The 47,270-nt window shown below is 61.2% G+C and carries 43 protein-coding genes and 1 pseudogene; 12 read left to right on the forward strand and 32 right to left on the reverse strand.

The window, feature by feature from the left end; translation table 11 throughout:
* Positions 1–73: 73 nt before the first annotated feature.
* Positions 74–220, forward strand: a complete 147-nt coding sequence (locus CIK74_RS18825) for a hypothetical protein (RefSeq protein WP_006822818.1) — start codon at positions 74–76, stop codon at positions 218–220.
* Positions 221–402: 182 nt separating this feature from the next.
* On the opposite strand, the gene dld is transcribed toward CIK74_RS18825, so the two are convergent.
* From dld to CIK74_RS16205, 3 genes are all read right to left on the reverse strand, one after another.
* The gene (gene dld, locus CIK74_RS16195; RefSeq protein ID WP_013349576.1) at positions 403–2,118 is read right to left on the reverse strand and encodes a D-lactate dehydrogenase; all 1,716 of its coding nucleotides are present in this window, start codon (positions 2,116–2,118) and stop codon (positions 403–405) included.
* Between the two features lie 393 nt (positions 2,119–2,511).
* Complete coding sequence (locus tag CIK74_RS16200; protein ID WP_240520568.1) at positions 2,512–3,354, reverse strand: DNA methyltransferase; 843 nt, start codon at positions 3,352–3,354, stop codon at positions 2,512–2,514.
* A 97-nt stretch (positions 3,355–3,451) separates the two neighbouring features.
* Positions 3,452–3,670, reverse strand: a complete 219-nt coding sequence (locus CIK74_RS16205) for a hypothetical protein (protein WP_035095244.1) — start codon at positions 3,668–3,670, stop codon at positions 3,452–3,454.
* A gap of 196 nt (positions 3,671–3,866) precedes the next feature.
* Here CIK74_RS16205 and CIK74_RS16210 point away from each other — a divergent pair.
* Positions 3,867–5,017, forward strand: a protein-coding gene (locus CIK74_RS16210) for an IS3-like element ISAar43 family transposase (RefSeq protein ID WP_096257316.1) whose coding sequence is annotated in 2 segments (ribosomal slippage) — positions 3,867–4,137 and positions 4,137–5,017 — 1,152 coding nt in all. Because the reading frame shifts where the segments join, the coding sequence is not laid out codon by codon here.
* A 335-nt stretch (positions 5,018–5,352) separates the two neighbouring features.
* Here the strand turns inward: CIK74_RS16210 and CIK74_RS16215 are convergent.
* Positions 5,353–5,685 (reverse strand): hypothetical protein, encoded by a 333-nt coding sequence (locus CIK74_RS16215; RefSeq protein ID WP_096257318.1) that lies wholly within the window; start codon positions 5,683–5,685, stop codon positions 5,353–5,355.
* 630 nt (positions 5,686–6,315) lie between these two features.
* On the opposite strand from CIK74_RS16215, the gene CIK74_RS16225 reads away from it, so the two are divergent.
* Positions 6,316–7,260 (forward strand): alpha/beta fold hydrolase, encoded by a 945-nt coding sequence (locus CIK74_RS16225; RefSeq protein ID WP_044495730.1) that lies wholly within the window; start codon positions 6,316–6,318, stop codon positions 7,258–7,260.
* A gap of 242 nt (positions 7,261–7,502) precedes the next feature.
* A pseudogene (locus tag CIK74_RS16230) lies at positions 7,503–7,703 on the forward strand (integrase core domain-containing protein); the annotation flags it as partial.
* 148 nt (positions 7,704–7,851) lie between these two features.
* Here CIK74_RS16230 and CIK74_RS16235 read toward each other — a convergent pair.
* From CIK74_RS16235 to CIK74_RS16260, 6 genes are all read right to left on the reverse strand, one after another.
* Positions 7,852–8,868 carry a restriction endonuclease subunit S gene (locus CIK74_RS16235; protein ID WP_205738297.1) on the reverse strand — a complete coding sequence of 339 codons (1,017 nt, stop codon included), beginning with the start codon at positions 8,866–8,868 and terminating at the stop codon, positions 7,852–7,854.
* The gene (locus CIK74_RS16240) at positions 8,865–10,730 is read right to left on the reverse strand and encodes an N-6 DNA methylase (protein WP_096257322.1); all 1,866 of its coding nucleotides are present in this window, start codon (positions 10,728–10,730) and stop codon (positions 8,865–8,867) included. The genes CIK74_RS16235 and CIK74_RS16240 overlap by 4 nt, the downstream gene beginning before the upstream one ends.
* A 101-nt stretch (positions 10,731–10,831) precedes the next feature.
* A complete protein-coding gene (locus CIK74_RS16245; protein ID WP_096257323.1) occupies positions 10,832–11,311 on the reverse strand; it encodes an HXXEE domain-containing protein in 480 nt (159 codons plus the stop codon).
* Between the two features lie 327 nt (positions 11,312–11,638).
* A complete protein-coding gene (locus CIK74_RS16250) occupies positions 11,639–13,744 on the reverse strand; it encodes a DUF262 domain-containing protein (RefSeq protein WP_096257378.1) in 2,106 nt (701 codons plus the stop codon).
* Positions 13,745–14,598: 854 nt separating this feature from the next.
* Positions 14,599–14,907 (reverse strand): hypothetical protein, encoded by a 309-nt coding sequence (locus CIK74_RS16255; protein WP_096257326.1) that lies wholly within the window; start codon positions 14,905–14,907, stop codon positions 14,599–14,601.
* Between the two features lie 85 nt (positions 14,908–14,992).
* Entirely contained in the window at positions 14,993–15,334 is a 342-nt protein-coding gene (locus CIK74_RS16260) for a hypothetical protein (protein WP_096257328.1), read from the reverse strand.
* A 124-nt stretch (positions 15,335–15,458) separates the two neighbouring features.
* On the opposite strand from CIK74_RS16260, the gene CIK74_RS16265 reads away from it, so the two are divergent.
* A complete protein-coding gene (locus CIK74_RS16265) occupies positions 15,459–15,839 on the forward strand; it encodes a recombinase family protein (protein WP_096257330.1) in 381 nt (126 codons plus the stop codon).
* Between the two features lie 41 nt (positions 15,840–15,880).
* Here the strand turns inward: CIK74_RS16265 and CIK74_RS16270 are convergent, their stop codons facing one another.
* The 7 genes from CIK74_RS16270 to CIK74_RS16295 all read right to left on the reverse strand — a co-directional run bounded on the left by CIK74_RS16270 (position 15,881) and on the right by CIK74_RS16295 (position 24,939).
* Positions 15,881–17,320: a UvrD-helicase domain-containing protein gene (locus tag CIK74_RS16270; protein ID WP_170947918.1), complete on the reverse strand. Its 1,440-nt coding sequence runs from the start codon at positions 17,318–17,320 to the stop codon at positions 15,881–15,883.
* Complete coding sequence (locus CIK74_RS16275) at positions 17,313–19,085, reverse strand: ATP-binding protein (protein ID WP_096257334.1); 1,773 nt, start codon at positions 19,083–19,085, stop codon at positions 17,313–17,315. The genes CIK74_RS16270 and CIK74_RS16275 overlap by 8 nt, the downstream gene beginning before the upstream one ends.
* 311 nt (positions 19,086–19,396) lie before the next feature.
* Positions 19,397–20,467 (reverse strand): hypothetical protein, encoded by a 1,071-nt coding sequence (locus CIK74_RS16280; RefSeq protein WP_170947919.1) that lies wholly within the window; start codon positions 20,465–20,467, stop codon positions 19,397–19,399.
* Positions 20,468–21,205: 738 nt separating this feature from the next.
* A complete protein-coding gene (locus CIK74_RS18830; protein ID WP_170947920.1) occupies positions 21,206–21,379 on the reverse strand; it encodes a hypothetical protein in 174 nt (57 codons plus the stop codon).
* Positions 21,380–21,616: 237 nt separating this feature from the next.
* Entirely contained in the window at positions 21,617–22,663 is a 1,047-nt protein-coding gene (locus CIK74_RS16285; RefSeq protein WP_096257338.1) for a toll/interleukin-1 receptor domain-containing protein, read from the reverse strand.
* 2 nt (positions 22,664–22,665) lie between these two features.
* A complete protein-coding gene (gene ychF, locus CIK74_RS16290) occupies positions 22,666–23,775 on the reverse strand; it encodes a redox-regulated ATPase YchF (protein WP_096257340.1) in 1,110 nt (369 codons plus the stop codon).
* 78 nt (positions 23,776–23,853) lie between these two features.
* Entirely contained in the window at positions 23,854–24,939 is a 1,086-nt protein-coding gene (locus tag CIK74_RS16295) for a 4-hydroxy-3-methylbut-2-enyl diphosphate reductase (protein WP_096257342.1), read from the reverse strand.
* 245 nt (positions 24,940–25,184) lie between these two features.
* Here CIK74_RS16295 and xseA point away from each other — a divergent pair, with 245 nt between their 5' ends.
* The 3 genes from xseA to CIK74_RS16310 are packed head-to-tail and all read left to right on the forward strand — an operon-like array spanning position 25,185 to position 27,461.
* Positions 25,185–26,453 (forward strand): exodeoxyribonuclease VII large subunit, encoded by a 1,269-nt coding sequence (xseA, locus tag CIK74_RS16300; protein ID WP_096257344.1) that lies wholly within the window; start codon positions 25,185–25,187, stop codon positions 26,451–26,453.
* A 9-nt stretch (positions 26,454–26,462) separates the two neighbouring features.
* On the forward strand, positions 26,463–26,693 hold the full coding sequence (locus CIK74_RS16305) for an exodeoxyribonuclease VII small subunit (RefSeq protein WP_096257346.1): 231 nt from the start codon (positions 26,463–26,465) through the stop codon (positions 26,691–26,693).
* Positions 26,694–26,717: 24 nt separating this feature from the next.
* The gene (locus CIK74_RS16310) at positions 26,718–27,461 is read left to right on the forward strand and encodes a ZIP family zinc transporter (protein WP_343251933.1); all 744 of its coding nucleotides are present in this window, start codon (positions 26,718–26,720) and stop codon (positions 27,459–27,461) included.
* A 5-nt stretch (positions 27,462–27,466) separates the two neighbouring features.
* Here the strand turns inward: CIK74_RS16310 and CIK74_RS16315 are convergent, their stop codons facing one another.
* From CIK74_RS16315 to CIK74_RS16335, 5 genes are all read right to left on the reverse strand, one after another.
* On the reverse strand, positions 27,467–28,330 hold the full coding sequence (locus tag CIK74_RS16315) for a PPK2 family polyphosphate kinase (RefSeq protein WP_096257347.1): 864 nt from the start codon (positions 28,328–28,330) through the stop codon (positions 27,467–27,469).
* Positions 28,331–28,384: 54 nt separating this feature from the next.
* Positions 28,385–28,612 (reverse strand): antitoxin VbhA family protein, encoded by a 228-nt coding sequence (locus CIK74_RS16320; protein ID WP_096257382.1) that lies wholly within the window; start codon positions 28,610–28,612, stop codon positions 28,385–28,387.
* 165 nt (positions 28,613–28,777) lie between these two features.
* A complete protein-coding gene (locus CIK74_RS16325) occupies positions 28,778–29,998 on the reverse strand; it encodes a pyridoxal phosphate-dependent aminotransferase (protein ID WP_096257349.1) in 1,221 nt (406 codons plus the stop codon).
* Between the two features lie 69 nt (positions 29,999–30,067).
* Entirely contained in the window at positions 30,068–30,898 is an 831-nt protein-coding gene (locus CIK74_RS16330) for a glycine betaine ABC transporter substrate-binding protein (protein WP_096257351.1), read from the reverse strand.
* Positions 30,899–30,936: 38 nt separating this feature from the next.
* Complete coding sequence (locus CIK74_RS16335) at positions 30,937–31,410, reverse strand: NUDIX hydrolase (protein WP_096257353.1); 474 nt, start codon at positions 31,408–31,410, stop codon at positions 30,937–30,939.
* Between the two features lie 111 nt (positions 31,411–31,521).
* On the opposite strand from CIK74_RS16335, the gene CIK74_RS16340 reads away from it, so the two are divergent.
* Positions 31,522–32,022: an Lrp/AsnC family transcriptional regulator gene (locus CIK74_RS16340; RefSeq protein ID WP_096257354.1), complete on the forward strand. Its 501-nt coding sequence runs from the start codon at positions 31,522–31,524 to the stop codon at positions 32,020–32,022.
* Between the two features lie 87 nt (positions 32,023–32,109).
* On the opposite strand, the gene CIK74_RS16345 is transcribed toward CIK74_RS16340, so the two are convergent.
* The gene (locus tag CIK74_RS16345) at positions 32,110–32,940 is read right to left on the reverse strand and encodes a hypothetical protein (RefSeq protein WP_096257356.1); all 831 of its coding nucleotides are present in this window, start codon (positions 32,938–32,940) and stop codon (positions 32,110–32,112) included.
* 182 nt (positions 32,941–33,122) lie between these two features.
* Complete coding sequence (locus CIK74_RS16350; RefSeq protein WP_096257359.1) at positions 33,123–33,740, reverse strand: GNAT family protein; 618 nt, start codon at positions 33,738–33,740, stop codon at positions 33,123–33,125.
* A 116-nt stretch (positions 33,741–33,856) separates the two neighbouring features.
* Here CIK74_RS16350 and CIK74_RS16355 point away from each other — a divergent pair, with 116 nt between their 5' ends.
* Both CIK74_RS16355 and CIK74_RS16360 read left to right on the forward strand, forming a co-directional pair.
* Positions 33,857–34,477 carry a 5-formyltetrahydrofolate cyclo-ligase gene (locus CIK74_RS16355; protein ID WP_096257361.1) on the forward strand — a complete coding sequence of 207 codons (621 nt, stop codon included), beginning with the start codon at positions 33,857–33,859 and terminating at the stop codon, positions 34,475–34,477.
* A 67-nt stretch (positions 34,478–34,544) separates the two neighbouring features.
* Complete coding sequence (locus CIK74_RS16360) at positions 34,545–35,240, forward strand: SAF domain-containing protein (protein ID WP_096257363.1); 696 nt, start codon at positions 34,545–34,547, stop codon at positions 35,238–35,240.
* On the opposite strand, the gene CIK74_RS16365 is transcribed toward CIK74_RS16360, so the two are convergent.
* From CIK74_RS16365 to CIK74_RS16395, 7 genes are all read right to left on the reverse strand, one after another.
* Positions 35,237–35,551, reverse strand: coding sequence for a hypothetical protein (locus tag CIK74_RS16365; protein WP_096257365.1), 315 nt, complete (start codon positions 35,549–35,551; stop codon positions 35,237–35,239). The two genes, CIK74_RS16360 and CIK74_RS16365, sit on opposite strands and share 4 nt — an antisense overlap.
* Entirely contained in the window at positions 35,548–39,702 is a 4,155-nt protein-coding gene (locus CIK74_RS16370) for a DNA helicase (RefSeq protein ID WP_240520570.1), read from the reverse strand. Before CIK74_RS16370 ends, CIK74_RS16365 begins: the two co-directional genes overlap by 4 nt.
* A 222-nt stretch (positions 39,703–39,924) precedes the next feature.
* Positions 39,925–41,511: a glutamine-hydrolyzing GMP synthase gene (guaA, locus tag CIK74_RS16375; RefSeq protein WP_170947921.1), complete on the reverse strand. Its 1,587-nt coding sequence runs from the start codon at positions 41,509–41,511 to the stop codon at positions 39,925–39,927.
* A gap of 158 nt (positions 41,512–41,669) precedes the next feature.
* Positions 41,670–42,134, reverse strand: a complete 465-nt coding sequence (locus CIK74_RS16380; protein WP_096257370.1) for a DUF3817 domain-containing protein — start codon at positions 42,132–42,134, stop codon at positions 41,670–41,672.
* A gap of 37 nt (positions 42,135–42,171) precedes the next feature.
* Positions 42,172–42,963, reverse strand: coding sequence for an SURF1 family cytochrome oxidase biogenesis protein (locus CIK74_RS16385; RefSeq protein ID WP_240520571.1), 792 nt, complete (start codon positions 42,961–42,963; stop codon positions 42,172–42,174).
* A 213-nt stretch (positions 42,964–43,176) separates the two neighbouring features.
* Positions 43,177–44,328: a GuaB3 family IMP dehydrogenase-related protein gene (locus CIK74_RS16390; protein WP_096257372.1), complete on the reverse strand. Its 1,152-nt coding sequence runs from the start codon at positions 44,326–44,328 to the stop codon at positions 43,177–43,179.
* A gap of 146 nt (positions 44,329–44,474) precedes the next feature.
* Positions 44,475–45,809, reverse strand: coding sequence for a DUF4872 domain-containing protein (locus tag CIK74_RS16395; protein WP_096257386.1), 1,335 nt, complete (start codon positions 45,807–45,809; stop codon positions 44,475–44,477).
* 178 nt (positions 45,810–45,987) lie between these two features.
* Here CIK74_RS16395 and CIK74_RS16400 point away from each other — a divergent pair, with 178 nt between their 5' ends.
* Positions 45,988–46,461 carry a VanZ family protein gene (locus tag CIK74_RS16400; protein WP_096257374.1) on the forward strand — a complete coding sequence of 158 codons (474 nt, stop codon included), beginning with the start codon at positions 45,988–45,990 and terminating at the stop codon, positions 46,459–46,461.
* On the opposite strand, the gene CIK74_RS16405 is transcribed toward CIK74_RS16400, so the two are convergent.
* On the reverse strand, positions 46,449–47,270 hold an 822-nt coding region (locus CIK74_RS16405), incomplete at its 5' end, for an HNH endonuclease signature motif containing protein (protein WP_141392981.1). The genes CIK74_RS16400 and CIK74_RS16405 overlap by 13 nt on opposite strands.

Genomic DNA, 47,270 nt, shown 5'->3' on the forward strand with positions numbered 1-47,270 from the left:
CCTCATCTGTGAAGAGCCGCTTTAGACATCCCTCATCGTCACGGACCACTATGAACGATGTCCCGACTCACCTATGAACGATGTCCTGAACCTACACACCTTCAGCTCCACCAATATGTTCAGGCAATGTGTTTCAGCAATAGCCTCCGGGCTCGTCGATGTGGCCGGTGGCGAGGATTTCGCCGGTGTGCCGGCCGTCGCGGGTCAGCTGACGGCGTGAGGCGATGACCCGTTCTCGGACCGGGCGCGGCCCTCGCCGCCACGCGATTCTATGGCCTGCCCAGCCTCTGACCGATGTCTCGACTCATCCGTCCCGGTGGACCTAGGGAGTCGAGCCCTAGGTCCACCCGAGATGGATAAGACATCGCTCAGGCTCTCACGGCGTCGCGCTACCTTGGGGACTTAGGCCCAGTCCTTGTGCGGCGACGTGCCGCCGATACCGGCGTTGAACGTATTCGTCGGATCGAGCTCCTTGAAGTGCTCTTCCATGGACTCCGGCAGCTTGTAGATGCGACCGTAGTTGTGCTCGGCGGGCAGCTTCGCGCCGCGCTCCTCCAGCAGGTGCTGGATGCGGTCGTGCAGCGCCTCGGGATCCACGCCCTGCTTGGCGACATAGTCCTGGTGCATCACATGGCAGAAGAAGTGCCCGTAATACGCCTTGACCTCAAGCTGGTCGTCGATCTCCTCCGGTAGCACCTCGAGCCAGTTCCAATCGTCGCGACGCAGGGCCACATCGATGGGGATGAGCCCTGCGATGTGCCGGCGCTTCAACGCGGCGTAGCGAGTGGCGGCACTGGCCGCGCCGAACCGGTTGAGCGACGCGCTCTTTTCTTCATCAGACGTGCAGATGAAGAACTCACCAGTGTGCTCGGGCTCTGCGAAGAACTCCTTGAGCATCTTCTCGCTCGCGGCCTTCTGCGACTCGCTGACGGTGAGCAGCAGGTGATGCTCGAAACGGTTGCGGTACTCCATCATGCGCTTGGGCAGCTGGTTGGGCAGCACGCTGAACATGGCTTGCGATACCGTGTCGGCGAAGGTCGGACCAATGCCGGGAATCTTCGAGAACAAGCCGTTGGCCCACGTCTTGAACGAGAACATGCGCGTCTGCAGCGCTGGACTCATGAACTTCAGGAAGACGAAGGTGTCTTTGCCGTACTTCTCGGCCAAGTCGAAGGCACTGCGGCCCATGTACTCACCAGAGATAGGCAGCGGCATGTCGGCTTCGAGGAGCAACCGACGGATCTCTTCGAGCTCGTGCGTGTTGTTCGTGCCGATGTAAAACACGGTCGGGTGCACTTCGCGAGGGAAGGTGCGGGTGCGCACCGCGAACACCATCAGCTTGCCGGCCGAGCCGGAAGCCTCGAACAGGTACTCGGGGTTCGCATTGTAGCGAGCAGGCGAAGGCACGATCTTGCGCAAGTGCTCGGCGTACTCGGTCTCGTTCGAGTCTTCGGGAGCTGGGGTGACATCCTCGGGAGACCACTCGCCGCGCTGTAGACGGTCGAGTGCGACCTCAGGGTCGTCTCCGAGCGAGATGCCCAGGTGATTGACCAGCTCGACCTTGCCGTCGTCGTTGACGCGGGCGAAGATCGCTTCGCGCGTGAATGCCGGACCCTTGCGAATCTGGCTGCCGCCCGAGTTGTTCGCGATGCCGCCGATGACCGAGGCGCCGATTGATGTCGACCCGATCACCGAGTGCGGCTCGCGCTGGTGCTTGGCGAGCGCGTCGGTCAGGTGTGTCAGCGGGGTGCCCGCGAGCGAGATCGCCTCGCGCGCGTCGTTGATGAGGTGCACCTCATCGATGCGGTGAGTCGAGATGATCACAATGGGGCGATCGTAGTCTTGGAAGCCGGGGCCGGATCCACCAGTCAGGCCCGTGTTCGATGCCTGCGGGATGACGATGAGGTTGTTGTCGACGGATACCTGCAGCGCCCGCCACATCTCGACCAGCGTGCCGGGGCGCACCACGGCGAAGACTGGTCCTCCGCCGAATCGATAGCCTTTGCTGAATGGCATCGTGGCACGCTCAGAGGTCAGTACATGTTCGTCGCCGACGATTCTCTTGAACGCATCGATCGCTTCGTGCGAAGTCGTGGTGGTCTGTCCTGGTTGCGTCATCTCTAAGCTTCCTATATTCAGTTGCATCACAAGCGCGTCATGATGCTGAGGGGATGTCGCCTTGATCCGAGCTAGTCCGCGGTCGTTCATTTTTTGATGGGCGGGGAAACGAGCCAGGGGGACGACGTCTGCGACCGTCTGCCCGGAAGCTCGCTACGGCGTCCAAGGAGTGTGCGTGTGCGTATGCATGTGCATACGCGCATCCTCATTGTACAAGATGCGCATCAGATAGTTTCGGACCGCGGTACTTTCGGACTCCGGTAGGTTCGGACCGCGATAGTTCGGACCGCGATAGTTCGGACCGCGATGTCGGCCACTGCCCTCACCCCATAGATCGACGCAGCAATCAGACTCGCCTAGCGCCGCTTGAACCGTCCCAGGTTTGGTGGCTCTTCACAGATGAGGGTGTAGCGCGTAGTCAAGGATCGAACGGCGTGGCGCTGCCCGGGTAGGCCCCTCCTTCATGTCCCGCCTAATAGGCCAGATCGGCGTCAGGCCATCCTGCGGACTGAAGTCAGGAGTTTCGTCAAGTGGCAATGCTTCGCCCGCGTGGCTGAGTCGCCCAGTCGACTCATCGAACCACACCGGATAGAACATATCTTTACGGTCAGCTCGAAGCGAGTCGTCGCCCGACCGCAAGAGCCCCTTCCATCGAGGCCTCTGCAGTTCCCCTTCAGCATCGGCCATGTCTCGATGCGTCAGAAGGTCGTCATCGACCGAACCGATTCGCGCGTCAGGACCAAATACAAAGAACGCATACTCTTCGACCCTCGAAAGATATCCCTGAGTAACGCCTTTAGGGTTGTTGACAATTGTGACGAGTTGCCGCGTAGATTCCGGGAAGAGCTGATCTAGCAACACGCCCAAACGGTTTACTTCATGCTCATCGATAGTTGCCACAAGAGTAGCATCGCTACGCATGAGCTCCCGACAGATCTTCAACCGTCGCTCCATGAACGCCAGCCATTTCGAGTGTCGATAGTCGTCATCACTCGCGACGTAATCGTTGTCGTACTTCCAGTCCCTCGCCCCGGTGTTGTACGGCGGGTCGATGTAGATGGCGTCGATGGAATGCCGGTGCGTATAGGTCAGCATCTCCAGCGCGTGGTAGTTCTCAGCGTTGACGACCGTGTGGAACGGCTTGTCGCCGCCCCGCTCAACCCTGCCTGTCTCCACCAGGCCGGGGTAGATGCGATCCCGGAACTCCGCGACGACCACCACGTCGTCGGCAAGCACTGCCCGAGTCTCGGGTTCTTCGACGTCGAGCTCCGCGAGATGAGCCACACGCTGCCCGTCGACGCACTCGATCCGAGTTGTCCGCCACAGCCGTTGGTCACCTGCCTTTGTCCCCCCCTCGCGGAGGCAGCACCCGCACCTTGTCGCCGCGACGGACGACCCTGCCGGGCAGCTCGACAGCCTCAGGCTGATGCTGCTCAAAGACGAGCCCGAAGGTGCGACGCTTGGTCAGCGCAGCGACCTCGGCTTCCAGGTCAGTACCAAGTTGCGCGTCCGCCTTGCGCACCTGCCGCAGCAGTTCCGTCAGTCTCGACACGGATAGGGCTCCTTCGTCATCATCCGTAGCGCGTCCGGGCTATTTCTTACTTCCAGACGTAAGTCCCGTCCGGAACTCCACCGTGTCCCACTTTGTTATCTCGGCGAGCATAATGGGCTGACCCCGTTTGGTAGGTCCGGTGGTTGTGTGAGTCGTCCTGTTGCCCGGGGGTCCGGGCAGTGAGACTGGTCAGATCATGACGAACAGCAGGAAGCGTCACACCTCGGAGCAGGTCGTCCGTAAGCTCGGGCAGGCCGACAGGATGCTCGCGGGCGGTAGCGACATCGCCGGGGTGTGTCGAGAGCTCGGAGTGTCCGAGCAGACGTACTACCGGTGGCGGAACCAGTACGGCGGGCTGAAGGCCGACGACGCGAAGCGGCTGAAGGAGCTCGAGAAGCAGAACGCCACGCTCAAGCGGCTGCTCGCCGAGGCAGAGCTCGAGAAGGCCGCGCTCAAGGAGCTGGCTGAGGGAAACTTCTAGGCCCGGGCAGGCGCCGCGCCGCCGTCGACCACCTCAAGCGCAAGCTGCGGGTGAGCGAACGAATGGCGTGCCGTCTGGCCGGGCTGAGCAGGTCCGCATACCGTCGCCCGCTCCAGGGTGAGACGACAGCCGACCCGGACCTAGCGTTGCGGGACTGGCTGCGGGCGTATGCGAAGAAGCACCCGCGGTGGGGATACCGCAGGGCCTACCACGATGCCCGCGGCGAGGGGTGGGTCGTGAACCACAAGAAGATCCAACGGCTCTGGCGCGAGGAAGGGCTGCGCGTCCCGCAGCGGCGTCGCCGCAAACGCGTTGGGTCTTCGACCGTCGACGCCCCGGCAGCGGTCGCACCGAACCTCGTGTGGGCGGTGGACTTCCAGTTCGACGCGGACGAGCAGGGCCGTCCGATCAAGATCTGCTCCATCGTCGACGAGCACACCCGCGAGTGCATCGGCGGGCTCGTCGAACGGTCGATCACCGCGGACCGGCTCACCGCCCACCTCGAGGACCTCGTCGCCGTCCGCGGCGCCCCCGCGGTGCTCCGATCCGACAACGGCCCCGAGTTCATCAGCGACGCGATGGCCGACTGGGCCGGCACCCGCACCGGCCTGTTCTACATCCCGCCCGGCTCGCCCTGGCACAACGGGTACGTCGAGTCGTTCAACAGCAGGCTCCGCGACGAGTGCCTGAACATCAACAGCTTCTACTCGCTGCTCCACGCCCAGGTCGTGATCGGCGACTGGAAGACCGAATACAACCACGACCGCCGGCATTCATCGCTCGGCTACCTCGCACCCGTCGACTACGCTCGGCAATGCACCCATCAATCGGAAACCGACGACTCGCACAGCGACCGGACCGAATGAAGGGGGCGGCCCAGCCTCCCCCGGCATCTCGGGGGAACGTTCACAGTGTTCTCATGCGAAGGGACGCTGCTGCACGACGCGGAGAAGAGGTGCCAGGCCGCCCCGCAACACCGCGCGGGTCCCAGGATCACCGAGAGGCTGCCGCCGAATTCGATGGCCGGGCCGAGTGATTCGACCCATGAGGGCGCCGGTCCCGGACTCACCCCCGAGGGGCGGAGCCGACATGCGGCAACGGCGCCACCCTCGCAAGGGTGACGCGTCGCTCGGCCGGGCTCGGCGATGCAGGCCCGCCACAGGTGGGCGTGGTGGTGATGGCCACGCCCACCTGTGGTCGCTCAGGAGCGGGCGAAGAACATCTGGTTGACGGACTTGTTCGCACCCCAGGCGGAGGTGGGGCGGGCGCCCTTGCCGAGCTCCCACGCGATCGTCACCGAGCGACCACGCGTGATGGAACGCAGGCGCGAACCGGTGTGCACGTCACCCACACGCGAGGACGTCTTGGCGTTGATCACGGCCATGACCTGCGCCTTGCTCGCGTCGGCGGGCACCCGCACCGTCACGAACTGCCAGTTGTTCGCGCCCCAGAGGGCGCGGTCCTCGCGGTAACGCAGCACGCCGTCGTCGTCGAGGCGCGCCACGACCCGGGCCTGAGCCGCGGTCTTGGGCATGTACCGGTCCACCTGGAAGGTGCGCTGCACCGCCTTCACTGCGGGGACGCTCGGACGGGTCGTCGGGCGCGTGGTGGGCGTGGTCGTGGGGCGCGTCGTCGGCGCGGGCACCGTAGTCGCGGGCGACGTGGGCCGCGGCGTGATCGCCGGGACCGAGGTCGTCGGCGCCGGGCTCGTCGGCCGGGGGGCCGTCGTCGGGTACACGCAGCACCGGAGCGGGGACGCCGTTTCTCCATGTGATGTCCCGTGTCGCCTGTCTGATCGACCCCGGCCTCACCTTCCTTAGCCGCGATGCCGAGGCCTGGTCCACGTTCTGCGGGCCGTCCGGGCGTGGACGGGCACGCCCGGCGCCGGCACAGAGCGTCCGAAGTGCCACGGGGCGGGCCGGCAGGCATGATCCGGGCGGGACGCGCCCCCCCACCGGGGGTGACCCTGCCGGGCCGCCGGGTCCGGACCCGGTCACGCGGCTCTCGGGACGGGCTGGGCGCGTACCTGCCGCTCTCAGCGCCCGCGACAGGGAGTTCCGCGAGTGGGCGACGGAGGTCGGGGGCCGGACATCCCGTTGTCGGCAGGTATGATAGGGTCATACCGTCGAGCTCCCCGCCCGAGGGGCATGACGAGGAGGTCAGCATGGCTCTGCGCGAACTCGAGTTCACGTCGCACAACGGCACCGACACCATCCAGGCCTGGGTGTACGAACCGGCGGTCACGCCGGTGGCGGTGGTCCAGCTCATCCACGGTCTCGGCGAGCACTCCCGCCGGTACCTGCACATGACGGCCGCGCTGGTGGATGCGGGGTTCGTCGTGGTCGCGGACGATCACGCGGGTCACGGTCGGACGGCGATGCAGTCGGGGACGTGGGGTGACGCCGGTGACGAGTCGGCGACGGTCATCGTGCAGGACGAGGTGACGCTGTACCGGAAGGCCAAGGAGCTGTTCCCCGACCTGCCGTACGTGGTGTTCGGCCACAGCCTGGGGTCGATGATCGCGCGGGCGCTGGTGCTGCAGCCGGGTGTCGAGGTCGACAGGCTCGCGCTGGGCGGTATCGCCGTGGGCATGCGCGGTGTCGAGTCGACGCTGGATCGCGAGGCCCTGAAGGCTGCCGTGGCGGCCGACGGTTCCGCCCCCGCTGCGGATGCGTTGGTGGGCCAGCTGTTCGACGGCTTCTACGACCGCCTCGGCCCGGACTTCGGCCCGACGGACTGGGTGGCGCGCAACGCGGACGTCGTCCGTGATCACGGCCGCGACCCCTTCAACAACTTCGGCGCCCCCTTGAGCAACCGGTTCCTGCAGGGCTTCGTCGACGTGTACGACCAGGCCAACGGCGACGACTTCTTCGACCGCCTTCCGCAGGTTCCCGTCGCGATCTTCGCGGGCGCGGAGGACCCGGTGACCAACTACGGCGAGGGTGCGCGCGAGGTCGCCCGGCGCCTGGAGGAGAAGGGCCACGACGTCGAACTCCACATCTACCCCGACGTCCGCCACGAGGTTCACAACGAGCCCGAGACCCGCGCCGAGATGGAGAACTCCCTCATCGAGTTCGTCCACCGCGCCGCCGGGCGGGACGACGCCTGACCCCCGAGGCGCACCCGGCCGCTCGCGCCCAAGCACCGTGACGGGGCCCTGCCGTGAGGATCGTCTCTCGGCAGGGCCCCGTCGGTGATGTGAGGTCTCAGGCCATGACGGGACGCACGCGTCGCCCAGCGAGGGGCTCGTCCATGGTGACCTCGCGAAGCGGAGGATGTCGCCGGTGGCGCAGCGAGGGCGAGAGGCCTGGCCACGGGTGACCTCGCCGAAGTGAAGGCGAGGATGCCGAGAGCAGGCTCCGCGACGAGTGCCTGAACATCAACAGCTTCTACTCGCTGCTCCACGCCCAGGTCGTGATCGGCGACTGGAAGACCGAATACAACCACGACCGCCGGCATTCATCGCTCGGCTACCTCGCACCCGTCGACTACGCTCGGCAATGCACCCATCAATCGGAAACCGACGACTCGCACAGCGACCGGACCGAATGAAGGGGGCGGCCCAATAACGCGCGGATGCGACCGACCTCGCGGCATGGTGGGCTCCACGAGCCAATCGGTGGGCACGACCTTGTCTGTACCAACTCAGGTGAGTCGATCATCAGCGGTTGTAGAGCGCTACAACGGATGGAAGACAGCGTCAAACTGTCAGCGAGGCCTGCTCTTCCTCGTCCATGTTGCGCACATCGCCGATCCGCGAGGCGACGGCCGCCGAGAACGGCAGACCCCGCATGATGGAGTCCATGTACGCCCAGTCCGGCTCCCCGGACGCATCCGCGGGCAGGCGGATCGTGGTCTTCTTCATGCGCGCCATGTTCCACTTGTAGCCGTAGCTGAATCGGGTCTTCTCGACCCGGATGATCGTCGCCACGAAGAGCAGTGCCCACCGCGTGACTTCTTCTTTCGGGATGAGAACCTGCACATCGTCTGAAGCGCAGAAGGGACGGTCTTGGTAGAAGGCAAATCCCACTGATCCGTTGTAGGGCACCGTGAGGCAATGAGAATCAAACATCGGTTCCAGATCACACATGTCTGTGATGCCGTTATTCTTCTCAGACGCCCCAATGAAGCGCGTGGTACCGGGCACGCGCTGCGCCTTCGTCACCCGCCGCCCCTTCTTCACCGTAAAGAGGTCCTCGAGCACGAATCGCGGCCACTCATGCGGGTCATTGAGGTCGACGTCGGGCGCGATCGCACGTGACAGCCCGCTATAGGTAGGGATCTGAGCCGTCGACACCCAATCAGGCAAATCATCTGGAACCTCCAGCGTCCCGAGGGTGCGGTTAGCCTCACGTCCGAAAGCACTGTACCGAAATGCGTTCGCCCGAATGCACATCGCATAGAAGAGGCGCTCCTTGGTGCTCATCTCTTCGTTACGCGGGGAAAGCACGGCCACGTTCTGAGCTGTGTAGAACGGCAGCTGTTGGACATAGGTCGACAAGAGCCGCGACCCGCCGAGTGCGACGGTGAGCAGCCCAGGCGAGTAAGGTTTCACACCAGCGAGAGGCTCGACGAAGCCCGCGATCCCCGACTTCCCATTGAGCCCTCCGATGCGACCGACGAATGCAACACCAGCGAGTCGATCAGTACGGGTCATTTTGTTCATGTCGAACTTGTTGCCGTACTCGATCTGGAAAAGGTCATTGAGCGTGCTCACTCGCCGACCTCATCCGAGACGTCGTCGATTGAGCTGCCGACTGTGAACAGCGCGTAGTCGAACAGAACCTTTTCAAAATCTGACTTGTCAAGTTTCGAGTAGTCAGTCTTCATGTAGGCCTCGGCGACCCACTCGTCGTCAGCGCCGACGCGCTGCATGACAGCCTCGCCGGGGGTAACCTCGCGGTTGCGGTACGTGTCGACCCAGCGGTCGCGGGTTGCTGCCCATGTTCGGTGTCGGTCGACGCGCCCGAGATTTTTGACCTTGATGAAGGTGTCGTCGCGCCAGTAACCGAAGCACGTCTTGCGGTCGTTCTTCTCGTGAGACACACCCGCAGTAGACACCATGATGCACGTGATCACGCCGACCGGGTAAAAGACCTCGGGAGGCATAGACATGACGGCTTCGAGCGTGTGCTTCTTGAGCAGGTTATTCTTATGGACGCTCGGAGCAGTCGCGCAGGTCACAGGAACGATGGCGATGCCGGTTCCGCCGGGCGCGAGGCTGTCGAGCATCTGCTCGACGAACCGCAACTCATGAAGATCTTCCTTGGTCTTCGCGTTCGGCGGGTTGATCATGCCCACGTTCGCCTTGTGCTTCTTCACCGCGGCGCTAATGGCCGTGTCGAAGCACGAGCCTTGGTGGAGGTTCGCCTTCCCGTCGCCGCGCAGGATCATGTTGGATGCACCTAGCGCGTACATACTCGGGCTCTGCTCGACACCGATCAGGCGGTTCTTCTTGATGTCTTCGACCTCGGCCTCGGTGGTCGCGGTCTGGATCATCTTGACCATGGACGAGATGAGGAAGCCGCCTGTGCCCGCACAAATGTCCAGGACCTTGTCATCCTTGGAGACGTTGGCGATGAGGGCGAACAACTCGGTGACGTGTTTCGGGGTGAGCACGATGCCCAGGCCCTTGCCGTCGCCACCGGTGTACTTCAGGAACTCGCCGTAGAACGCGCCGACGACATCGAAGTCTTCGTAGACCGTGAGGAACGGCATCACCTTCTCGGCGAGCAGGGTGACGATCTCGTTGAGCAGGCCCTTCGGGTAGCCCTTGGTCGGTTTGCGCAGCTCAGGATGCACCTGGATGCCCGTGAAAGGCTGGGTCATGTTTTCGAGCTTCGCGACCGGGAGCTGCGCCTTGTCGATGACCTTCTTGATCGACTGGATCCAGAACTCCGGCAGATCGCCCGCAGGGTACGAGTCGCACGTCTTGGCGAAGACAGGATCATTCAGTGCGATGAGGGTGCCCGCAACGACGAGGGGCTTCTCTTTCTCCTCGAGCTCGGCCTCGTCGCGCATGAACTCGTGCATTTCCATCGCGAACTGGATGAGGTCATGCTCGCGCTGTTTCTGGACCTGCGGGTCGAACGCTGCAGCGGCGAAGAGGTCGTTCAGGCCGATCATCTGGGTGATCGGAGCACCGGAGGGCGAGACAAGATCGCGCTCCTGTGTCGTCCCCTTGGGCGTGACAAAGAACGACCAATCGTTCGTCTGCGGAGTGCCGGAGACGGCGATCGAGATCACTGTGTAGTTCGGCGTCAGGTGTCGGGCGTAGTGAAGGACTCCGTCCACTGAGTAGTCACGCGGCTGACCGCGGTTCGCAGACTCATGGTACTTGACGTCGGCCTTGCACTCGACGAGGACGACCATGTCCGGCGTCGCCGGTGAGGTGATGATGAACTCGGGGTAACCGGCCGTGATGCCCTTACCGGTCTTCGACGCCTTCGAGAGACCCTTACGGATGGACTCGATGACCGACTGCTGTTTCTCGACGACGATCGCGTCAGGGTCGGCGTAGTAGGCGAGCGCACGCAGCTGCGCATCGACGAGATCCTCGGTGATCCGTTCGTTTGCCATGGCCGACTACTTCCTGCTTCCAGACGTAAGACCCGTGCGGAACTCCACCGAGTTCCGGTATATAGCAACCTCACACGCCATGCCGTTTTTTGCTCTTCCGATCAGCTCTTGGCCGCGGACACCCGACGGATCAGTCGTGCAGCCCCCTGGCATACCAGTGCGGCGGGCAGGAGCAATTCGACGCCGTTAACCGTATCCCGGAACCGCAGCTCGCAGCCATCTCTCTGGAGTTCTCGACGGGCCATGAGTGCCCCGGGAAACATGATCGGCAAAGCCGTCGCAACACCGGCCGTGTAACCACGCTGCGCAACTGAAGCGCCGAGGTGAGTCACGACGTGGGCTTCCAGCCCGGCAACGACTGCCCGAAACATCGCCGACTTACCGGCGGCGCGGCCACAAGCCACCGCCACCAGAATTCCCATCAGCTCCACGGCGATCCACGATTGCTGCGGCGTGATCCTGAGTTGTTCTACACCAGTGCGATCCACGAGACGATCGCAGGAGGCAGGAAACGCGAATGCCTCCTCGATGCCGTGGATTATCCACGCCGTAAAAAGCGCAGTCGGCCCCGTCCAACTCATAACTCGCCCTTAGCCTCGCGCATCCAAACCGGTTGAATCTGCTGGCCCACGTCCACCCGCATCAATTCACAGCCTACAGAGTGTTAAAGGCCATGCGATCGATAGGTTGAACCGGAGCTCCACTACACTTTGAATCTAAATTCCACCACGTTCCGTAACCAACTAACCTCTGCGCCCTTACGGAGTTACAGCTCCACTTCGATTCGATCCTGTGCCCACGCCACCTACAGCAGACCCCGCTGTCTCAGGCCACATGGCTTGTACAGCTACAAGAGCGGCCGTGTGTCATTGATAGGGCGTTGACGGCACTTTTGCGGACAAAATCCCTCAGTCGGTTTGGCGATTAATGTTCTGGAACTCGGCGCGGACGTCACGCAGTCGTCGTCCGTCCCCCACAGCCCAGAAGTACCAGCCGTTCGTCGCTTTCTTCCGTAGGGCGTGACCAGCCGCAGACGGTGTCATATACCGCTTCCCATCGAGCTCAATCGCACCGTCGGACGTCAGCACCGCTTCTTTGCCCTTGAAGTCCCGGTGGGTCGCCGACAATATATCGCCGCCACCCAAAAGCCCAGCCTCGATCAGGTGTTTGAGCTCGACCCAATCACCGGCTTTCGTCTGAGGATCAACGACCTTGCCGAGATGCCCCTCGGGTACGGGCCAGATATGGAGAATGGCATCGATCAGTTCTGCGGCGCGATCGTCGATGAGCGACTCGTCCCAGTCGTGGTGCTCCGTCTTGCTTACGACCCGGCCGGTAAGAGTAATAGTGTTGTGCTGCAGGAGGGCAGCGCGCTTGGCTGGCCAAGGCCCGTTAGAGAGCTTAGAGTTCAGCGACTTCGTTAAAAGGGTAAGGTTCCCCAGCCGGTGCACCCTTGCTTGGCGTGCCTCGTCAGCCTCCGGGGTCTCCACCGGCCAAGTCTCTTTCCAATTCCGCGGCAGGATGTGCTCGATCGGGTATCCCTTACGCTCGATCTGCGGCTGACCAGTCTCGGAGCGATAGTGGTCCTCGATGGCCTCGAGGAACATGCGCAACCTGCCCCGTGGGAAACGTGAGTACACAGCCTCTGTGTTTAGGGTCAGTCGAACTTCCTCGTCCCCTGGCCAATAGGTGCTGGTGACATTAAGGCGAGCTAAATGACCGATCACTCGCTCCGGGAATTCACTGGCGGATATGCCTGTGCTGGCCGCAATAACGTCGGCGACGATGCGTCCCAAATCGCTGCCCGACAAGCGGAGCATCTGGCGACGATACACCCAACTCTCGGCAGCCTGAACGATCCTGTCGATGGTTTCCAGTGGAAGGTTACGCCCCGGTTCGTGCAGCCAAATCAGCAACGGCTTCAAAACCTCAACGCCACTAGCGCGCATTCGATAGAAGGCCATCACCGACGAATCGAACGAGCCGCCAGGTTGAGCTGCGCTCTCGGTCCACGCCTGATACTTCCGGGCTTGATGCTTGATCGCCGGCAGCAGATCTGCCATCTTCTGACCCGATTCCAGTTCCACCCATGACTTGAACCGGTAAAAAGTTGCCTGCGGACTGACTTCTTCCCCGGTCCTCGCCACCAACCACTGGTTGAGAAAGAGGGAACTACGGCTTACAAGATTTCGACCGACGCTCACCTCTCGCATCCAAAACTTCGTCTCGAAGGGCCAGTCCTCGCGGTAAGCCTTCTTAGTGTCGCTGCCCTCACCGTCGAGGCGCTGGAACACGAAATTGCGCACCAAATCGGCGGCTGTCAACGGCGTCCCTCGCGCGTTGAGGGTCTCGAAGATTTCTTGCGAATTCTCTGCTGCCTCCAGCTCAATCGACACGAGCTGCAGACCATCCAGGAGTACGTTGGTCAGTTCTTTGGCTTTGGCCAAGTACTTATCAGTGTCCTGTGTACCGAGCCATTGGTCTACAACAGTCGAGAAGTACTTATGTGCGGCAACAATTTGTGAGTCCGAGTGCGAAAGATCTTCGTAGTCGATAGGCGAGTCTGCGGCCATAAGTTCGTCGAAGGGCTCCCGATCCTTGTTCAAGTGGCGGAGCTTGAGAGGACTGTCACCGTCTTCTACATACTTCTCGGAGTTGTGGGTTAGGTCTTCGAGCTGACCGGCAAGCTTCGAGAGTTCAGCCTGCGCGAGCAAAGAGCGGGTCGCATCAGCAAGGACTTGAAGAGTAGTCAACCGCTGCTGACCATCGATCACGTTCCACGTCGTCAAGCGTCCGCTCTGAGCCTCGTGCGACTGAATCACGACGGCGCCGAGAAAGTGTCTGGCGTTGAGCTGCGGCTCAGCCATCCGGAGTTCCGCGATTCGACGTATGTCCTTCCACAGTGGCTCCCACTGCTCGACCTCTTTCCAGACGTACGGGCGCTGGAAAAGAGGGATTACGAAATTCTGAGGCAGATTGAACAGCTGCAGCGGCGTCCGCTTGAAAGTCTCCACGAGTACCAATCTACCGGAAACGTCCAGCACGCTTACTGCGATCGGAAAGGGTCGGTGCTCACCAGAGCTCACCAGCTCACCAGCTCACCAGATTCTGATCCTGGATGGCTGCTCATTCTCGTCAGGGATGGAGAGCCGTCCGCGGCACTAAAAATTGCGAGTGTCGTCCGAGGATCAGAAGTGGTGGTCCCACACAAACGCAAAGCGAGCGACAAGTCCGTTTATCCGACGTTTACGCCAACATGTGACGAGTGCAGGTATCGCTGCGAGCCGTACTCAGCACAGGGAAGACTCCGGGATAGTTTGCGTAGCGGCGACAGCATCGTTAAACGCTACGAATCAGTGGCACTCTTGAAGTGCACGTGCTACTTCTCGGCAACCACGAGGCACTGTGTAGGAGCGAGCGGCAACCCTGCCAGTGATTTGCAAGCCGTAGCTAGTAGCCTGTCGGCCAGCATGGGAGGACGGCGAGCTCACCGCAGGGTCGCTGCAGAGGCTATACCGTGGCCAAACCCTACACCACGTGCAAGAAAATGCCCACAGGCACCTTTTGCCGCGCCAAGCTGGAACGACGTATAGATGCTCCGGGGTGAGCGACGGCACTCAGAAGCTATGTGGCTCAGCGCAAATATCCCAGTTGTCGAAATGGCGCTCGTCGTACTTGCTGGCGCGTCGATTAGGCCCCGAACAAGTTGACGCGCTGCCCAAGTCAGCTCCGCACAGCGACCGGACCACAGAGCCGTTGCTTCGACCCAAAAGTGCGGAAAGGTGAACTGAGTCCGTGCACCAGCCGCTTCTCGGAAAACGTGCTTGACTGCACCCGCGTCAGCAAACTCGAACAACCACTCGCAGTGTTAAAGTGCAGCTTCGAGTTCCTCCGAGGAATACCCGAACATGTAATCTTCATCCTTACCGTTTGATGCCCAGATCTGAGCTGCATCGTAAACGCTCAGCGCCTCGTCACCGTCATCGTCGTCGCCTAAACCGCGGTGGCATTCACCGCAGTACATCTCGGAGTAAACAAACTTCTTTACCAAGGGACTCCCACACTTGGGACACGGGGGCGTTTCACCCTCATAGACATCGATCTCGTCCCAGCTTTTTTCCTTCTTCGCAAGAAAATCAAAGAAACCCAAATGCCCCACCGTCCCAATAGGTCCCATCGGAGCGATCTTTTGGTATGAGATCAACCGCCAACGACAGGTACAATCGCAATTATTGACACGATTAGAGTATCCCACGCGCCTGTTAGGCAGTACCTCCACGCGAGTGAGGCGAGATCTGGACGATTTTTATCTCGGTGCCGCCAGGACCGTAGTGCTGTGAACGCTGGTGCCCGCTGACCAAATGCTCGCTAGGAGATTTTCTAATGGCTTCCCCTCCGATGTCAGCGAATGCCGCCTCCGTAGACTCGTGATTCGCCTTCAAGGCCGAGGTACCGGCCTGCTCGATCTCGTCGTCCGACCTTGTTGCCAAGACCACGGCCCCGCCAACCACCGCAATGCCGACGGCGAGAACTGTCTTGAAAGCTGGATGTTTGAAAGCTGGATGCTCTTTGATCCGCTGCCATCGGGTCGGGATCTGGCTCATATCCGGCCCAAAGCTACTCTCCTCAGGCTTGGCCTGCTTATCCGCTGGCTGCTCAGGACGAGATCGCTTGAGCGGGTGCGGGCAATCTGTCGGGTCCGCTTGATCTTTATTTCGCACCCAGCCAGTGTATCCAGATACCCGTCACCCCGGCCTCGCGACAGACGTCAAGGACCTCCTTGATCGGGGAATCGAGGTGAGATCGCTCTCTGGCGGCATCTATACGTCGACCCATGAAGGTCGACTGATGCTCAACCTAATGGCAACTTTTGCCGAGTACGAGCGTGAGCTCATCCAGGAACGTGTTCAGGCCGGCGTCGATGCTGCCACAGCCCGCGGCGTGAAGTTTGACCGTCCGGCGCCGGATACGACTAAGTTCGCACTGAACCTCCGGACAGTGAAGCGCCTCATCGATTCAGAAGGGCTCGGAGTCGTCGACGCCGCACGGACCGTCGGCTGGTCGAAGGCGACCTACTACAGGCACCGTTCGGCGCAGACGGACTCGTAGATGTGAATACTTCTCCATCCATCAGGTCTGACAAACGATTCTCATGTTGAGGCCATCTTCGCCACAGGGAGAATTGCTGCCTCGCTGATCACCGTGACCGACTTCGATCCGCGCGTGAGAGCAACGTAGAGTTCCTGTGCGCTGTAGCGCTCCGGGTTGAGAATGACTACATGGTCGTACTCAAGTCCCTTGACGAGAAGTGGCCGTGAGACCACTCCCGCCGTGGGCCTGCGACCGATTGCACGCGAGTAGTTCCTCGTCCGACTAAGGGCCTCTACGACAGTGCACCCGTCCGTTTCGGCCACGGTGACTGAAGTCTTGATCTCGTTCCACGCCTCGCTGCAATGAACTGTAACCCCCGGCAACTTGCGAAGCAGTTCGAGAGCTGTTTGCACAGTCGCGGGCGTCGGATCGTTGCGCACCTGGAGGACTGCCTCGTAAGCAGGTTTCAGATCGTCATTTCTAGTGGAGAACGACCTGCCCTCACCGAGCTGCCGCCGCTTCGCAACAGGGATGTGCGTTGCCAGGCCAATGCTGCATGCAACCGCGAAATCGGTAACCGCCTTCGCGGTCGCTGCACCATCTTCTTCGTCGATTATCGTCGCCAAGGTCATCGGGATTTTCTCATCGATGGCCTCCATCACGGAGTAAGTGCCTTTCAGTGCACTTGCGGCGTTCACGCAGTCTGGCCGGAACTGTCCAAGTACGGCAACCGTCCCTTCGCGCCTCAGTGCTCCGTAGCAGGTACCGACGAATGTGCGAGGATCATGGCGCTGTACCCAGGACGCCGGTGCGGAAGCGAGGTCGATCGGAATTCCGCGGAGAAGGTTGTCTCTGATCGCAACAAGCCACGCTCCAAGGTACTGATGATCGGGGTCCCATCGGCGTGGACGGTACTCAACGTCGACTTTGGGGAAGTTTGGAATGATATCTGATTCCCAATCGACGGGCTGGTTCCTACCAAAGTTGAACAGGCTTTGCAGCGGATCCCCGAACACCGCGGTGGGAAGTGCCTCTGCGAGGGCGAGCACAAGGTTGTGCTGGCCGATCAGGCAGTCTTGGTATTCATCGATGAACAGGTGAGTATAGCTGGCTCGAAGCATACGCACTACAGCTTTGGCGTCTGCCGCATGCGTGGCCGCCCGATGGTAGTAAGAGGATTTGCTCCAGTCAGGAACCATCGGCACCACGAGCCCAGCAAGATCAGGAAAATGGGCAATCAGATCGTACGACCATGCATCGATTGTGCGCACGACCACCTGGTCTTTCGCCACGCCGAATTTCTGCATCCTGCGGCGGAGTACATCCACTCCGGCATGGGTATGCGTCAGCACCAGACTCGTTCCGCCGCGCCGAGCCGCTTCCGCTACGGTCGCGGCGATGAGCTCCGTCTTCCCTGCACCGGCAGGAAGGGTCACTGAGCAAGGCAGCGCGTCGAGCACCGCATCGACGGAGTCCTCGATGCGAGGTTCCTCAGCCATGAGCTGGCGTCTCCGCATCGGCCGTATATATAGGATCGGCGGCTGACGCGTAAGCGAACTCTCGCAGCTTTCCGATCACGTTCATCAGGTGAGTGTCGCCCAGTCCTTCCCAGTGGGCGATGACTACCCCTGCAAGCTCTTCGCCACGGTCTTCACGCTTGAACCATTCGTTCTTCTTCGCCGTAGCAGCAACAGCGATTGCAGCGCGCACCGCGGATTCGTCGGCGCCTGCCTGCGCCTGCCATGCTTCGACGTCGGTTCCTCCGAGGCGAGCACCGCTGAGCCTTGCCCCCACGGCGTCTCGGATCGATTCCTCCCCTCGGATGTCCACGGCGAGATCCACTATCGCCTGCAGGCCCTCGATGGCTAGCGTCTTGATCACCTCGTCCTCGAGGGAGTTACCGAGCGCCCACCGATGCACGGCGATGCCCGCTGCCAAGGCCTCGCCAACCGCCCCATCAATGGCGCGGTCGTCGTTGTCGACAAGCCTGCAGGTCGGGTACCCGAGTTGACGGAAGTTCTGGGCACGCTGGGTTGGCTGGGTCCCGCCTGCTCCATTGACAAGGACCGCGCCGACCGCCGCAGCGGTGGCCTGACCGGACACGAGCCGTTCAGCATCCCAACGGCACAGCAGTCCGCGCAAAAAGCCAACCTCAGTCGCCCCTTCGCCGACGAGCACACGGCGGCCGAGGAGCGCCTCCGGCGCGCTCCGGAACGTGCCCTGCACGTTGTCGAGACTCGCAGGCACGGGATGACACGTGGTGACACCTGCCCCGTCGGCGTGCACGACGACGAAGTCAACAGCTTTGAGGGTCTTCACCGCGACGGGCGAATGAGTCGTCATGATCACTTGCAGATCGCCTGCGTCTGCGCGCGTCTTGAGCCGGTGGAGGGCGTGCGCCAACCGGTGCGGCTCTAACCCGTGCTCCACTTCGTCGATGGCGATGATCGACCCATCAGCCATGGCCTGGTCCTGTATCGAGAGACTCGTCAGCCGGCGGGTGCCGAGCCCAAGGCTCGACATAGGTACGTCACCATCATGGAGCATCAAAGAATGGGACGAAGACGCCGAGCCCGGCTCGAGCCCGGGTCGCAGCTGGTCGAACATCGCTATACCGAATCTGCCCGCTGATCGCTGTGCCGCGGCCGCAGCGCTGTGCAGCGCATTCGGCTCAGAAGCGAAAACGGCCGCGCGTGCCCCTCTCTGCGCGTCGAGGACGATGGACGAAGCACCGTCACCACCGTTAGTCAGACCGGACAGGGCCGACCCGCGCGCCCAGCGAAGATGGTAATCGGGTCTTTCTCCCAGCCGGAAGAAACCCAACTGTCGACGTTGGCTGGCCGAGATCGGACGGGCCTCGTCTGTGCCGGGGCGCACGACCTCCCACGTCGGCTCCAGCTCCGGAGTGACGGTCAGCCTGACTACCAAGCATTCCTCGGCCTCATCGATTGGATCGTGCACGAGCGTTCCATCGGGCATGATCCCAGACCGGTCTTTCCCGAGCTGGCTCTCCTTGATCAGGTTATCCGGCAGACCCGCGACCACGGCCTCGATAACGATGTTCTTTGTCACGTCTAATCGATGGAAGTCAGCATCTGTGAACTGCAGGTTGTAGCTCGGGCTGAGCACGAGGCCGATTGCTTCCAGCAACGTGGTCTTGGTGCTGTCGCCAGCACCGATTAGGCCGATCAACCGCTGACTAATCACCCAATCGACCGACTCGATGCCACGGAAATGTTGAATCCGGAGACGGCGGAGCATCATCGGGGTACCTCACTGTCGAAACCTAAACTGACTTGGGCGCGATCCTGCTGAAAATGTTTCCCGCGGAGTACGCAGGTAGCTCGAAACATGACGCACGGCCGTTCGGCATGTTTCGGTGCAAATCTGCCTCTATCGTCTCATAAAGGCCGTCTCTTATTGCTTTCGTCAGAGACAGGATTACGAGACTCGTCGCACTGCGGAAAGCAGAGCATCAACTTTTGTCAGAAGGTGATGTCCACAAGACATAACGCGTCAGACGTAAGCCCAACCTTCAAGAGGAGAGTGGCCGATGCTCACATTGCACCCATTGATCACCTTTTAGAAACAGCCGCGATCTCGGTCCTGGAGAACGACGGGTCAATTGGGTCCAGCGCTGGCACTGCAGAATCCCGAACGAGATTGTTCAAGGCGTCGATGATCGTGTTTCGGACATGATCGACCTTGTTCACTTGCTTCATCCATTCTGCCGGAGACTTTGTGTCATCGAAATTCAGCACGTTTCCAAATACTCGGTCTGAACCATTGGCACCGTTCTTGAGGACGGAAAGTGCTCTCCGCGCCTCGGTGACCTTCCGACTAGCAAGCCTAACGAATTCGTTGATCTGGGGATCGTACAGCCATTGGGCAGGAAAAGAGGCAGGTTTAATCGGAAGTCCAGTTCTTCGCGCCAGCACCTCTCCGGTGCCCAATGCATGGGTAATACCGTTGAATGCATCGTCGAGTTCATCAAAGGAGAACTCTTGTCTCATTGATGCCTGCATCGCCTGTCGATTAAATACCCCATGAACAACGGTGCATACGTTCCGGACCATTGTGTCTACGGGTGGTAACGAAGACACGGTTAACCACACTGTATGAGGAGAGTCAACTCCGAAGTCAGCCTTACTATAAGCCTTCGCAGTATTGAAAGCGACTTTTAAATCCATAGATGACGCGAACAGTAATTCGTAGAACTTGGGAGCGAATAACGCCGCAACGTCATCATCGACCGAGTCCGTCGTGCCGACAACCCATCCGCCGGTGGGTGCCAACACTTCCAACGGTTCCGGTCCAGTCGCAGAGGTGTAGCACCCGCTCAGGTATACTCCTTCAAGCTCCGGGCTAGCAGCACGGACCACCTCGAGCACTGACTCAATTGGGCGACCAACAGTCCCGATCCCCTCATTAACTTCGAGTTCACCTCGCGCCGTACCGTGGCCGATGAAGTGAAACATCGAAGCATTCACCGTCCCAAGAAACGTTCCAAGGTCATCCCATTTGAGGGAACGACCCGCGACAACAACTTCCAGCTGGTCGGATCTCAAAGACTCAAGTCTTTGAACTTCGACTTGGGCTTGCGGCAAACTGCCGTCACCGCAATTCCACACAACTAACGTTTTCATGGCAACCATTATGACACGGCTCGAATTTACTGCAGTGAGAACGCATACTGCAGCAGGCAACCATCTCGAAGCCTTTAAGGTTCATGTCACTGAGAGGCGGAGCATCTTGATTTCATGGTGTCGGAATTTAGACTCCCTAGGGCGTGATGATTCGCATCTTCCCTCCTGGCGCTCGTTACGTTGATCGCGCCCCCAGGTTGAGTGCGATTAAAAACACCTCCATTGGTTTCCAGGAGCAGCAAGGACAACCTATTACCGCCACTTCGCGGCCACTTTTTCCTGGCTTCACAGGAGGAGACGTCAAAAGCTGAGCTCACAGCTGCAGACTAAGGCTTTGCCTGATCTCGTCGTATCGCGGCGACCCATGTAGATGCCCATAGTACATTGGGCATCTACATCCACCCGACTCTCACGGGTGCAACGTCAAACATCGACCGTTGCCAGCATTTTCAACTTCAACAGACGCATCTCTGTCCGGAAGGTCTCGCAGTTCAGTCCTTTGAGGAACCGGTCAATATCAGTCTTGTATAAATCTATCCAAGGTCAAATTCAGTTGCTTCCGAGGGCGGGCAATAGTAGATTGCCTCAGTTTTCACCAAATGGCCATCTTCGCATTTTCTATATTCGTCTACGCCGTCAATACTCAGGTCGCCGGGCGCGCAGGAAACCGTATCGCCACATTCCGCGCAATAAGTGTACACGAATCGCTTGACATGCTGACCGTAATTATTTGAATAATTAGACATTATTTTCCTCCATATTGATAAATCCGTAGGCGATAGGATTTTGGGAAGTATTATCAAGCGGATCCATCTGCCCGATCAATGGATGATCCGGTAAAGGCGCACCCGCAATAGCCAGGCGATCGCCACGACCTTCAAATTTGTGAACTCCGTCGATAGTTCCAACCATAAAGGTCTCGGAGTACGTCGTCAGCAATGCTCCAAAAGAGGGCCGCGATTCGAGAATGGTTGATGAAGCTACGTGACATTGAGATCCTTCAATTTTGACAGAACGTCGTCGTAAGATTCCGGGAGACGAAACGATTGCAGGAGATGCCGCCCCCACCAGCACGAGCGTACCGGAGACGACTCAGAGCAGTCAGATGTTTAGTTGTGATGGATCTCGACCATAATGCCAAGACCCATGTTAGAGAATCGCATCCCAGCATCCCTTCTTAGCCAGATTCATCGGCACCTTGAACTTCTCTTTGAACCATGAAGCGAAGTGCTCACTCCGGTCATCGGCGTGCAAGAATTCTGCGAGTTCGTGAGCGGCCGTTAGTGCTTCTTCAACCTCTGGATATTCAGTATCCAGAGCGACTTCCCCGTTTTCACGATCAACATCCAGTCGCCCTTTCTTGGCTTCCTCCAGGATGGCGTCGTGAGAATCGGGTGCATCCATCCGATCAGGCAGATGCATCTCTTGCCCGGAGACCTGATGCCAAATTGCGTCCGACACAACTCCAGTCACCTCACGCAAGGTGCTCCGAGTCGCTTCTCGGATCGCGTCGAATCGCTCACGTTCATCAGAAGGGAGATTGGCTTCCCTCACTTCAGCGACTGACTTTGCCTTATTGAGCTTCGCGTTGCGGTCAAGCTGGTCCTGGAGCTTCTTGTTCGCTTCATCCAATGCTGCTTGTGTGGCCTCGAGTTCCGACTCAAGACGCTTCAACTGTGCAATCGTCGGAACCGGAGGTAACGCTGCAGGAGCGGAACCCGCTCGCAGGGAGGCTTTCCAAGCTGCTTTACCAATGCCCCAGGAGAGCGTGGCGACATCGAAGCCAATCTTACGCAGCCTGTCTGCAAGCTCATCAAGGACTTCATCATCGTCAGAGGTCTTGATCAGACGCCCTGGCAGGACACCCTCCAGTTCTGACCGATCCATGCCAGGAGACATAATCGGAAATAGCAAGTCACGGGCCCATGCCGCTCCGAGCTCCGCCACACACACTGGTCGTGTCTGGTACACCGGCGTCACCAAAGCTATGAAAAGATGGGAGCTTCCCGCCTCCTGACGCACAACCTCCATCAAGTTCTGGCCCGACGGCACTCCTGTGTCAGCCGCCGAGGTATAGAAGATCTGGGCTGTATTGAGTCCTGCTCCGCGAATCAGAAGGTTGTCAACGAATTTGCTAACGTAGGCTTTGTCAGCGTTCGCATGCGAGACGAAGACCCGAGCGGCATCCGTTGCCATGCCTACTTCTTGCCCTGGGCAGCAGAGGTTATTCCGTGACGGAACTCCACGACGTCGCCGTCCTTCATGATGTAGTCCTTGCCTTCGATGCGGGCCTTGCCCGCAGACTTGGCATTAGCCACCGAACCGGCGGCAACCAGGTCATCAAAACCGATGACCTCGGCCTTGATGAAGCCTCGCTGGAAGTCGGTGTGGATTACACCGGCAGCTTCAGGCGCGGTGGCACCCTTGCGAACGGTCCAAGCGCGCGATTCCTTCGGACCAGCGGTCAGGTAGGTCTGCAGACCCAGGGTGTCGAAGCCGACGCGGGCCAGCTTGTCCAAGCCGGACTCTTCGATGCCGGCGTCTTCCATCATTTCCTCGGCTTCGTCCTCTTCCAGCTCGGCGAGCTCGGACTCGAACTGGGCGTCCAGGAAGATAGCCTCGGCTGGAGCAACCAGCGCGGAGAGCTTGGCCTGCATCTCGGCATCGGCCAGACCAGCCTCATCGGTGTTGAACACGTAGATGAATGGCTTGGTGGTCATCAGCTGCATCGGCGCCAGCTCTTCAAGGTCAACACCCTTGGTCTTCGCCGCGGCGAACAGGGTGATGCCCTCTTCGAGGATCTTCTGCGCTGCCAGCACTGCATCCAGGAAGGACTTCTCGATCTTCTTGGTGCGCAGTTCCTTCTCCAGGCGAGGCAGCTGGTTCTCGATGGTCTGCAGGTCAGCCAGGATCAGTTCGGTGGCGATGGTCTCGATGTCCGAAGCAGGGTCCACCTTGCCGTTCACGTGGATCACGTCATCGTTCACGAACGCACGGGTTACCTGGCAGATCGCATCCGCTTCGCGGATGGTGGCCAGGAACTTGTTGCCCAGGCCTTCACCTTCCGAAGCACCCTTGACGATGCCGGCGATATCCACGAAGGACACGGTCGCTGGCAAGATGCGCTCGGAACCGAAGATTCCGGCGAGCACCTTCAGGCGCGAGTCAGGCAACGGCACGACACCCACGTTAGGTTCAATGGTTGCGAACGGGTAGTTGGCTGCCAGCACCTGGGCACGGGTCAGCGCGTTGAACATGGTGGACTTGCCGACGTTGGGCAGTCCGACGATTCCGATAGTAAGAGCCACGGGAGGAAATTCTACCTTTTACTAGTGATGAGCGCGCAATGGTGTACTGGCGCTTGAATTCTTATTGACAGATCAGGGCTATGGGCGGGCGTGCCCACCCAGGGCACGTTCCTCGTCGCCAGCTTCCTTGAGCTTGCCGCGGATCTCCTTGGGCAGCGAGAAGATGATGTCTTCCTGCGCGGTGGTGACCTCGGAAACGTCGGTGAAGCCGTACTCTGCCAGCAGGGCTACCACTTCGCGGACCAGGACCTCTGGCACCGAAGCGCCGGAGGTCACGCCTACGGTGGAAACTCCCTCGAACCATGCCTCGTCCACCTCGTTGGCGAAGTCCACGCGGTAGGAAGCCTTGGCACCGTGATCCAGTGCCACCTCGACCAAGCGTACCGAGTTCGACGAGTTCGCCGAACCCACCACGATCACCAGTTCCGAGTCCGGGGCGATCTCCTTGATCGCGGCCTGCCGGTTGGTGGTCGCGTAGCAGATGTCATCGCTCGGTGGATCCTGCAGATTCGGGAAACGCTCGCGTAGCCGGCGAACGGTTTCCATGGTCTCATCCACGCTGAGCGTGGTCTGCGAGAGCCAGATCAGCTTGTCCGGGTCCTTCACCACCACGGTGTCGGCCTCTTCGGGGTTGTTCACGATGGTGGTGACCTCCGGAGCTTCACCGTAGGTACCCTCAACCTCTTCGTGTCCTTCGTGACCGATCAGCAAGATCTCATAATCGGCTTTGGCGAAGCGCACGGCCTCGCGGTGCACCTTGGTCACCAGCGGGCAGGTCGCATCGATGGTGCGCAATCCGCGGTCCTCGGCGGACTGCACCACGGCCGGGGAGACGCCGTGGGCGGAGAAGACGACCAGTGCGCCGGTGGGCACTTCCTCGTTTTCCTCCACGAAGATCGCGCCGCGCGATTCAAGTTCGGAGACCACATGCACGTTGTGCACGATCTGTTTGCGCACGTACACCGGGGCGCCGTAGTGCTCCAACGCCTTCTCAACGGCGATGACCGCACGGTCCACGCCGGCGCAGTAGCCGCGCGGGGCGGCCAGCAGAACCTTGCGCTCGGTGACCTGCGGGGAAGCTGCGGCGATCTGCTCGGGGGTGCGACGAATACGCGGAACCCGAGGGATCGGCAACGAGACCGGGACAGAAGTGGAAGTAGCCATACCCCTAGTCTACGAACCCCATGCAAGTTAGCGCATGCTCATATGATGCGTGCCACCTGCAAAGGGCTGTGAGTTTAGCCTCCACCGCAGAATCCGGGACCGGCGCCGGGCATGAAAACCCCTTATTTTGTCTCAGCCGTGGTGTAGCGTCACTACTGCGCGTCCTTCTCCGGCCAGCCTCAACTGGCGGCAGGTCAAGCGCGCGGAACCACACATCGTTTCAAAACTTCCAAGGAGCGGCCCGCATGGAGTCCGAGTCCCCCGCCGGCTTACCGGCCACCGCGGCGTTAACCACGGCAGATAATCCGTGGCCGCTACGTGTGCTCACCGAAAAGCTGAAAATCCACATCGAGAACTCCCCCATGACCTGGGTGGAAGGTCAGCTGTTGGAGGCGAATGTGCGCAACGGGCACGCCTACCTGACCCTGCGCGATGTAGACGTGGATAACTCTTTCTCGGTCACCGTGTGGTCCTCGGTGATGCGTAAGCTCGATGCCACCCCCGAGGTCGGCTCGCGCGTGGTCGCCCGGGTGAAACCAAGTTTTTACGCTAAGACCGGCAGGCTTTCGCTGAACGCTACGGACCTGCGCCCGGTGGGCTTGGGCGAATTGCTGCTGCGCCTGGAACGGCTACGCCAGGCACTTGGCGCCGAGGGCCTGTTTAATGTCGAACACAAGCGCCGGCTCCCTGTACTGCCGGGCACCATCGGACTAATTACCGGTCGAAACTCGGATGCCGAAAAAGACGTCGTGCGCAATGCCACGCTGCGCTGGCCAGCGGTCAAATTCCGCATCATCAATACCGCCGTGCAGGGGGTAGATGCGGTCGCTCAGGTCACCGCCGCGCTGCGTGAACTGGATCAAGACCCAGCTGTTGAGGTCATCGTCATCGCCCGCGGTGGTGGCGCGCTCGAGGACCTGCTGCCCTTTTCCAACGAGGACCTAGTGCGTGCGGTGTTCGCGGCATCCACCCCGGTGGTCTCCGCCATCGGACACGAGGCGGACCGCCCGATCCTCGACGACGTGGCAGATTTACGTGCTTCCACCCCGACCGATGCGGCCAAGCGCATCGTGCCGGATCTGACCGAAGAATTTGCCGGGCTGCAAATGTCGCGTCAACGTCTGGACCGGGCGATTAGCAACCTGCTGACCCGCGAGGCGCAGGTGATCTCCGCGCTGCGCCAACGTCCGGTACTGGCTAACCCGCACACCATGATCGCTTCGCGGGCCGAAGATCTGCAGCGTTGGCGAGAACGAGCCACCGCTCTGATCCGCCACCGGGTGCAACGGGCCGGCGATGAGATCGCACATCTCAGCGCCCAGGTGCGCGCTTTATCTCCGCAACAGACCCTGGACCGTGGGTATTCGGTCACCCAGCTGGCCGACGGTTCGGTGGTTCGTGCTGCCGAGGCACTGACCGGTGGCGAACAACTACGCATTCGAGTGGCCTCGGGCAAACTGACCGCCACCGTTGATCAAATTTTCCCGACCGAGCAGGCCAACGAAAACGTTTAAGGACAGAACATGAGCGAGCAAATCCCGGCAGACATCAAAAACCTCTCCTATGAGCAGGCCCGCGAAGAACTGATGAACGTAGTTAATCAGTTAGAAACCGGCGGCGTCCCCTTGGAAGCCTCACTGGCTTTGTGGGAGCGTGGCGAAGCACTGGCGACGCACTGCGAAAATTGGCTCAACGGCGTCTCCGAACGCCTCGATCAGGCTCGCGCCCGCGTAGAAAACGCGACGGAGCAGTAACACCCCTGCCCACCGGGCAGATTTGTGGCTACGCTGAGCCCTATGGATATGGCTTGGTGGGCGTTCATATGGGGTTTGGTCTCTGGGGCTTCGCTGTTGCTTGGCGCAGCCGCCGGGTGGTGGCTGAAACTGCCCAAGGTTCTGGTCAACGGCGTGTTAGCCTTCGGCGCCGGTGTACTGATCAGCGCGTTGGCCTTCGAGCTTGTCGCCGAAGCCTACGAGGGCGGCGGGCTGCTAGTCACCGCGTTGGGATTGGTCAGCGGCGCGCTAATCTACTTTTTCGCCAACCGGATCGTTGCCAAGCGTTCGCGGCGGCGCGGTGCTGGCAGCGAGGCAAATTCGGGTAATGCGCTGGCCATTGGCGCGCTGATCGATGGAATCCCCGAATCCGTGGCACTCGGCGTGGGACTGGTCGCCGGCGGCGCGGTCAACCCGGCAATGCTCGTGGCGATTTTCATCTCCAACATTCCCGAGGCACTGGCCAGCACCGCAGCGCAAAAAGAGGCTGGTAAAAAAGCTGGTGGCATCTTTGCGCTCTGGGGTGCGGTCACCCTGGCCGCCGGAATTTCCGCCTGGGCCGGGTACGCGTTACTCTCGCTCACCGATCCGGCAATTACCGCGTTCGCGATTGCGCTGGCCGCCGGCGGCATCCTCACCATGGTCTCGGACACGATGATTCCCGAGGCCTGGAAGGTGGAGCACGACTACACCGGGCTCATCGCGACCGCCGGATTCCTCACCGCCTTCGCCGTGCACACCGTCGCTTAACCGTCCTATTTGGTAGCGTCCAAACGTTTGCGTTCGGCCTCCAGATCAAAGTCTGCCTTCGGCCATTGGGGGTCGATACCGCGCAGCGTCTGGAGCAGTAGTTCGGCCACGCACAAACGGGCGCGCCATTTTTGATCCGCCGGAATCACGTACCACGGGGCGCTCTCGGTTGCGGTGCGTCCGATCGCGACTTCATAGGCACGCTGATACTCGTCGAATAACAGTCGGTCATCCACATCCCCCGGAGCGTACTTCCAATGCTTGTCCGCCCGGTCCAAGCGCTCGCTGAGCCGCTCATACTGTTCCTCGCTGCTGATATGTAGCATCACCTTGTGCAGGTGAATTGAGCGCGCCTGCAGCCGGCGTTCAAATTCGAGAATCTGCGGGTAACGCTGCTCAATTTCCTGCTCGCTGCTGAGCTTTTGCACCTTGTGGATCAGCACGTCTTCATAGTGCGAGCGGTCAAAAACGCCGATGATCCCGGGAGCCGGTAGCTGTTTTTCTACCCGCCAGAGGAAGTCGTGAGCCAGTTCTTCCTTGGTCGGTGCCTTAAACGCATGATGTTCCACGCCTTGTGGATCGAACATTCCCATCACGTGGCGTACGATCCCGCCCTTGCCGGAGGTGTCCATGCCCTGGAGCACCAGCAGTAGTGAATCGGATAGTTCTTCGTGGAGTGCGGCGGCGAACAGTCGTTCTTGCAGATCGGCGAGCTCCTCGGCGATCGCTTCCATCCGTTGCTCGGCAGCCTTTTTATTTTTAGGGGCATCTTTCGGCCACCAATTGGGGTTGTTGGTGGCGCGAATGGATAAATCCACCTCACTTACCACGCGCAGGGCTTGGACGAGGTTCTGCGGGTAATCGCTCATTTGGTTCCCAACTCATGGCACGGACGTTGTTTGTTAGCCTACTGGTCGGCTGTGCTATTTGAGAAGCATCTGGGTTGCTAGCGCACCGGCACGCCGCAGGTACTCTGCGCGCTCATAGGTGCCACGGACAAAATTCGTGAGATTTTCGACGTCTTCGCGATTCGGCTCCCAACCTTCATGCCAGGAAGCCACAAAAGCTTGGACAATGGCGTTGCGACTTTGACTGCCAAGACCCGCAAATAGCTCGGGCCAACGTGACTCAAGATCAAGAATTTTAGACACCTCTGCGCCCCCTTCGAACATGGTTCAATTTTACCGTGTTTGCTCAGGCAGTTCGAGGTTTTACCGTTGTTAGAACAGCTCGGCGAAGCAGAGTTTTCTTTGGCCATAAACGCAAAAAACCCGTGTGCCATTTGTTTGTGGCACACGGGTTTTGAACGGCTTCGCTTAGGCGCGGGCACGCCATTCTTCGAGGAACATCGAGATGCGTCCCACCGCGTCGGTCAGATCGCGCACGTTGGGCAAGGTGACCAGACGGAAGTGATCGGGTTTAGGCCAGTTAAACGCGGTGCCCTGGGTGATCAGGATCTTCTGCGCCTTGAGCAGCTCGAGTGCGAACTTCTCATCGTCGTGCATCGGGTAGACCTCGGGGTCCAGCTTCGGGAACATGTACAGGGCACCCTGGGCCTTCTGCACGCTCACCCCGGGGATTGCCTGCAATAGGTCGTAGGCGGCGTCGCGCTGTTCTTTCAGGCGCCCGCCGGGCAGGATCAGATCGTTGATCGACTGGTAGCCACCCAACGCGGTCTGGATCGCGTGCTGCGCCGGAACGTTTGCGCACAGGCGCATGTTGGTCAGCAGGTTGATGCCTTCGATGTAGTTGGTCGCCTGATGCCGGGGACCGGAAATCGTCATCCAGCCGGCGCGGAAACCACAGACCCGGTAAGCCTTGGACAGGCCCGAGAAGGTGAGCACCAAAACGTCGTCGGCCAGGGCGGCGGTGTTGATGTGGACGGCATCGTCGTAGAGGATCTTCTCGTAGATCTCATCGGAGAACACGATCAAATTGTGCTTGCGCGCCAGCTCCAGGATCCCCTCCAGGGTGTCCTTCGGGTACACCGCCCCGGTGGGGTTGTTGGGGTTGATGATCACGATGCCCTTGGTGCGATCGGTGATCTTCGCTTCCATATCCTCCAGATCCGGCAGCCAGCCCTCCTCTTCCACGTTGAGGTAGTGCACCGGGGTGCCGCCGGCCAGCGAAACCGAGGCGGTCCACAGCGGGTAGTCGGGGGCCGGGATGAGCACTTCGTCGCCGTTGTTCAACAGCGCGTTCAGGCTCAGCGTGATCAGCTCGGAGACGCCGTTGCCCAGGTACACATCATCGACCCCAATGGTCTGGATGCCGCGGGTCTGGTAGTACTGCGAGACCGCGGTGCGCGCCGAAAGGATGCCGCGCGAGTCCGAGTAGCCCTGCGCGTTGGGCAGGTTGCGGATCATGTCCACCAACACCGCGTCCGGTGCCTCAAAACCGAAGGTGGCGGGATTGCCAATATTCAGCTTTAGGATGCGGTGCCCCTCGGATTCCATGCGCTGCGCATGTTCAAGCAGGGGCCCGCGAATGTCGTAGAGGACGTTGTGAAGCTTCGTGGATTGCTTGAATTCTGCCATGGGTTCACTTTCTCATGTTTGGCACGCGCCGCGCGCCTTCGGGTCGGCTGATGACCTGCCGGTGTTGCGCTACTGCGTGAGGATCTTAAACCTGCCGGCCGCGGTCTGCGGATCCAGCGCGTCCACGCCGCTGACCATCCGGTTGATTCCGATCAGCGAGGTTTGATCAATTTTTTTGGTGACCGAGTTGATCAGGTTTTGCGCCTCTTGGTCCAGTTGGTCCTCGGCCAGTGGCACCACGGTTTTGGCCTCAAAAATCTTTTCGCTACCCGCAATGATCTCAAAACCTTCATCGCCGATGATGGCATCGGCCGAGTCGAGTATCACTACCCGGTTCAGCGAGGCACGCAGCTGGTTGGCTAATTGTGCCGCGGGAACGGTTTTATACCGGGGCTTGGTGCAGCCCTCGGCGGCCAGCGCACTGCTCAGCGCCTCGGTTTGCGGGGCGACCCCGATAAATTCCAGCTTCTGGCAGTTAGCGGCCAGGCTCGGAACTGAATCCACGCCGTGGCTGGTGGCCTCGGCGGCGCTCATCACCAGCACCGGGGTACTTTGAGCGTCGCTTTGCTGCAGCGCGCGCACGGCCGGATCGGCGGTTTTAAAACCCTCGACGGTGGTGTGATCCGCGGTGGAGATGGCCAGATCCGCGTGCCCGTCGAGCACCTGCTGGTACGGGTTGGCGCTAGATTCAGACTCGGTGACCTGGTAGCCGGCTGAGCGCAGTGCCTCGGCGTAAATTGTGCCCAGCGTCAGCTCGGTGGCAGAGGTGCCGCTGGCCACCGAAATACTGATGTTTTTGGACTGCGCCACCGGGTCGGGATCGCCACCGGTGCAGGCGGTCAAAGACAGCGTCACGGCCAGGGTCAGCGCGCCGAAGGTGGCGGTTTTAGGTAAGTTCATCTCCCCTAGATTCTAGGCTAGCTCGGTGGTTTTGCGGCTCAGCGCACGCCGGGGCCGGTTAAAGACAGGATCAGATCGACCCGCTCGATGCGGTTCAGTGCCTTAATTTCTTCCCGGGTAAACCAGGCGGCCTGGCTGGTGGAGCCGGCAACTTCGTGACGTAGTTGGCCGCCTAAGAGCTTGGCCCGGTAGGTGACGGCCACGGTCTGCATCGGGCAATCATCGCCGGAGTATCGTCTGGCGGCCGGGATGATCCCGGTGGTGACATCGAGCAGGCTGAGGTTTCCGACGCTATAGCCGGTCTCCTCATATACCTCACGGATGGCCCCGTCGATGGTTTGCTCCCCCAGGTCGATGCCGCCTCCGGGCAGGGACCAGCGCGGGGTGAACTTGGGATCGCGGTGGCGCATATCCCACAAGGTCAGCAGCACCTTGTCCTCGTGTTCGACCAGGACGTAGGCCGCCAGTCGGGTATCGAAGGGTTCACCGGTGGATTCAGAACGTCGAGTCATACCCTAAATATATCGACGATTGCGCTTCTTCGTGGCAGGCGGGCGCCACGGGGACCAAGGAAAACACCCAAACATTTCAACGAACGGGGCCGGGTATGGTGAAATATTCTTATGTCATCGCACCCAGAGTCACCTTTCGGCAACGATCTCGACGAGATTGATCGAATCATCATCGACGAGCTGGTCAGCAATGCCCGCATCTCCAATGCGACGCTGGCGCAGCGTGCTTCGATCGCCCCGTCTACCGCGTTGCTGCGCACCCGTTCGCTGGTGGACCGCGGAATCCTCACCGGTTACCACGCCGAGGTCTCGCTGCCCGCGGTGGGACGCACCGTGCAGGCACTGATCTCCGTGAAGTTGCGCGCCCACGATCGGGAAAAGATCGATACCTTCCGCGAACGCATTCCGGCCTTGCCCGAGGTGCTCTCGATGTTCCATGTCTCCGGCGCCACCGACTACATGCTGCATATTGCGGTGGGCTCCACCGAGGCCTTGCGCGACTGGGTGCTCGATAATCTGGCCACCGACGAATCTGTGGGGCATACCGAAACCACCTTGGTCTTCGACCACCAGTTGGGTAACCGCGGCCCGCTTCCGGGGCACGACGCATAATTTTCTTGCGCGAGACCCAGCAAGCACAAAGACCCGCATCCTTTCCAGGGTGCGGGTCTTTGTATTCAGTGGCTCTGCGGTAATTTTTTAGGCGCGGCGGCGCTGCATGACGGCGTCGAGGTTCAGCTTCGCCTTGCTGGAGGCGGCCGGGGTGCCTGGTGCTGCCTCGGTTGCCGGAGCTGCCGGGGCTGTTACAGCCGCCGGGGTTGCCGGCTCGGCGGACTGGGGATCGGCCTTGGCGCCAACGGAGATGATCGCCGCGCGTTCCTCGGCCGAAACCTCGGCGGCCAAACGCTTGGCGTCCTGATCGGCCTTTAAGCTGATGCGCTTGGTGGGGCGTAGCGGAACGGACACCGGAATTGGTTCCGGACGGACCCGAGCGGAAATTTCGCGTTGGGTGGCTTCACGCACCGCCACATAGGTGGGCTTAGGAATATTTGTTGGCTCCCAGGTGGCAGGCTGCTTCACGCCGCCGTCCCCGCGGGCCACACGCACTGCCTCGGAGCGCAGCTCTTCGGCGGTGATTGCCGGAGCGCGGCGAGCCGAACCCGGGCGGGCGTCGAACACCTGATCATCGCTGGGCTTGCGGATGATCACCTGGTTGGCTTGATCGGCGAAGGCCGGAGTATCTAGGGCGCGTTCGCGGGTGGCTTCGAGGTGTTCGAGTAGCTTACGGTTGCGATCGAGCACCGCCAGCGCCCGCAACGAGGCTACGGAGCCAAGGGCCACGAGGAAAAAGATGCCGACGGTGGTAAAAGTCAGCGCGGTAAATGGCGCCAACAGCAAACCGATCAGCGTGGCGACGACGGCTAGCAGGCCGAGCACCGCGATGGCTAAGCGCCCATAGCGCACACGAATCTTGAGGCCTATCGCGGCAGGCTGTTGCTGCTGCGATACGCTCTGTGACGTGTTAGCCATAGGGGTCCTCCCACACCGAGTGAACGGTCAAATTCAGTGAAGCCCAACGGTGGACTTCATCAGTCAACACTATGCAACGCGCGGGGCATCAACGGGCAGATTTTGCGGTGTGTCTACAAGAATTCGCAAGTCGTGGTGGGTTCTGGGGTGCTCAAGGCTCGTACGCGAGTCAAACGGCACGATTATTCGTAGATACGTTCTAACATCGTTGTTTTGAGTTCCTCGCGGTTTAGCGCGAATGTTCGATGATCACGCCAGGCGCCGTCGATGTGCAAAAATCCCTTGCGCAGCCCTTCGTCGCGGAAACCAAGCTTTTGCACCACGCGCAGGCTGGCAGCGTTTTCCGGGCGAATGTTGATCTCTAACCGGTGTAACGCCAGAGTTTGGAAGCAGTGATCGATCACCAGGGCGCAGGCCTCGGGCATCAGGCCGAACCCGGCGTGGGAACTATCGATCCAATAGCCAATGGAGGCGGTGCGTGCGGCCCCATACTGAATGCCGCTGACCGAGACTTGTCCGATGATCGGCGGATTTTTTGAATGCAGTTGCGGCAAGGTCATCACCCAGGAGTAGCCGGTGCCCGCGTGTGCGGCGGCGCGTTTAGCCGCCAGCATCTGCCTGAAGCTCATGGGTTCAGGCGCGCCCAGCGGGTTAGTTGGATCCCAGGGTTTAAGCCACATGGCGTTGGCGTTTCGCAGGTCAATCCAGGCGAGCTGATCGCGCAGGGTCATCTCACGAAGCAGCAGTCGGTCCGAGGACAGTGGTGCCACGGCGTCGCGCCCGCGCAGAAAACTCAGCATGCACTCATCGTATCTCTGCTCGGGTCTTGAGGCGTTCACCTGTGGTTATATGACAGCGGCGGGTGTTTGGAGGGTATGCGGTGGGTGGTTGCTTGGTCGGCAGTAGACTGGAGCCCATGAACGCAGCAAACACCGCTGGCTTCGGCGCGGAGAAAAAATCCCGACGTGCACACGCGCGGGCCGCACGCCGCGCCCTGTCCCCCAGCACGCGGGACCTGTTGGCGCAAAAATTGGCCGCGCAGGCGATGAAGTACCTGGCCGAATCTACCGACACCGCCATGCGGGTCGGCGCCTACCTCTCAACGGCCGAAGAGCCAGATACCTCGGTGTTGTTAACCGCGCTGGTCGACGCCGGCATCGAAGTGTACCTGCCGGTGTGTCAGCCGCAATACCAGTTGGGGTGGGTGCGCTGGAGCCCGGGAGTGGAACTACGGCGCAGCGCGCTGGCCCCGGTGGATGAACCGGTGGGCGTTCGTCACGATGCGCGGCTTTTTGAGCAGGTGCACACGCTGTTTATCCCCGCGCTGTTAGTTGATCAGCAGGGGCTGAGGTTGGGCCAGGGCGGCGGGTACTATGACCGGTTCCTCCCGCTCATCGAGCAGCAAGCCACCCGGGTGGTCGCGCTGGTGTATGCATCCGAATTTGTGCCCACCGGCGATTTCCCGGTTGAAGCCCATGATCGACCGGTGGATGTGGTGATCACCGAGCAACAGTTCCATACCATCGACCCGCGCTAGTGCGCTTTGCCCACAGTTCGCGGCCGGTGCGTGGCTGTTCCTAGTGTTGGCGGGTTTGCTTAGGGGTATGAGTAATTTATCTCGACGCCGCACCCCGGTGATTCCGCGGCCAAAGATCCGGGCAGCACGCACGCGCCATCAGCTTTTGCGGCGTTATCGTAAACCGTTGGCCCTGGTGCTGCTGTTGCTGGCGGTGGCCGCGGGCATCAATGTGCTCGCCGAGGGGCAGCTGGCCCAACGCGAGGTGGTGGTGGCCAGCGGTGATCTGCCCTCGGGGCAGATTGTTCGCGCCGATCAGGTGCAGCTGCTGAGTATTCCGTTGGATCCGGCGGACAACCAGGTTTTGACCGAACCACAGGCGGTGATCGGCCAACGCCTGGCGGTGGCGGTTCCCGCCGGGACGGTGTTGCGCGAGCACCTGCTGGTGGGTCCAAATCTGCTGACCGGGACCATTGCCGGGACCGTTGCGGTGCCCATCAGGCTCAGCGATCCTGCCACGGTGAGCCTAATGCATCCGGGGCAGCTGGTGGACATTGTGCTGACCACCGGGGATGGTTTTGAGGCCAAGATTAGTTCTGAAACCATTGCTCGGGCGGTGCCGGTGTTATGGGTTCCGGCTTCTGGCGAGGGACAGCTGGGCATGTTTAATGCCGCAACCGTGCGCGGTGAAGGAATTATCGTGGTGGCCGCGGCCAACCAGTATTCCGATGAGCTCTCCGGTGCGGTGTCCCGTGGCAAGGTTTCGGCGGTGCTGGTGAACTAACCCCAGTGTGGGGGTTTGTCGCGTTTCATGCTTTCGGCCAAATCTTCTACATTGTCTCCCCACTGGCGTGGGTCATCGTCCTTGGCGCGCAACTCTGCTATCGGGTTGCCGGTTTTTGCGCTGGGCTTGGTCGATGGCGGCAGCCCGGTAGCTAACGCGCGGTCCACCGACGCCACTACCGGTACCGGGGTGTAACTACCGGTGAGTTCAACTTTCGCGCTCAGCTGTTGCGGCGGGGCAATGACCCGGGGTCGCTTGACCCGGCCGGCGGGTTTTTTACCCGCCGGTTGATGCCCCGCACGCTCGCTCATTTACCCTGTGGTTTCTGCGTCTGCTGATCTTCGGCTGGTGCATTTTTGGCAGCGTCGGCGCTGGCTGGGATCGGCGCCGGGGTCGCTGGCTGCTGTGCGGACTCTGCTTCCTGACCCGGCTTTGCTGCTGACTTTGCTTCTGCCTTTGCTTCTGCTTTTGCTTCTGCTTTGTCGGTCGACTTGGCCGCTGGTTTTGCCGAGGCGGGCTGCGCGGTCACGCTGCTCGCGGAGACCGGAGGCGCCATCGGAACCCTGGTACGCGGACCGGTGCGCGGATGCGCGGAGGCGGCCGGGGCCAACTCCAAACTGCGCGCCAACCGGTCGGTGACCGAGGCCGGATCGGTGAACACGTCGATGGTCCACAGTGGCACGTAGCGCCAGCCGTGGTTCTCGAAGAACTCCGGACGCAACCGGCTGCGTTCACGCACGGTCAACCCGGCATAGTGCTCGGTCCCGTCGTAAACCACTGCCAGCGGTCGCACCGGCGAATCGCCGTCCATGTCCAGCGCGTGCGCTGAAAGATCAAGCACGCCGCGGTAGTCCTCGGCCACGATTGCGCCTCGTTCACGCAGGCGCCGGGCCAGATCGGAGACCAGCGCATCAAAGCGTGGGCTACCCACGGTGCTGACGCCAGAATCCCCGGCTTCCACCCGGCCGAAGAGCTCGAAGAACTGCCAGGCCCCGCGGTACACCCGGTCCAGGTCCACATCGGCCGGTAGCAATGAGGACACCAGCGTCATGCGTTTACGTGAACGAGTCATCGCCGAAACGAAGAGCTGCTCGCCGCCTTCGCGGGAGAGCGCACCAAATTCGTGCAGGGTTTTGCCGTGCGGTGTGCGTCCATAACCCCAGGCGAAGATGACCGCGTCGCGGCGCACCCCGATGAGCCGGTCCATGGTGGTGACCACAAATGGTTCCACCTTGGAACGCAGGAAATCCATCGCGTACTTATGGTTGGGCAGCTGCACCCGGATTGCCTCGGCAATGGCTGCGGCGTGGGCACGGTTGGAGGCGATGACCGCCAGTGACTCGGTCCCACGGGTTGCGAAGTGCGCAAAGACCAGGTCCACGACCTTCGCGACCTCGGCAGCGGTGGTCTGTACCCCGTCCTCGCTGTTGGACAGCGTGCCGGTGGCATCGGGCACGTACACTCCGGTCAGCAGCGGGCTGCTGCCGGTGATGGTGACCGCAACCGGTAGCCGGGAGATCGCCGAATCGTAGTAGGTGCGCGAGAGCTGTTCGACCAGGCCCTCGTCGATCCCGCGGTACACGGTGGACAGGGTGCCGGTGACCAGAACTTCGTTCAGCGCGCTGAGCGCGGAGCGTCCCGGGTTGCGTTCCTTCAGCCGTGCGGTGGGATCAACCGACACCTCGAAAGGCTTCGGCCCGCCGAGCATTTGATCCCCGATGGCGATGACCTGCTTGGAGCGGCGGATCGCGTCAAGCACCTCGCGCAGGGTCAGGTAGTTAGCCTCTAGCAAGATCACCGCGTCGAACTCGGTATCTGCCGGCAACGCGCTGCCAAGCAGCAGGGGTGCCGAGACGAAGACCGGGGTCAACGAGCTGACCAGCGCCGGACCAAATTCGAGCAGCCCGGCCACGGTCGGGGTGCCATCCTTGAGGATTGCGCGCAACTGACGGGAGGCGGCGCGGTGATCGGCCAAGGCGGCCTTCCAATTGCGGGCCAACTCCCAGCGGATCCGTGAGGGACCCGAGGAAATGTGCGCGCCGTCGGCCAGCCGGTAGTCGGCCTCGATCTTTTCAAGCTTCGCGCCGTCGTTCATCGCTAGGAAGTCATCGCCGGAGATCATCGCCTCCAGTGCAGACTGCCACCAGGCCAGCTCAAGTTCCGCGTCGACGGCGTCCGCGTCAATTTCACGGTCGGCAAAGTCGGCGAGCAGATCTGCCAGTCCGCCTTCGGCCAGCTGTTCGGCGATGAGCGTGCGCTCGGGCAGTTCGGCCAGGTCTTCCTTGCGGTCCACCAGCGCGGCAATAATGTCCAGCAGCTCAGCGATCGGCATTTCGCGCAGTCCCGTACCCAGTTGTGGCGGGAGCATCTCGGAAAGCTTGTCGATGCGTGCGCCGGCGTCGTGATAACCGGCCTCCACGTCCAGCAGCCCGCCGGGAACGGCGGGGTTGCGCTGGCTGGTGGCGATGGCGCGCCAGGCGTCACGTTGGATGGAGACCGCTTGCAGGGCTGCCTGCAGATCGGCCACGTGCATGCCGGGGCGCACGTATTCCTTCGCGATTTTGCGCAAGCGGGAGCGCACGATGGAGCCCATCTCTACCCCGTGTTCGCGGCGCCAAGCGCTGGAGGCGGTGGCGGCGATCAGATCGTCGATGTCACCTTCAAAGATGTCCGCCTCAAACTTGTCCAGCGAACCGCGCACGGCGACCAGCAACTGCAGCTGGTCTCCCCACTTGTCGTAGCTGTCCTCTAGGCGGATCTGCGACTGGGCGGCGATTTTGAGCATATGTTCGTGCAGGATCGGCAGGTCGCGGCCAAGGCCTCCGGCGAGGGTCAGTGCCTGCTCGGTGGCTTCTTGGTTGCGTAGCGGCGCGCCAAACCATGGGCTGGTGGTGTGCGACTTGGAGAACGCGCCCAGTTGCGCGGCGCGCTTGAGCTGCGCGGCCACATGGCCACGCTGGCCCATCGAGTCAAGCACCGAACGCTTAAGCCGCACGGTGGTTGATGGTGCCGGGTCAAGCGAGGTCAGTCGAGCAAGCTCTTGCATCGCCTGGTACGGTGAGCAGCCCCAACGGCTACGCACCGAATGCAGGGATTTGACGTGTTCGTGCAGGGCTCCGCGCGATTCGCGCAGCTTCTTGAGCAACCCGCCCAGCTGTGGTTCGGTGGCTCGCTCATTGCGCAGGATCGCACGGATCAGCAGGTTGCGCAGCGCGTCGGGATCCTCATTGGGTTCCAGCAGCAGGCTGCCGGCGTCGAGCTGTTCGTTAAAGCGGCGCACAAATTCTTCGGCTGCTGAACGTTGCTCGGCGACCACCAGCACCCGCTTGCCCTTGGCGGCGAGCAGGCCGGCGGCATTCAGTGCGGTCTGGGTGGCGCCGGTGCCGGCAGCGGCGTTGATGCTCACCGATTCGCCGGCGGCAATGTAGTCGAGCATCCTCGCCTGGGACTCGTCGGCGTCCAGCAGGTAAAGCTCATCTGCCGGGTCGCGTTCGTCGCTGTTTTTGGCCAGCACGCTGGTGCCGGTGTGCACCTTACGGGTGGAGTTGGCGGCAGGCGCCGTGGCCGGGGTGGTGCGCCGTGGTTTGGAGGAGTCCTTGATCAGGCTGGCGACCCGGCGCAGACGCGATCCGCTCGATTCCTCGGACTTTGCTTCCGCCTCTGGTTGCGGGGAGGACTCTGCCTGAGTTTGAGTTTTCGCCTCGGCTGGTGCCTCGGGCTGTGCTGCCTGCGCGGCGGCTTCGGTGGGATCGCTTGCGCGTTCCTCGGCACGGATCAGCGCCTCGATCACCGGGTGCGCTCCGGTGAGGATTGCCGGATCGGCCGGGTCAATGAGATCGGAGAAGGTGGAAACCAGCAGGCGGTGTCCAACCACTACCCCGGGGACCTCGGAGAGCTGCTGGCGCAGCGCATCCATGCCACGCACCGGGTCAAAGCGGGCAATCGAGTAGGCGGCGGCGTCTACCGCTTCCACGTCGACCTTGGTGTTGTGATCGGTCTCAAATTGGCGGACGAAGGCCGGGGAAATTTCGGCGCGGCCTACCAGTTGCATGTCGTAGTCGTCGTGGTCCAGATGTTTGGACAACGTGATCCGGCCAAGCATGATCGGTGCGGAGACCGGCTCGCTCTTGCCCTCATGTACCGCGCGCCAATTGGCGACACCTGCGGCGAGGTAGCCCACGTCGATGCCGCGCTCATCCCACAACTCGGTGGTCTTAGCGCTTAATGCCCGTGCTGTCCGCTTAGCGGTCGCAAACTGATCGGCATCGTGCAACAAGGTGGACAGACGGGTACGACGGCCCGCTAGAAACTGGGCCAACCCCGATGGATTTGCATGCGTGATGTCGAGACTGTTCGACGTCGACGGAGCAAACCGCAAGGTGGTATCGGCGCCGGCGCTTTGGCCCAGGGATTTCACCCAGGCGGATACGCGCTCGGCAGCAGCATTTTGGCCACTAGTCACGACAGTTATTCCCTTCACTGAACCGACCATCACGGCGCGCGGAAAAGCTTACACGCCTCATTTCAAAGGTAGTGCACCGGTGGGGCAGAATGCGCCCACGAAACACGTTTAAACCGGACAAGCGGAACCGGTCCGTTCTCGCGCACCCGGTGAAGGGCGGCTGAGCACAGGCGGTTCCGCTTGGGCCACACGGTTTACACCGTGCCGGCTAGAACTGTGGGGTTACTCCCACTCGATGGTTCCAGGTGGCTTGGAGGTCACGTCGAGCACCACGCGGTTCACGCCGTCAACCTCGTTGGTGATGCGGTTGGAGATCTTGGAGAGCAGATCGTAAGGCAGGCGTGACCAGTCTGCGGTCATCGCGTCCTCACTGGAGACCGGACGCAGCACGATCGGGTGACCGTAGGTGCGGTGATCGCCCTGCACGCCTACCGAGCGGACGTCGGCCAGCAGTACTACCGGCATCTGCCACACTTCATCATCCAAACCTGCGGCGGTCAGCTCGGCGCGAGCGATCGCGTCGGCCTTGCGCAGCAGGGTCAGGCGTTCCTCGTTGACCGCACCGATGATGCGGATGCCCAGGCCTGGGCCGGGGAATGGCTGGCGTCCCACGATTTCCTCGGGTAGACCCAGCTCGCGGCCTACCGCGCGGACCTCGTCCTTGAACAGCGTGCGCAGTGGCTCCACCAGTTCAAAGTCCAGATCTTCTGGTAGTCCGCCCACGTTGTGGTGGCTCTTGATGTTGCTTGCGCCTTCGCCGCCGCCGGATTCGACAACGTCCGGGTACAAGGTGCCCTGCACCAGGAACTTGACCGGTTCCCCGGTGCCGGCTTCGGCCTTGAGGATTGCTACCTCGGCGGCTTCAAAGGCGCGAATGAATTCGCGGCCGATGATCTTGCGCTTGGTTTCTGGATCGGTGACGCCGTCCAGTGCGGTGAGGAAGCGTTCGCGTTCGTCGGCGATGTAGAGCTTCGCGCCGGTGGCGGCGACGAAGTCCTTCTCCACCTGTTCTGCTTCGCCTTCGCGCAGCAGACCGTGGTTGACGAAAACGCAGGTGAGGTTGTCGCCAATGGCGCGCTGCACCAGGGCAGCGGCTACTGCCGAGTCCACGCCGCCGGACAGGCCACAGATGGCCTTGCCGTCGCCGACCTGGGTGCGGATGCGTTCGATCTGTTCCTCGGCAATGTTGCCGGCGGTCCAGTCTCCGGCCAAACCTGCACCGTTGTAGAGGAAGTTCTCCAGGATGTCCTGACCGAACTCGCAGTGCTTAACCTCTGGGTGCCACTGCACGCCGTAGAGGCGCTTGGCCTCGTTGGCGAAAGCCGCAACCGGGGCGCCGGCGGTAGTCGCGAGCACCTCGAAGCCTTCGGGTGCCTTGGAGACCGAGTCGCCGTGGCTCATCCATACGTTCGGTGCTTTGTCGGCACCGGAGAGCAGGGATCGGGCTTCGCCGTTAAAGCTGGTCTGGGTGGAACCGTATTCACGCAGGCCAGTCTCCGCGACGGTACCGCCCAGGGCGTTTGCCATGGCTTGGAAGCCGTAGCAAATTCCGAGGACCGGGATACCGGCTTCGAACAGGTCGGCGCCTACGGAAGGCGCACCGTCGGCGTAAACGCTGGAGGGACCACCGGAAAGGATGATCGCTGCAGGGTTTTTGGCCAAGATGGCTTCGGTGGACAGGGTGTGCGGGACGATCTCCGAGTACACGCGGGCCTCACGTACGCGGCGAGCAATCAGCTGCGCGTATTGGGCCCCGTAGTCGACGACCAGAACCGGCTTATGTTCTGGGGTGAGGTCAGCAGTAGTCACGATCTCTAGTCTACTGGTTCAGCGCGCGGTCAATGCGCAGTAAGCATGTCATCAGTATCACCCGGGGGCTTGTAATGGGGCGTTGTGATCGGCCGGGGTACGGAAAATCCCCGCCACAACGAGTGTGACGAGGAATTTCTGACCCAATAAGTCGGGCTTTAGTAACGTTTGGCGGCCTTGGGGTGGGCGGCCAGCTCGGCGTCCACCTCGGCGTGCACCGTGCGTTCGGTGAAGAACGAGAGGAACGGGATGACCCCGCCTAAGGCGATGGTGATGAAGCGGCTAAATGGCCAGTGCATCAGCGACCAGAGGCGGAAGTCTGCGAAGAGGTACACCACGTACATCCAGCCGTGCACGATCAGGATCATCAGCGAGATGTTCACTCCCCCACTGATTTCGGCGCGGTTCAGCATCCCGATGGTGTTGGCGGCGCCGTCCAGCAGTTCACCGCCGACGAAGAGCTCGAGCTGCCAGAAGTACTTCAGGACCATTTCGGCCACGAGCAGCAACAGCATCACGCCGGTCGCGTAGGCGAACACCTTGTAAAATTTTGCGGCCGAACGGATCTGCGCCGGGGTTCCACCAAATTTGCGGGGGCGCGGTGTGGGGGTGGTGCTGGACATCTGCTCGAAGTCCTTTCGAAGTTGTGAGGGTGGTGAATTAGTTCTCTGGGAGCTGCTCGCGGGCGGCGGCTTGGGCGGCGGCATCTTCGGCGATGTCGTCCATGCCGCGCTGGTAGTCATCGCGCACCATCCGGTACCAGAGGAAGAACGCGAAGCCTGCGAAGACTACCCATTCGATCCCGTAGAACACGTTCAGCCAGTTGATCTGTGCCTCTTGTGGCTGCGGGCCGACGTAGATGGACTCCAGGCCAGGCTGAGTGACCGGTTGGCCATTGGCGGTGAGCTCATGTGCGGTGACAAACCCGGTGTAAAGCTTCAAGTCCCAGTTGTTGGACAGCTGCGCAGAAGACAAGGTGGCCAGTGCCGGGTTGCGCAGGTCGTAGTTTAGTTCCGGACCCTCGGGAGGCAGCAGACGCCCGGTGATCTCAATGGTGCCCTTCGGTGCTGAGGACGGTGTGGTGGTTTCCGGCTGCCAGCCGCGGACCACTGCCATCGCCGCGTCATCCTTGGCGCCATCGACGGCGAAGGCGGACACCACCCAGTTGCCCAGGTTGTCATCGTCGACCCGGTCCTTGATCAGCACATCGGTGCCCGGGATGAAGTGCCCGGAGAACTCGACGATTTGGTCTGCCTTGCTGCCCAGCATTTCGACGCCCGGAGCGTAGTGCTCGGTCAGCGGGACCGGCACCTCGGTTTCATCGATCTTGACCACCGGTTCGGTGGTGGACGAACCAAATTGCCAGCCCGAGAGGGCCACAAATCCGGTGGCAAACAGCAACGCACCGAGTAAGGCGGCGATCCATTTGGGTTTGAAAGCGGTTTTCAGCACACTCTAACGGTACTTCGATTGCTTGTAGAAGTTCCAATGCGCCGGGGGTGAGATTGACCTACTTCACGTTGGGCGGTGCCCGGGGAACTTTTGGCTGGGCTTGATCGTTGAGACTTTTTCGCCGGCGTGTGGAGCTGGCTTTGGAACTGGGGCGTTAAAGTACTCAAGCCCGCCGAACCTTTGCTGGGTTACGGCGGGCTTGAATGAAAATGCTTAGAAGCGGTCGGACTCGTATGGTGAGAGCACCACGTCCACGCGCTGGAATTCCTTCAGCGTGGAGTAGCCGGTGGTAGCCATCGAACGGCGCAAGGCACCAACCAAGTTGGAGGTGCCATTGGTCTCGTGGGACGGTCCGTAGAGCACATGCTCCAGCGAGCCGACGGTACCGATCTGCGCGCGGTCACCTCGTGGGCTGACCTCATGCACGGCTTCCATCCCCCAGTGGTATCCGGCGCCCGGTGCTTCTTCGGCGCGGGCCAGGGCGGTACCGAGCATCACTGCGTCGGCGCCCATGGCGATGGCCTTGACGATATCTCCGGAGTTGCCCAGGCCACCATCGGCAATGACGTGCACGTAACGGCCACCGGTTTCTTCGATGTAGTCGCGGCGGGCCGCTGCCACGTCGGCAATGGCGGTAGCCATCGGTGCGTGAATGCCCAGGGTGCGGCGGGTGGTGGAGGACGCGCCGCCACCAAAGCCGACCAGTACGCCGGCCGCGCCGGTACGCATCAGGTGCATGGCCGGGGTGTAACCGGCCGCTCCGCCCACGATGACGGGAACGTCGAGCTCATAAATGAACTGCTTGAGGTTCAGTGGTTCGGTGTTCTGCGAGACGTGCTCGGCCGAGACGGTGGTGCCGCGGATGACAAAAATGTCAACGCCGGCATCGATGACCGCCTGGGAGTATTCCTTGGTGCGCTGTGGGGTCAGGGAGCCCGCCACGACCACGCCGGACTCGCGGATTTCTGCCAAACGGGTGCCGATCAGCTCAGGCTGGATCGGAGCCGCGTAAAGTTCTTGCAGCTTCGCGGTGATCTTCGAATCGTTGCGGGTGCTCGCCTCGGAACGCAGCCCGGCAATTTCAGCCAGTACCGGTTCCGGGTTTTCGTAGCGGGTCCACAGTCCTTCAAGGTTCAGCACGCCTAAGCCGCCGAGCTTGCCCAGGGCGATTGCGGTGGCCGGGGAGGTCACCGAATCCATGGGTGCGCCCAAGATGGGGGTTTCAAACGCGAACGCGTCGATCTGCCAAGAGACCGATACGTCCTTGGGATCACGGGTTCGGCGATTCGGTACGATCGCTACGTCGTCCAGGGAATATGCCTTCGTGGCGCGCTTGCCACGGCCGATCTCAATCTCGTTACTCACCTAACAAGGTTACCAAGTTCCGCGGAGATTCCCGCTTCGGTCAACGCGCAACGCCCCGCACCACTACGGGTACGGGGCGTTATTTGGCTGATTTACGGTGAGCAAGTTCACCGCAAATTACCCAATGTGGCGTATCAACAGCGCGTTTAGCGCTCGGTTTTGCTGGCCTTCAGGCGGCTGAGCGTGCTGGCCAATGCGGTGGCGGCGCGTTCTTCGGCGGCTGCGATCTTTTCCATTTGATCGGCCATGCGGGCAAAGAGCTCGCTGCGTGTTTCTGGGTCTATCTCGGGATCGACCATTTCGCTCAAGTCAATCCAGTCAGCTGCGAGCTGCGCATAATCCGCGGCGTGCTCGGCCAGCGGTTCAAGGCCCGGGAACTGCTCGCACTCATCGAGGAAGTCTGCGTAGAGTCCGCGTAAGCCACCGAGTCCGCCAAAGCGGGTATCGGTCATGAAACCGTGTAGCTGTGCCAGTCCGGTTTCCAGACGTTGCGGATCGGCGAAGATCTGCGTCCAGCCCTTCTTGCTGTCGGTGTCGCGCAGGCTTTCAACCCAGGTGTGCATTCCGGCGATACCGACGCGGTTTGCGAAGTGCTCCGGGATGCCCTTGAGTTCCAAGGTGCCAAGCAGTCGGCCGTTAGTTTCGGTGACCGCTTCCAGTACGTTGGCGCTGAGCGTGTCCAGGTTTGGTGAGCGGCGCGACGGAATCCAGGCTTGCCAGTTCTTTTCTTTTTTGCGCTTGGCGCGGGCGACGGCCAGATCGTTTGGGCTGATCGGCATCAGTGCGCCGGAGCCATCATCGATGAGCAGGTCATCTTCGTGTTCACCGACGATAGCGACGTCGATGATGTCTGCCTCATCCACCTCGCCGGCTTCGATCCATGGCAGTGCGCTGACCGCAACGCGTACGACAACCGCGCGGCCTGCGTCCAGCCCCGCATCGAGGTACTCGGTAGCGCTGTCTGATGAACCGGTGGTGCGTTCGGTGACCTTGGCGCCGCAGCGACGCAACAGGTTCTGCGTGTATGGCTCTGGGTGCGCGCGGGTGACGAGGGTGACCGTGGTGGCCTGCTCGTACTCGAAGGTGAAGGCCATGAAGCCGATGCCGCCGGCAAGTCCTGCCAGCAGTGCCTCGCTTAGCGGTTCACCGGTGGCTGGGTTGCTCACGCCGGCTTGGGTGAGGACTCGGTGCCAAAGGCCCGCGTCGTACTGCACGACTTCGGTCGGGGCCGGGTACTCGGGCAACTCTTCTGCCGGGCTTGGTGCCGGTGCAGGCTTGGGCTTTGGTTTGGGTTTGCCGTGTTTTTCAGCGTATCGCGCGTCTTTAGCCTCTTGGGCGTAGTTGCGTGCGGCGGCTGCGCGGGCCGCGCGAGGGCCTTCGGGCTTATCGGTCAGGATGTTCTTGCGCGCGGTCGTGTAGCTCTCGCCTGTTCGAGCCATGCGTTCACGGGCGAGCTTCTTCAGATTCGCGGGTTGTGCCAAGATCATGTCCTTCGTTGCCGGTGACGCGCACCGTTGCGTGGCGTCGTGCCTACATTCTACGTGGGGTGGGCTCGGTGTTTCTTCCGCACCGGTACCCGCGACTGGCTAAACTATGAGGGTCCCGACACATGCCGCCGCTGGCAGCTCGTCAATTTTTCGAAACTAGCTTCCAAGGACCGTGCCGATTTCTTCTTCCCGATTCCCCCTTCGTGCCCTGTGGGTATTGCCTGCGCTATATCTGCTCGGGCTGATCTGTGTTGCGCTCTGGCCAACGCCGGTGGATGCCTCGGCCCGGGGTGCTTTGGATAGTGTTTTAGCTTGGCTGCATTCGGTGGGCGTGCCGAACTTTGTTGGCTATGATCTGGTGGAGTTCGGCGCGAATATCGCACTTTTCATCCCGTTGGGGTTGTTGATGGGCTTTGGGCTGCGGCGCTTCTGGCTGGCGGTGGGGCTTGGAGTGCTCGCAACTTCACTGATCGAAGCGAGCCAGTGGTTATTTCTCCCGCAGCGTTTTGCGTCGGGCTTTGATATTCTCGCCAATTCTTTGGGCGCACTGCTTGGCGCGCTGTGTTGGTTACTCTGGTCGCGTAGTCGTCGGAAGGTTCGGGCCGAGGGGCAGGGCTCAGCCCCGATCGGAGATCAGTCCCAGTAAGTATTACGCCGCGGTAACTGCGCAGGGTCAATATGCTTCGGCAAAATCACGTGCGGCAACCCATCAACCACCACAATCTTGATCCGACCCGAATCAGCATCCATATGCGCACCCCGGCACAGACCAGCCAAATTGATCAACTTCGTTTCCCCACCCATCCACCACGGATCAATATGGTGGAACTCAATCTTCTCCGGTGGCTCAGTGCAGCCAGGCACAATGCATCCATGATCACGTGCGAGGACGGCGCGTTTGAGTTTCTCCGGCACCAACCGTTGGGCTCGACCATAGTCAAGCAGTTCACTTTTCGAATTGAATACTGCCGGGATGATATCTGCTTCGCATAACAACCGTCTCAAATCCCCGGGCGGAAGTTTCACCCCGTGGGCGGTGCGGGCATCGCCTGAGGCGAGGTCCTGCAAATTTTCGAGCTTCAAATGCACGAGAACTTCAGGCCTGATCCGTTGGCTACCACCACCGCTGTTGGTGGGGATTGTGGTGAGGAGGTCCATCAACGCGTTGAGCGCACGTTCGGGGACCGTCGCTGGGGGTTCGGTGGTTTCTGGTTCCCAGATTGCTTCCTCCAACGCCCCTTCGGGTAAGAAATCCAAGATGCTGGGTTCTACTGTGGGTTCTGCTACGGCCGCCTGTGCAGGTGCTTCGTCTTGTGGTTCTGGTGTGGTGGTTGGCTCAGCAGCAGCAGCGGGTGCGGGTTCGGCAGTAGCTTGCTCAGCAGAGGAAGAGTCCGTAGCACTAGCCGACTCATCAACCGTGCCGGCCTGCGGAGGACGGTTGACCCGAGCCTGCGC

The organism is Glutamicibacter sp. BW77 (assembly GCF_002332285.1).
Classification (GTDB): Bacteria; Actinomycetota; Actinomycetes; order Actinomycetales; family Micrococcaceae; genus Glutamicibacter; species Glutamicibacter bergerei.

Bases quoted from the DNA above. Each gene is read 5' to 3' on its own strand.
- dld (WP_013349576.1), bottom strand. From the start codon at position 2,118: ATGACGCAACCAGGACAGACCACCACGACTTCGCACGAAGCGATCGAT.
- CIK74_RS16260 (WP_096257328.1), bottom strand. From the start codon at position 15,334: ATGAGCCAGATCCCGACCCGATGGCAGCGGATCAAAGAGCATCCAGCT.
- CIK74_RS16245 (WP_096257323.1), bottom strand. From the start codon at position 11,311: ATGAGTTGGACGGGGCCGACTGCGCTTTTTACGGCGTGGATAATCCAC.
- CIK74_RS16295 (WP_096257342.1), bottom strand. From the start codon at position 24,939: ATGGCTACTTCCACTTCTGTCCCGGTCTCGTTGCCGATCCCTCGGGTT.
- CIK74_RS16280 (WP_170947919.1), bottom strand. From the start codon at position 20,467: ATGAAAACGTTAGTTGTGTGGAATTGCGGTGACGGCAGTTTGCCGCAA.
- CIK74_RS16325 (WP_096257349.1), bottom strand. From the start codon at position 29,998: ATGGCAGAATTCAAGCAATCCACGAAGCTTCACAACGTCCTCTACGAC.
- CIK74_RS16380 (WP_096257370.1), bottom strand. From the start codon at position 42,134: ATGTCCAGCACCACCCCCACACCGCGCCCCCGCAAATTTGGTGGAACC.
- CIK74_RS16270 (WP_170947918.1), bottom strand. From the start codon at position 17,320: ATGGCTGAGGAACCTCGCATCGAGGACTCCGTCGATGCGGTGCTCGAC.
- CIK74_RS16215 (WP_096257318.1), bottom strand. From the start codon at position 5,685: ATGCCCAAGACCGCGGCTCAGGCCCGGGTCGTGGCGCGCCTCGACGAC.
- CIK74_RS16335 (WP_096257353.1), bottom strand. From the start codon at position 31,410: ATGACTCGACGTTCTGAATCCACCGGTGAACCCTTCGATACCCGACTG.
- CIK74_RS16360 (WP_096257363.1), top strand. From the start codon at position 34,545: ATGAGTAATTTATCTCGACGCCGCACCCCGGTGATTCCGCGGCCAAAG.
- CIK74_RS18825 (WP_006822818.1), top strand. From the start codon at position 74: ATGAACGATGTCCTGAACCTACACACCTTCAGCTCCACCAATATGTTC.
- xseA (WP_096257344.1), top strand. From the start codon at position 25,185: ATGGAGTCCGAGTCCCCCGCCGGCTTACCGGCCACCGCGGCGTTAACC.
- CIK74_RS16355 (WP_096257361.1), top strand. From the start codon at position 33,857: ATGAACGCAGCAAACACCGCTGGCTTCGGCGCGGAGAAAAAATCCCGA.
- CIK74_RS16330 (WP_096257351.1), bottom strand. From the start codon at position 30,898: ATGAACTTACCTAAAACCGCCACCTTCGGCGCGCTGACCCTGGCCGTG.
- CIK74_RS16345 (WP_096257356.1), bottom strand. From the start codon at position 32,940: ATGGCTAACACGTCACAGAGCGTATCGCAGCAGCAACAGCCTGCCGCG.
- CIK74_RS16275 (WP_096257334.1), bottom strand. From the start codon at position 19,085: ATGATGCTCCGCCGTCTCCGGATTCAACATTTCCGTGGCATCGAGTCG.
- CIK74_RS16305 (WP_096257346.1), top strand. From the start codon at position 26,463: ATGAGCGAGCAAATCCCGGCAGACATCAAAAACCTCTCCTATGAGCAG.
- CIK74_RS16315 (WP_096257347.1), bottom strand. From the start codon at position 28,330: ATGAGCGATTACCCGCAGAACCTCGTCCAAGCCCTGCGCGTGGTAAGT.
- CIK74_RS16255 (WP_096257326.1), bottom strand. From the start codon at position 14,907: ATGGGACCTATTGGGACGGTGGGGCATTTGGGTTTCTTTGATTTTCTT.
- CIK74_RS16340 (WP_096257354.1), top strand. From the start codon at position 31,522: ATGTCATCGCACCCAGAGTCACCTTTCGGCAACGATCTCGACGAGATT.
- CIK74_RS18830 (WP_170947920.1), bottom strand. From the start codon at position 21,379: ATGGTTGGAACTATCGACGGAGTTCACAAATTTGAAGGTCGTGGCGAT.
- CIK74_RS16240 (WP_096257322.1), bottom strand. From the start codon at position 10,730: ATGGCAAACGAACGGATCACCGAGGATCTCGTCGATGCGCAGCTGCGT.
- CIK74_RS16285 (WP_096257338.1), bottom strand. From the start codon at position 22,663: ATGGCAACGGATGCCGCTCGGGTCTTCGTCTCGCATGCGAACGCTGAC.
- CIK74_RS16365 (WP_096257365.1), bottom strand. From the start codon at position 35,551: ATGAGCGAGCGTGCGGGGCATCAACCGGCGGGTAAAAAACCCGCCGGC.
- CIK74_RS16225 (WP_044495730.1), top strand. From the start codon at position 6,316: ATGGCTCTGCGCGAACTCGAGTTCACGTCGCACAACGGCACCGACACC.
- CIK74_RS16350 (WP_096257359.1), bottom strand. From the start codon at position 33,740: ATGCTGAGTTTTCTGCGCGGGCGCGACGCCGTGGCACCACTGTCCTCG.